Source organism: Microbispora sp. NPDC046933, from assembly GCF_040644635.1.
GTDB lineage: Bacteria > Actinomycetota > Actinomycetes > Streptosporangiales > Streptosporangiaceae > Microbispora.
This window is the reverse complement of sequence record NZ_JBEYWW010000029.1, coordinates 78,615-130,015: the sequence shown is the minus strand read 5'-3', so window position 1 is coordinate 130,015 and position 51,401 is coordinate 78,615. Positions and strand designations below refer to the sequence as shown.

The 51,401-nt window shown below is 73.2% G+C and carries 47 protein-coding genes and 1 riboswitch; of the genes, 16 read left to right on the top strand and 31 right to left on the bottom strand.

Features of this window, described 5'->3' with window-relative positions; all coding sequences use genetic code 11:
• Positions 1-412: 412 nt before the first annotated feature.
• The 3 genes from ABZ857_RS32385 to ABZ857_RS32375 are packed head-to-tail and all read left to right on the top strand — an operon-like array spanning position 413 to position 5,187.
• Positions 413-1,393, top strand: coding sequence for a MoxR family ATPase (locus ABZ857_RS32385; protein ID WP_357050596.1), 981 nt, complete (start codon positions 413-415; stop codon positions 1,391-1,393).
• A gap of 48 nt (positions 1,394-1,441) precedes the next feature.
• Positions 1,442-2,698 carry a DUF58 domain-containing protein gene (locus tag ABZ857_RS32380; RefSeq protein ID WP_357050593.1) on the top strand — a complete coding sequence of 419 codons (1,257 nt, stop codon included), beginning with the start codon at positions 1,442-1,444 and terminating at the stop codon, positions 2,696-2,698.
• A gap of 35 nt (positions 2,699-2,733) precedes the next feature.
• Positions 2,734-5,187, top strand: a complete 2,454-nt coding sequence (locus ABZ857_RS32375; RefSeq protein ID WP_357050590.1) for a DUF3488 and transglutaminase-like domain-containing protein — start codon at positions 2,734-2,736, stop codon at positions 5,185-5,187.
• A gap of 109 nt (positions 5,188-5,296) precedes the next feature.
• Here the strand turns inward: ABZ857_RS32375 and ABZ857_RS32370 are convergent, their stop codons facing one another.
• The 12 genes from ABZ857_RS32370 to ABZ857_RS32315 form a co-directional block, all read right to left on the bottom strand.
• Complete coding sequence (locus ABZ857_RS32370; protein WP_357050587.1) at positions 5,297-5,674, bottom strand: DUF3040 domain-containing protein; 378 nt, start codon at positions 5,672-5,674, stop codon at positions 5,297-5,299.
• A gap of 147 nt (positions 5,675-5,821) precedes the next feature.
• The gene (locus tag ABZ857_RS32365; protein ID WP_357050584.1) at positions 5,822-7,066 is read right to left on the bottom strand and encodes a DNA polymerase IV; all 1,245 of its coding nucleotides are present in this window, start codon (positions 7,064-7,066) and stop codon (positions 5,822-5,824) included.
• Between the two features lie 42 nt (positions 7,067-7,108).
• Positions 7,109-7,831 (bottom strand): methyltransferase domain-containing protein, encoded by a 723-nt coding sequence (locus ABZ857_RS32360; RefSeq protein ID WP_357050581.1) that lies wholly within the window; start codon positions 7,829-7,831, stop codon positions 7,109-7,111.
• Positions 7,832-7,902: 71 nt separating this feature from the next.
• Positions 7,903-8,313: a transcription antitermination factor NusB gene (gene nusB, locus ABZ857_RS32355; RefSeq protein ID WP_357050578.1), complete on the bottom strand. Its 411-nt coding sequence runs from the start codon at positions 8,311-8,313 to the stop codon at positions 7,903-7,905.
• 1 nt (position 8,314) lies between these two features.
• Positions 8,315-8,875, bottom strand: coding sequence for an elongation factor P (gene efp, locus ABZ857_RS32350; RefSeq protein WP_357050575.1), 561 nt, complete (start codon positions 8,873-8,875; stop codon positions 8,315-8,317).
• Positions 8,876-8,900: 25 nt separating this feature from the next.
• Complete coding sequence (locus ABZ857_RS32345) at positions 8,901-10,007, bottom strand: aminopeptidase P family protein (protein WP_357050572.1); 1,107 nt, start codon at positions 10,005-10,007, stop codon at positions 8,901-8,903.
• A gap of 327 nt (positions 10,008-10,334) precedes the next feature.
• Positions 10,335-11,369 (bottom strand): LLM class F420-dependent oxidoreductase, encoded by a 1,035-nt coding sequence (locus tag ABZ857_RS32340; RefSeq protein ID WP_357050569.1) that lies wholly within the window; start codon positions 11,367-11,369, stop codon positions 10,335-10,337.
• A 182-nt stretch (positions 11,370-11,551) separates the two neighbouring features.
• Complete coding sequence (locus tag ABZ857_RS32335; RefSeq protein WP_357050566.1) at positions 11,552-12,142, bottom strand: nucleotidyltransferase family protein; 591 nt, start codon at positions 12,140-12,142, stop codon at positions 11,552-11,554.
• Positions 12,139-13,239, bottom strand: a complete 1,101-nt coding sequence (locus ABZ857_RS32330) for an XdhC/CoxI family protein (RefSeq protein WP_357050563.1) — start codon at positions 13,237-13,239, stop codon at positions 12,139-12,141. Before ABZ857_RS32330 ends, ABZ857_RS32335 begins: the two co-directional genes overlap by 4 nt.
• Complete coding sequence (locus ABZ857_RS32325) at positions 13,232-14,482, bottom strand: VWA domain-containing protein (RefSeq protein WP_357050560.1); 1,251 nt, start codon at positions 14,480-14,482, stop codon at positions 13,232-13,234. The genes ABZ857_RS32330 and ABZ857_RS32325 overlap by 8 nt, the downstream gene beginning before the upstream one ends.
• Complete coding sequence (locus ABZ857_RS32320) at positions 14,475-15,377, bottom strand: MoxR family ATPase (protein WP_357050557.1); 903 nt, start codon at positions 15,375-15,377, stop codon at positions 14,475-14,477. Before ABZ857_RS32320 ends, ABZ857_RS32325 begins: the two co-directional genes overlap by 8 nt.
• 108 nt (positions 15,378-15,485) lie before the next feature.
• Complete coding sequence (locus ABZ857_RS32315; RefSeq protein ID WP_357050554.1) at positions 15,486-15,806, bottom strand: metalloregulator ArsR/SmtB family transcription factor; 321 nt, start codon at positions 15,804-15,806, stop codon at positions 15,486-15,488.
• Between the two features lie 88 nt (positions 15,807-15,894).
• Here ABZ857_RS32315 and ABZ857_RS32310 point away from each other — a divergent pair, with 88 nt between their 5' ends.
• Both ABZ857_RS32310 and ABZ857_RS32305 read left to right on the top strand, forming a co-directional pair.
• Positions 15,895-17,271, top strand: a complete 1,377-nt coding sequence (locus tag ABZ857_RS32310; protein WP_357050551.1) for an MFS transporter — start codon at positions 15,895-15,897, stop codon at positions 17,269-17,271.
• A gap of 35 nt (positions 17,272-17,306) precedes the next feature.
• A complete protein-coding gene (locus tag ABZ857_RS32305; protein WP_357050548.1) occupies positions 17,307-17,921 on the top strand; it encodes a metal-dependent phosphohydrolase in 615 nt (204 codons plus the stop codon).
• Between the two features lie 120 nt (positions 17,922-18,041).
• Here ABZ857_RS32305 and ABZ857_RS32300 read toward each other — a convergent pair whose 3' ends face one another.
• Positions 18,042-18,308: a DUF4031 domain-containing protein gene (locus tag ABZ857_RS32300; protein WP_357050545.1), complete on the bottom strand. Its 267-nt coding sequence runs from the start codon at positions 18,306-18,308 to the stop codon at positions 18,042-18,044.
• A 1,084-nt stretch (positions 18,309-19,392) separates the two neighbouring features.
• Here ABZ857_RS32300 and ABZ857_RS32295 point away from each other — a divergent pair.
• Positions 19,393-19,986 (top strand): hypothetical protein, encoded by a 594-nt coding sequence (locus ABZ857_RS32295; RefSeq protein WP_357050542.1) that lies wholly within the window; start codon positions 19,393-19,395, stop codon positions 19,984-19,986.
• Between the two features lie 124 nt (positions 19,987-20,110).
• Here ABZ857_RS32295 and ABZ857_RS32290 read toward each other — a convergent pair whose 3' ends face one another.
• On the bottom strand, positions 20,111-21,244 hold the full coding sequence (locus ABZ857_RS32290) for an epoxide hydrolase (RefSeq protein WP_357050539.1): 1,134 nt from the start codon (positions 21,242-21,244) through the stop codon (positions 20,111-20,113).
• A gap of 88 nt (positions 21,245-21,332) precedes the next feature.
• Here ABZ857_RS32290 and ABZ857_RS32285 point away from each other — a divergent pair, with 88 nt between their 5' ends.
• The 5 genes from ABZ857_RS32285 (at position 21,333) to ABZ857_RS32265 (ending at position 26,050) form a co-directional block, all read left to right on the top strand.
• Positions 21,333-22,295 (top strand): YafY family protein, encoded by a 963-nt coding sequence (locus ABZ857_RS32285; protein WP_357050536.1) that lies wholly within the window; start codon positions 21,333-21,335, stop codon positions 22,293-22,295.
• A 71-nt stretch (positions 22,296-22,366) separates the two neighbouring features.
• On the top strand, positions 22,367-23,212 hold the full coding sequence (locus ABZ857_RS32280) for an ABC transporter permease (protein WP_357050533.1): 846 nt from the start codon (positions 22,367-22,369) through the stop codon (positions 23,210-23,212).
• Complete coding sequence (locus tag ABZ857_RS32275) at positions 23,185-23,931, top strand: ABC transporter ATP-binding protein (protein WP_357050530.1); 747 nt, start codon at positions 23,185-23,187, stop codon at positions 23,929-23,931. The genes ABZ857_RS32280 and ABZ857_RS32275 overlap by 28 nt, the downstream gene beginning before the upstream one ends.
• The gene (locus tag ABZ857_RS32270; RefSeq protein WP_357050527.1) at positions 23,928-24,920 is read left to right on the top strand and encodes an ABC transporter substrate-binding protein; all 993 of its coding nucleotides are present in this window, start codon (positions 23,928-23,930) and stop codon (positions 24,918-24,920) included. The genes ABZ857_RS32275 and ABZ857_RS32270 overlap by 4 nt, the downstream gene beginning before the upstream one ends.
• Positions 24,917-26,050: an LLM class flavin-dependent oxidoreductase gene (locus ABZ857_RS32265; RefSeq protein WP_357050524.1), complete on the top strand. Its 1,134-nt coding sequence runs from the start codon at positions 24,917-24,919 to the stop codon at positions 26,048-26,050. The genes ABZ857_RS32270 and ABZ857_RS32265 overlap by 4 nt, the downstream gene beginning before the upstream one ends.
• Before the next feature lie 25 nt (positions 26,051-26,075).
• Here ABZ857_RS32265 and ABZ857_RS32260 read toward each other — a convergent pair whose 3' ends face one another.
• The 6 genes from ABZ857_RS32260 to ribD all read right to left on the bottom strand — a co-directional run bounded on the left by ABZ857_RS32260 (position 26,076) and on the right by ribD (position 31,199).
• Positions 26,076-26,525: a PH domain-containing protein gene (locus tag ABZ857_RS32260; protein WP_357050521.1), complete on the bottom strand. Its 450-nt coding sequence runs from the start codon at positions 26,523-26,525 to the stop codon at positions 26,076-26,078.
• A 145-nt stretch (positions 26,526-26,670) separates the two neighbouring features.
• Positions 26,671-27,141 carry a 6,7-dimethyl-8-ribityllumazine synthase gene (gene ribH, locus ABZ857_RS32255; protein ID WP_357050518.1) on the bottom strand — a complete coding sequence of 157 codons (471 nt, stop codon included), beginning with the start codon at positions 27,139-27,141 and terminating at the stop codon, positions 26,671-26,673.
• A 111-nt stretch (positions 27,142-27,252) separates the two neighbouring features.
• The gene (locus ABZ857_RS32250) at positions 27,253-28,533 is read right to left on the bottom strand and encodes a bifunctional 3,4-dihydroxy-2-butanone-4-phosphate synthase/GTP cyclohydrolase II (protein WP_357050514.1); all 1,281 of its coding nucleotides are present in this window, start codon (positions 28,531-28,533) and stop codon (positions 27,253-27,255) included.
• On the bottom strand, positions 28,530-29,165 hold the full coding sequence (locus tag ABZ857_RS32245; protein WP_357050511.1) for a nicotinamide mononucleotide transporter family protein: 636 nt from the start codon (positions 29,163-29,165) through the stop codon (positions 28,530-28,532). The genes ABZ857_RS32250 and ABZ857_RS32245 overlap by 4 nt, the downstream gene beginning before the upstream one ends.
• Positions 29,166-29,342: 177 nt before the next feature.
• Positions 29,343-29,951 (bottom strand): riboflavin synthase, encoded by a 609-nt coding sequence (locus tag ABZ857_RS32240; protein ID WP_357050508.1) that lies wholly within the window; start codon positions 29,949-29,951, stop codon positions 29,343-29,345.
• The gene (ribD, locus tag ABZ857_RS32235) at positions 29,952-31,199 is read right to left on the bottom strand and encodes a bifunctional diaminohydroxyphosphoribosylaminopyrimidine deaminase/5-amino-6-(5-phosphoribosylamino)uracil reductase RibD (protein ID WP_357050505.1); all 1,248 of its coding nucleotides are present in this window, start codon (positions 31,197-31,199) and stop codon (positions 29,952-29,954) included. It abuts the gene before it with no gap.
• Positions 31,200-31,331: 132 nt separating this feature from the next.
• A riboswitch (FMN riboswitch) is annotated at positions 31,332-31,483 on the bottom strand.
• A gap of 339 nt (positions 31,484-31,822) precedes the next feature.
• Here ribD and ABZ857_RS32230 point away from each other — a divergent pair.
• From ABZ857_RS32230 to ABZ857_RS32210, 5 genes are all read left to right on the top strand, one after another.
• Positions 31,823-32,842, top strand: coding sequence for an ABC transporter permease (locus tag ABZ857_RS32230; RefSeq protein ID WP_357050502.1), 1,020 nt, complete (start codon positions 31,823-31,825; stop codon positions 32,840-32,842).
• A gap of 34 nt (positions 32,843-32,876) precedes the next feature.
• On the top strand, positions 32,877-34,673 hold the full coding sequence (locus ABZ857_RS32225; RefSeq protein WP_357050499.1) for an ABC transporter substrate-binding protein: 1,797 nt from the start codon (positions 32,877-32,879) through the stop codon (positions 34,671-34,673).
• Between the two features lie 78 nt (positions 34,674-34,751).
• On the top strand, positions 34,752-35,732 hold the full coding sequence (locus ABZ857_RS32220; RefSeq protein WP_357050496.1) for an ABC transporter permease: 981 nt from the start codon (positions 34,752-34,754) through the stop codon (positions 35,730-35,732).
• A gap of 56 nt (positions 35,733-35,788) precedes the next feature.
• On the top strand, positions 35,789-36,853 hold the full coding sequence (locus ABZ857_RS32215; protein ID WP_357050493.1) for an ABC transporter ATP-binding protein: 1,065 nt from the start codon (positions 35,789-35,791) through the stop codon (positions 36,851-36,853).
• Positions 36,850-37,881 carry an ABC transporter ATP-binding protein gene (locus tag ABZ857_RS32210; protein ID WP_357050490.1) on the top strand — a complete coding sequence of 344 codons (1,032 nt, stop codon included), beginning with the start codon at positions 36,850-36,852 and terminating at the stop codon, positions 37,879-37,881. Before ABZ857_RS32215 ends, ABZ857_RS32210 begins: the two co-directional genes overlap by 4 nt.
• Positions 37,882-38,055: 174 nt before the next feature.
• Here ABZ857_RS32210 and rpe read toward each other — a convergent pair whose 3' ends face one another.
• The 11 genes from rpe to coaBC form a co-directional block, all read right to left on the bottom strand.
• The gene (gene rpe / locus ABZ857_RS32205) at positions 38,056-38,727 is read right to left on the bottom strand and encodes a ribulose-phosphate 3-epimerase (protein ID WP_193202842.1); all 672 of its coding nucleotides are present in this window, start codon (positions 38,725-38,727) and stop codon (positions 38,056-38,058) included.
• A 62-nt stretch (positions 38,728-38,789) separates the two neighbouring features.
• Positions 38,790-39,002 (bottom strand): hypothetical protein, encoded by a 213-nt coding sequence (locus tag ABZ857_RS32200; protein ID WP_357050485.1) that lies wholly within the window; start codon positions 39,000-39,002, stop codon positions 38,790-38,792.
• Positions 39,003-39,105: 103 nt separating this feature from the next.
• A complete protein-coding gene (locus tag ABZ857_RS32195) occupies positions 39,106-40,620 on the bottom strand; it encodes a transcription antitermination factor NusB (RefSeq protein WP_357050482.1) in 1,515 nt (504 codons plus the stop codon).
• 213 nt (positions 40,621-40,833) lie between these two features.
• Positions 40,834-41,763, bottom strand: a complete 930-nt coding sequence (fmt, locus tag ABZ857_RS32190; RefSeq protein ID WP_357050479.1) for a methionyl-tRNA formyltransferase — start codon at positions 41,761-41,763, stop codon at positions 40,834-40,836.
• Positions 41,763-42,311: a peptide deformylase gene (gene def, locus ABZ857_RS32185; RefSeq protein WP_357050476.1), complete on the bottom strand. Its 549-nt coding sequence runs from the start codon at positions 42,309-42,311 to the stop codon at positions 41,763-41,765. Before def ends, fmt begins: the two co-directional genes overlap by 1 nt.
• 46 nt (positions 42,312-42,357) lie before the next feature.
• Positions 42,358-43,599, bottom strand: coding sequence for a hypothetical protein (locus tag ABZ857_RS32180; RefSeq protein ID WP_357050472.1), 1,242 nt, complete (start codon positions 43,597-43,599; stop codon positions 42,358-42,360).
• Positions 43,600-43,622: 23 nt separating this feature from the next.
• The gene (locus ABZ857_RS32175) at positions 43,623-45,290 is read right to left on the bottom strand and encodes a hypothetical protein (RefSeq protein WP_357050469.1); all 1,668 of its coding nucleotides are present in this window, start codon (positions 45,288-45,290) and stop codon (positions 43,623-43,625) included.
• A gap of 40 nt (positions 45,291-45,330) precedes the next feature.
• Positions 45,331-47,871 carry a primosomal protein N' gene (locus ABZ857_RS32170; protein WP_357050602.1) on the bottom strand — a complete coding sequence of 847 codons (2,541 nt, stop codon included), beginning with the start codon at positions 47,869-47,871 and terminating at the stop codon, positions 45,331-45,333.
• Between the two features lie 379 nt (positions 47,872-48,250).
• Positions 48,251-49,438 (bottom strand): methionine adenosyltransferase, encoded by a 1,188-nt coding sequence (gene metK, locus ABZ857_RS32165; RefSeq protein WP_357050466.1) that lies wholly within the window; start codon positions 49,436-49,438, stop codon positions 48,251-48,253.
• Positions 49,439-49,624: 186 nt separating this feature from the next.
• Positions 49,625-49,993 (bottom strand): hypothetical protein, encoded by a 369-nt coding sequence (locus tag ABZ857_RS32160; protein WP_357050463.1) that lies wholly within the window; start codon positions 49,991-49,993, stop codon positions 49,625-49,627.
• A gap of 70 nt (positions 49,994-50,063) precedes the next feature.
• A complete protein-coding gene (coaBC, locus tag ABZ857_RS32155) occupies positions 50,064-51,365 on the bottom strand; it encodes a bifunctional phosphopantothenoylcysteine decarboxylase/phosphopantothenate--cysteine ligase CoaBC (protein WP_357050460.1) in 1,302 nt (433 codons plus the stop codon).
• Positions 51,366-51,401: the final 36 nt, after the last annotated feature.

Sequence of the window (51,401 nt, the reverse complement as noted above, 5' to 3'; positions counted from 1 at the left end):
CCACCCCCCCATTAATTTTTTTCCGCCGGTGTCTTAAATCCTGGGGGGGGGGGGGGGGGGCGTGGGGGGGGGGGGGGGGGGGGGGGCCCCCCCCCCCCCCCCCGGCCCGCGCACGGGCGTGTCGGCGCCCCGGAACCCCCGGCGCGTACGGGGTTCCCGGCGGCGGGCGGGGCCCGGCGGGGGGAAGTGGTGGGGGGAAGTGGAGCGCGCCCGGGCGCCCCGCCATTGCGTGTCACGGGATTCGGACGAGCGCGGCACGTGACCGTGAAGAGACGCCACAACACTGTGGGCAGTTCACCCGGATTTACGGACAAAGTCGCCCTAGAACCACAGGGGACATAGGGTCGGTACACAGAATGGAAAAGGAACGTTTAACGCCCCATTCTCGGGGACGCACCCTCATGGAGGCCTGGTGGCAGTAACTCCCGACGTCACCGATGCGGCAGCCCGGCTCGAGGATCTGGTCGACACCGCCCACCGGATCCGCAACGCGATCGAATCAGTGATCGAGGGCAAGAGCGACGTCGTCCGCCTGACTCTCACCGTGCTCCTGGCGGAGGGCCACCTGCTGATCGAGGACGTGCCCGGCGTGGGCAAGACGATGCTCGCCAAGGCCCTGGCGCGCTCCATCGACTGCCCGGTCAAGCGCGTCCAGTTCACCCCCGACCTGCTGCCGAGCGACATCACCGGGGTCAGCGCGTACAACCAGCAGACACGGGAGTTCGAGTTCAAGCCCGGGCCGGTCTTCGCCAACATCGTCGTCGGCGACGAGATCAACCGCGCCTCCCCCAAGACGCAGTCCGCCCTCCTGGAGTGCATGGAGGAGCACCAGGTGACGGTCGACGGCGTGACCTACGCGCTGGAGTCGCCGTTCATGGTCATCGCGACGCAGAACCCGATCGAGATGGAGGGCACCTATCCCCTCCCCGAGGCGCAGCGCGACCGGTTCACCGCCAAGATCGCGATGGGATACCCGGAGCCGGCCGCCGAGCTGGAGATGCTCGACGTGCACGGCGCCTCCCAGCCGCTGGACAAGATGGAGCCGGTCGCGACCACGGCCGAGGTGGCCGCGCTGATCCAGGCCGTCCGCGCGGTCTACGTCTCCCAGCCGGTCAAGCGCTACGCCGTCGACATGGTGACGGCCACCAGGCACTCCCCCGACCTGCGGCTGGGCGCCTCCCCGCGGGCCACCCTCCATCTGGTGCGCAGCGCGCGGGCCCACGCCGCGCTGTCCGGCCGCGACTACGTGATCCCCGACGACCTGCAGGACCTGGCCGTCCCCGTGCTGGCGCACCGCCTGCTGCCGAGCCTGGAGGCGCAGGGGCAGCGCCGTCATCCGGAGCAGCTCGTCAGCGAGCTGGTGCGGCGCGTCCCCGTCCCCGACGCCAATTGACAACCGGCGTGCCCGGCGAAGTGACAGTGAGCAAGTGACGGAGGGCCCATGACCGGGCTGAAGGCTCTGACCCCGCGGGGACGCTCGTTCCTCGCCTCCGGTGTGGCGGCCCTGCTGTGCGCCCTCGTCCTCGGGGAACAGGACCTGCTGCGCGTGGCCGTGCTGATCATCGCGATGCCGCTGATCGCGTCGCTGGTGGTGGCCCGTACGCGTTACCGCCTGGCCTGCGCCAGACGGCTCGGCCCGGCCCGGGTGCAGGCCGGCGAGGAGAGCACGGTCACCCTGCGGCTGGAGAACGTCACCCGGCTGCCCACCGGGCTGCTGCTGGTGGAGGACACCCTGCAGTACGCGCTGGGCACGCGGCCGAGGTTCGTCCTCGACCGGATGGAGTCGCGCGGCGTCCGGGAGATCGACTACAAGGTCAGCTCCGATCTGCGCGGGCGATTCCCGATCGGGCCGCTGTCCGTGCGGATCGCCGACCCGTTCGGGCTGGTCGAGCTGACCCGCTCGTTCACCATCACCGACACGCTCGTGGTCACCCCCGAGGTGGTGCCGCTGCCGCCGGTGCGCCTGTCGGGCGAGTACAGCGGCGGCGGCGACAGCCGTACGCGGTCGGTCGCGGCGGCGGGCGACGACGACGTGGCGCCCCGCGAGTACCGCCAGGGCGACGACCTGCGCCGGGTCCACTGGCGCTCGACCGCGCGGCGCGGCGAGCTGATGGTCAGGCGCGAGGAGCAGGAGTGGCAGAGCCGGGGCGCGCTGCTGCTCGACACCCGCAGGCACGCCCACCGGGGCGAGGGGCCGCGCTCGTCGTTCGAGGTGGCGGTCTCGGCCGCCGCGTCCATCGGCGTGCACCTGTCCGCGGAGGGGCTCGCGCTGCGCCTGGTCACCGACCAGGGCGCGCGGCACGTGGTGGACACCGGGCAGTCGTGGTCCCTGCTCGACACGCTCGCCGTCATCCGGCAGAGCACGGCGCGGTCGCTGGAGCACGGCATCGGCGCGCTGCGCCAGGGCGGCGGGGAGGGACTGATCATCGCGGTCCTCGGCGCGCTCGACCCGGAGGAGGCCAGGACGCTCGCCCAGCTCAGGCACTCGGGCGTGACCGCCGTCGCGGTCCTGCTCGACCTCGCCTCCTGGGACCGGGCTTCCGGGAACGGGGCCTCCTGGGACGGCGTCGCCGCGGAGAACGCGCGGGCCGCGCGGTCGGTCCTGACCGGCGCCGGGTGGCGGGTGCTCGACCTGCCCGCCGGCGCCTCGCTCGCCGAGGTGTGGCCGGAGGCCGGAAACAAGAGGAGCGCGGCCTGAGCCGGCCGCTCCGGCGTGACGGAAGGTAAGAAGCAATGAAACTGCCGGTTGCGGCGGGTCTGGCCACGGCGGCCGTCACGATCACGCTCTACCCGCTCTTCGAGGGCGGCACCTGGTTCTGGTCCTGCATGGGGGCGATCCTCGTCACCACCGTGGCCGGGGCGGTGGCCTCCCGCCTGGGCGCCCGCCCGTGGGTGGCGCCCGCCGCGACGCCCGTGGCGGTCCTGCTCTACCTGACGCTCGTCTTCACGCCGGAGGAGGCGTGGCTGCGGATCGTCCCCACCAAGGACTCGCTCGTCCTGCTCGCCGAGCTGATCGGCTCCGGGTTCGACGACATCCAGCGATACGCCGCCCCGGTGCCGGCCAACCCCGGCATCACGCTGCTCACCACGGCGGGCGTGGCGCTGATCGCCCTGCTCGTGGACGTCTTCGCGGTGCGGCTGCGCCGGGCGGCGCTGGCCGGTCTGCCGCTGCTCGCCCTGTTCACCGTGCCCGCGGCGGTGATCACCGAGCCCATCGGGTGGCTCGCGTTCGTCGTCGCGGCGTTCGGCTACATCGGTCTGCTCGTCACGGACGGGCGGGAGCGCCTCAGCCGCTGGGGCCGGGCCGTCGTGGTGCGCCGTTCCTCCGGCTCCGCGCGCGGCGCCACCCCCGACACCGAGCGGCTCGCCCTGTCCGGCAAGCGCATCGGCGTGACGGCTATCGCGCTGGCGGTCCTGGTGCCGGCGGCGCTGCCGGCGCTGTCCCCCGATCCGCTGTTCGGCTTCGGCGTGGGCAACGGCCTCGGCGGGGGCGGCGGCAACATCGGCATCCCGGACGCCATCGCCAAGCTCGGCGGCCAGCTCAGGCAGCAGGGCAACGCCACCGTGCTCACCTACACCAGCAGCGACGACGCAGCACGCTACCTGCGGATCTACTCGCTCGACATCTTCGACGGCACGAAGTGGACGCTGGCCCCGCTGCGCGGGCGCCCCGAGGACCGCGTGTCGGAGGGGCCGCTGCCGCCCGCTCCCGGGCTCCGCCCCGAGGTGTCGGTGAAGCGGGCCGAGATGCGGGTCACGATGAGCGAGGACATCGACAAGCTCAACTTCCTGCCGCTGCCGTACCCGGCCCGGCAGGTCGACGCGGACGGCGACTGGCGCGCGGACCGGTCCACGCTCATGGTCTTCTCCACCGAGGACGAGGCGGCCGGGCTGGAGTATCGGGTGGTGACCGAGGAGCCCGAGCCCACCACGGCGGAGCTGCGCACGGCGATGACGCTCCCGGACAGCGACCGCTACCTGCAGCTGCCCGACGGGCTCGACCCCCGGGTGGCCGCCCTCGCGCGCCGGGTCACCGCCGACGCCGCCACCCCGTACGAGGCCGCGGTCGAGCTCCAGGAGTGGTTCACCCGGTCCGGCCGGTTCACCTACGACGTACGCGCGTCCGGATCGGGCGCGCAGGCGCTGTCCCGCTTCCTCCTGCGTGACCGCACCGGCTACTGCGAGCAGTTCGCCGGGGCGATGGCCGTGATGGCGCGTCTGCTCGACATCCCGGCGCGGGTGTCGATCGGCTACACGGGCGGCACCAAGATCGGCGACGTGTGGACGGTCCGCACCCACGACGCCCACGCCTGGCCGGAGCTGTTCTTCGACGGCATCGGCTGGCTGCGGTTCGAGCCCACCCCCGCCGGGGCCGCCGGGCAGGGCACCGCCCAGGTGCCGCCGTACTCGCTGCCCGTCACGCCGACGGCCGGCCCCACCACGGGCCCGTCCGACGGGCCGTCGTCGAGCGAGGAGGAGGACACCGGCCGGAGCGCCGGGCCGGCCCGGCCGAACCCGCGCCAGCTCGAGCGCGACCTCGACGGCATGGCCATCGCGGCCGACCCGGGCACGCCCGTGGCCGTCAAGATCGGGATCGGTGCCGCCGCCGCGCTCGTGCTGCTGTTGCTGCCCGCCGCCGCGCGGCTCTTGGTGCGCCGCCGGCGCCTTCACCGGCTGACGCGGACGGCCGCGGGGGGCCACGCGGCCTGGGCGGAGCTGCGGGACATGCTCACCGACCTGGGAATGGCCGGGGAGCCGAGCGAGACGCCGCGCGCCCTCGGCCGCCGGATCGGCGAGCGGTACGCCCTCGGGCCGCAGGCCGCCGAGTCGCTCGCCCGCGTCGTCACGTCCGAGGAGCGGCTCAGGTACGCTCCCACGCCCTCGGCGTCGGGGCCCGTCCCGGCGGACCTGCGCCGGATCAGGCGCGACCTGGCGGGGAGGGCCTCACGGTGGCGGCGCCTGGGGGCCGTGCTGGCCCCGGTGTCCGTCCTGCTGCGGGTGCGGGCCGCCGGCGAGGGCGTGCTCGACGTGTTCGACCGGCTGGAGGGACTGCGTCCCCGGCTCTGGCAGGCGACGGGGTCGGGCGGGACGCGCGGGACGGCCACGACGCCGGGGCGTTTCGGCGCCGCACGGGCCGGAGCCGGCGACTCCGGGAGGGAGCGGACACTGACCGGCGCCCGCCGCTGACCGGCCGTCCCCGGGGGAAGAGCACCGGCCGCCGCATACGACTCGGTGGGCCCGCGTTCGCGGGCCCACCGGTGTTGCCTTGGATGGGGAGCGGTGGCTCAGGTGGGGATCAGTGCTCGTCGTGGCGGCGGCGCCAGCGCTCTTCCATGCGCTCCATGAAGCTCTGGCGCTGGGGACGGCGGCCGCGGCCGCGGGACGGCGGGGAGTCACCGAACCCGTTCATGCGCTTCCAGCTCGACAGGCCCCACAGGCAGGTGGCGAGCATGACCACGAAGCCGGCGGCACCGAGCCAGATCTGGGCCGCGACGACGCCGACCATCAGCAGGACCACGCCGAGTGCGAAGCCTATGGAGGCCTTCACCAGGCGGCGCTTGTAGTGGCTGCGCGGATCGCTGATCCGTACGGTGTTCGCCCACTTCGGGTCCTCGGCATAGAGGGCCTGCTCGATCTGGTCGAGCAAGCGCTGCTCGTGCTCAGACAGCGGCACGGCGCCTCCCAAGGACGGCCCCATTCAGGGGAAGACGGCAACGGACGACACGGGGTGTCCGAACCTCGCGGTCGGTTATCCCCAGAATACGAGGCCTCAGACGTAGGCGAAAGAAAACGTCCAACGCGGTCCAAACCGGAGGTGACGTCATGAACCTATTGGACCAAACGGACGCCGAACAAGCGACGCCGGCTTCACCGCGTCCGGGCCGAAGCGGCGGGCCGCCCGGTCCATGGCCTGTTCGGCCTCCCGCCAGCCGGTCTCCCGCTCTCCCAGGCCCAGCTGGCGCGTCGCCGCGGTGGCCGGAATCAGGTTCTCCACACGCACGCCGACCAGCCGCAGCCGCACCCGCTCCAGCCCGGCGGCCTCGTAGAGCTCGCATGATGTGTCGAAAATCTCCTTCGCGACGTCGGTCGCCTCGCGCAGCGTACGCGACCGGGTGATGGTCGTGAAGTCGGATCGGCGGAGTTTGACGCTGACCGTGCGGCCGACGTGCCCGCCGGCCCGCAGGCGCGCGGCGACCCGCTCCGACAGCCGCAGCAGCTCACGCCTGATCGTCTCGGGGTCGTCGACGTCGTGTGGGAACGTCTCCTCGTTGCCGATGCTCTTGTCGGGCGCGTGCGGCACCACCCGGCGCTCGTCGCGCCCCCAGGCGAGGGCCGCCAGGTGCGCGCCGACGGCGCCGAACTCGCGCTGGAGCGTCGCCACCGGCACCTGGGCCAGATCCCCCACGGTGCGGATGCCGAGCCGTACGAGGGCCTGCTCGGTGCGCTCCCCGACGCCCCACAGGGCGGCGACGGGCAGCGGGTGCAGGAACTCCACGACCCTGTCGGCCGGGACCACGAGCAGGCCGTCCGGCTTGCACTGGCGCGAGGCGAGCTTGGCCACGAACTTCGTGCTCGCCACCCCCACCGAGCAGGTGATGCCGTACCGCTCGGCGACCTGGGCGCGGATCGTCCGAGCGATGGCCGCGGGGCTGCCGAGCCTGCGGCGGGCCCCGCCGACGTTGAGGAACGCCTCATCGGAGGCGATCGGCTCCACCTCGGGGGTGATCGCCTGGAAGATCTCCATGACGCCCCGGGACACCTCGGCGTACTTGGCGTGCCGGGGCGGGATGACCGTCGCCTGCGGGCAGATGCGCCGGGCCCGTGTCATCGGCATCGCCGAGTGCACCCCGAACCCGCGGGCCTCGTAGGTGGCGCTGAGCACGACACCGCGCGCGCCGGTGGCGCCGACGATGACCGGGGTGCCCCGCAGCTCGGGGCGGTCGAGCAGCTCGACGCTGGCGTAGAAGGCGTCCATGTCCACGTGCAGGATCGGGCAGCCGCTGTCGTCGGCCGGCCCGTCCGGCGGTGGCGACGGATCCCGAGGCAGCAGCTGGTTCCGGGACATGAGGTCACCCTACCCGACCACCGCGCTATCCGAACATTGTTTCTATTCGCGGTACGCGATGACGTGGATCTGGGTGGCGATGTCACGGAGCACGGGATGGGTCGCCGCCGCCCGCTCCAGGGCGACCAGGCCGTCGGGGTCGCTCTCGGCCAGCATGCCCGGGACGAGGTCGGCGAAGATCCGCACGCCGTGCACCTCGCCGACGGCGAACCCGGCCGCGGCCAGCAGCGCGCCCAGCGTCTCGCGGGAGAAGCGGCGCGGCGTGGGGTCGCGGTCGCCCCAGCGGCCGGCCGGGTCCGACAGCACCCGGCGCGCCTCGTCGAAGTGGCCGGCCAGCGAGCGGTGGACGGCCGCGGCGACCGAGTTGGCGGCCAGCACGCTCACCACGCCGCCCGGCCGCAGGATGCCGGCGACCGCGCCCAGCGCGCCCGCCGGGTCCTCGACGTACTCCAGCACGCTGTGGCACAGCACCAGGTCGGCGCTGCCGGGCTCCAGCAGGTCGGCGAGGTCGGCGGCGTCGCCCTGCAGGCCCTTCACGCCGACGCCCGTCTCCGCGGCGCGGCGCTCCAGCGCGGCCAGCGAGTCGGGGGTCGGGTCGACCACGGTCACGGCGTGCCCGAGCGTGGCCAGCGGCACGGCGAAGCCGCCCGTGCCGCCGCCGGCGTCCACGATGTCGAGCGTGTCACGCCCGGTGGCGGCCGTCCGCTCGGCCAGGAGCGCGCGCAGCGCCTCCCAGACGACGGCGCGGCGTGTGGCGTCACGCACTTGCGGCCTCCCTGTCGGGCCAATCGAGGCGGTCGGAGTCGAGGGGCTGTCGAGGCTGTCGGCTGCCGGGTTCAGAGCGAGAGCGAGGGCTTGAGCTGCTTGAAGCGGGCCAGCAGTCCGTTGACGAACTGCGGCGACTCGTCGGTCGACAGCTCCGCGGCAAGGTGCACCCACTCGCTGATGACCACGCCCTCCGGGACCTCCTCCGACCACAGCATCTCGTACGTCCCGCCGCGCAGCACGTTGCGGTCGACGGCCGGCATGCGCTCCAGGGTCCAGCCCTCGGCGTACGTCGAGATCAGCTCGTCGATGCGCTCCAGGTGCCGGACCACGCCCTCGACGAGGAAGGAGGTGTACTCGTTGACCGGCGGGTCCGCCCGCTCCACCCGCTCGGCGAGCACGCTGAGCGGGCTCACCTGCCGGGCCTCGGCCTCGAAGAGGATGTCCAGCGCGCGGCGGCGGGCCTTCCCCCGAGCCGACACGTCAGGCCCGACCGAGGTACTCGCCGGTGCGAGTGTCGACCTTGACCTTCTCGCCGGTCGTGATGAAGAGCGGAACCTTGATCTCGGCGCCGGTCTCCAGGGTCGCGGGCTTGGTGCCGCCGGTGGAGCGGTCGCCCTGCAGGCCCGGCTCGGTGTGGGAGATCGTCAGTTCCACGGCCGCCGGGAGGTCGACGTACAGCGGGTTGCCCTCGTTGAAGGCGACGGTCGCGGTCGTGTTCTCCAGCATGTAGTTGGCGGCGGTGCCCACCACCTCGCGCGCGACGTTGACCATGTCGTAGGTCTCGGTGTCCATGAACACGAAGTCGTCGCCGTCGAGATAGGAGTACTGCATCTCCCGCTTGTCGACGTTCGCCACGTCGACCTTCACGCCGGCGTTGAACGTCTTGTCGACGACCTTGCCGGACAGGACGTTCTTGAGCTTGGTGCGGACGAACGCGCCGCCCTTACCCGGCTTGACGTGCTGGAACTCGACAACGGTCCACAGCTCCCCGCCGTCGAGCTTGAGCACGAGTCCGTTCTTCAGGTCGTTCGTCGTCGCCACGTAGCGTCTCCCGCGTGCGGCTGCCCTACAGGACGAGCAGCTCCTTGGTCGTCAGTGTGAGAAGCTCCGGCCCGTCACCACGCGTCACAAGCGTGTCCTCGATGCGCACACCGCCCCTGCCCGGGAGATAGACCCCCGGCTCGACGGTGATCGGAACTCGATCCTCTAGTCTACCGGTCCTGCCAGGGCCCAGGAACGGCAGCTCGTGGATCTCCAGGCCGACTCCGTGGCCCAGCCCGTGGCCGAACCTCTCACCGTGACCCGCCTCCGCGATCACCTCACGCGCCGCGGCGTCCACCTCGTGCGCCGTCGCCCCCGGCCGTACGGCGTGGCGGCCCGCGCGCTGTGCCTGCCGTACGAGGTCGTGGAGGTCGCGCTGCCACGGGGCGGGCGGGCCCACCGCGACCGTGCGGGTCATGTCGGCGTGGTAGCCGTCGTAGCGGGCGCCGAAGTCCATGGTGACCAGGTCGCCCCGCTCGACCGGCCGGTCCGAGGGCGAGTGGTGCGGGATCGATCCGTTGGGGCCGCTCGCCACGATGGAGTCGAAGGCCGGTTTGTCCGCGCCGAGCTCGACCATGGCGGCCTCCAGCCACCGGGCGATCTCCCGCTCCGTGACCCCAGGAGCGATGCGCGCCACGACCAGGGAGAACGCCTCATCGGTGATCGCGCAGGCGCGGCGCAGCGCCCCGATCTCCCCCTCGTCCTTCACGGCCCTGACGGCCTCCACCAGACCGCCGACCGGTGTGAGGCCGGAGTGCTCGGCCGACAGCCGCTGGAACAGCCCCACCGGCATGTGGTCGGCCTCCACCGCGACCCGTGCGGCGCCCGGGCCCCGCTTGAGCAGGGCCCCCGCGACGTCGCGGCCCTCGATCACCTCGACGCCCGCGCACACCGCCTCGGCCGTCTCCAGGTAGCGCGAGTCGGTGGCGAGCGCGGCCTCCCCCGCCGCGGTGACGAGCACGGCGGCGTTGGAGCTGGTCAGGCCGGTCAGGTAGCGCACGTTGACCGGCCAGGTGACGAGGGCGGCCGCGGCCTCGTGCTCGCGCAGCGCCCCGGCCAGCCGGGCGCGGCGCGCGGCATGGATCGCGGCCGGGGAGACGGCCGCGTCCCCTGCCGGCGCGTTCCCTGCCAAGGCGTTCCCTGCCGGTGCGTTTCCGCCTGGTGTGTCCCCGGCCGGCCTGCCGGTCCCCCCGGCGTGAGTCCCTGTGGCGTGAGTCCCTGTGGCGTGAGTCCCTGCGGCATCGGTCACGGACGGACTCTACCGCCGCGTCCGCGCCTGCCTTCGAGGCATCCCCGCCCGCGAAGGTCACGCCCGCGTACGACCGCGTGAGGCTCGCGCGCCCCAGCGATCCTCCACCGCGTCGCCGACGCCCGCCCGGCCGGCCGACGGCGGCGGGCCGGGAGGAACGGCGAGGACGCGCGGCCCCGCGCCGGCGGCGGGGCGCGGGATCCGGACGGGTCAGGAGGCCAGGTCCCGGATCTTCTCGATCAGCCGGACCCGCTCCTCGTGCGTGTGGGCCATGGGGGCGACGTTGAGCGTGGTGACCCCCGCCTCGCGCAGCGCGGCCAGCCGCTCCCTGACGTGCCCCTCGGGGCCGACCAGGGACATCCGCTCCAGCAGTTCCCTGGGCACCAGCGCCCCGGCTTCCTTCTTCTTGCCCTCCAGGTAGAGGTCCTGGATCTGCTCGGCCTCCTTCTCGTAGCCGTAGCGGCGGGCCAGGTCGTTGTAGAAGTTCCTGCCCTTGGCGCCCATGCCGCCGATGTAGAGGGCGGCCGTGTAGCGGCCCACCTCCAGCACGTCGTCGACGTCGTCGCCGATCGCCAGCATGGCCTGGGCGATCACGTCCAGCTCGCCGAGGGCGGGGTCCCTGCGCTCCCGCCCGGCGGCGAGCGACGCGCCCCACACGTCGCCTGCCTTCTCGGGCACGAAGAAGATCGGCTCCCAGCCCTCCGCCAGCTCGGCGGCCAGCTGCACGTTCTTCGGCCCGATCGCCGCGATCACGATCGGGATGCGCTCGCGCACCGGGTGGTTGATCAGCTTGAGCGGCTTGCCGAGGCCGGTGCCCCCCTCCAGCGGCAGCGTGTAGTGCTTGCCCGCGTACTCCAGCCGCTCGCGCCGCCACACCTTGCGGCAGATCTCGATGACCTCGCGGGTGCGGCCCAGCGGCGCGGTGTACGGCACGCCGTGGAAGCCCTCGATGACCTGCGGTCCTGACGTGCCGATGCCGAGCGTGAACCGCCCGTCGGAGACGTAGTCGAGGCCGGCGGCGGTCATGGCCAGCAGGGCCGGCGTGCGGGAGTAGATCGGCAGGATGCCCGAGGCGATCTGCAGCCGCTCGGTCCTCGCCGCGATGTAACCGAGCTGGCTGACGGCGTCGAAGCTGTACGCCTCGGCCACGAACACGACGTCGAGCCCGGCCTTCTCGTAGTCGGCCAGCTCGGCGACGGTCTCCTTGAAGCCCCCCGAGTAGTTGAGGGCCATCCCGATCCGCATCCGCTTCGTCCTTCCGCGCGTTGAACCCGCCAGTAACCGAATGATGTTCCGTACTCGGGTTCCAAGGCTAGTGATGCGGACCGGGGATGACCACCGTCAGGGTCGGCGGGCGACGCCTCCGAGCACCGGCGGGAAGCCGGCGGGAAGCCGCCCTGCGGCGGCAGCGCGGCAGGCGGCGGGGATCAGTCCTCACGGAGCCGCCCCTTGTGGAGTCGACACAGGTCAGCGGGGGTGTCGACGTCCGCGGGGTCGCCCACGTCGTCGCAGGGCACGGCCGTGACCAGTTCGGGATGCGCGCGCAGGAAGGGCCTCGCGCCCACGTCGCCCTCGGCGAGCGCGGCCACCTCCGCCAGGTGCTCGCGCGCGATCAGCACCGGGTTGCGGGGCGCCCCGCCGTACGCCGCGACGGCGACGCGGGCGCCGGCCTCGAACGCCGCGATCAGCCGGCGCACCGCCTCGGGCCGCACCAGCGGCTGGTCGGCCAGCGCGATCACCACCGCGGGGGCGGACGGCGGGAGCGCGCGCAGCCCGGCCCGCAGCGACGACCCCATGCCGGTCGCCCAGCCGGGATTGCGCACGACGACCGCGCCGGTGACCGGCACGTCGGCGGCCCCGAGCACGACCAGCACCGGCCGGCACCCGCCCTCGGCGAGCAGCCGCACACCCCGGTCGGCCAGCCGCTCCCCCTCGAACTCCACCAGCGCCTTCGGCCCGCCGAACCGGCTGCCGCCCCCCGCGGCGAGCAGCAGCCCGGCGACCTCCCCACCGCTCACCGTGAGTCTCCATGGATGCGTCCCGACGTCTCGGTGAGCGGCCTGCCGCTGCCGCCCCAGCGCAGCTGGATCAGCTCGGCCGCGATCGACACGGCCGTCTCCTCCGGCGTGCGCGCCCCGAGGTCGAGCCCGATCGGCGACCTCAGCCGGGCCAGTTCGCCTTCGGTCAGGCCGGCCTCGCGCAGCCGCGCCAGCCGGTCCGCGTGCGTGCGCCGCGACCCCATGGCCCCGACGTACGCCGCGGGGGTGCGCAGGGCCACCTCCAGCAGCGGGACGTCGAACTTCGGGTCGTGGGTGAGCACGCAGACGGCGGTGCGCTCGTCCACCTCGGCGGCGGCCAGATAGTCGTGCGGCCAGGCCACCACGACCTCGTCGGCCTCGGGGAACCGCTTGGCCGTGGCGAAGACCGGCCGCGCGTCGCACACCACCACGTGGTAGCCGAGGAATCGGCCGATCCGAGCGACGGCCGCGGCGAAGTCGATCGCGCCGAAGACCAGCATGCGCGGCGGCGGCGCGAACGACTGCACGAACACCCGCAGGTCGTCCAGCCGCCGCTCGCCCTCGGGGCCGTAGCGCCGCACGCCGGTCAGGCCCTGCGCGAGCATGCCGCGCGCGTCGTCGTCCACCGCGTCGTCGAGCCGGGCCGAGCCGAGCGAGCCCGCCGCCCGGTCCGGCCAGACCACGCGGCGCGCCCCCACGCGGCCGGGGCCCGCGACGATCGTGGCCACCGCGACCGGACGCCGCGCGGCGACGTCCGCGGCGACCTCCCCCAGTTGGGGATAGTCCTGCCGGGAGACCGGCTCCACGAACACGTCGATGATCCCGCCGCAGGTCAGGCCGACCGCGAACGCGTCGTCGTCGCTCACGCCGTACCGCTGCAGCACCGGTGTCCCGGTGGCGACGACCTGCGCGGCGAGGTCGTAGACCGCCCCCTCGACGCAGCCGCCGGACACGCTGCCGGCCGCCTCGCCGTCGAGGACGGCCATGGCCGCGCCGGGCGGGCGCGGCGCGCTGCGGAAGGTGCCGACGACGGTGGCCAGGCCGAACCGCCGCCCCTGCTCCCACCACCGCAGCACCTGGTCCAGCACGTCACGCATCGGCCCCTCCCCTCCGCACGGCCCGCACCGGCCGGTCGCCGGCCAGCAGCGCGGCCAACTCCTCGTAGGCGGCCAAGCTGTGCCCGGCGACGAAGTCCGTGACGTACGGCAGCGCCGCGCGGATGCCCGCGGTCAGCGGCCGGTACGCCGGGTCGCCCTTGTGCGGGTTGACCCACACGACGCGGCGGGCGAGCCGGGACAGCCGGGCCATCTGCGCGCCCAGCAGGTCGGCCGGGCCCCGCTCCCACCCGTCGGAGGCGATCACGACGATCGCGCCCCGGGGGTCGGGCAGGCGCAGCAGCTCCCGCACCTCCTCCCCCAGCCGGGTGCCGCCGCTCCAGTCCGGGATCGCCGCCGAGCACTCGTCCATGGCGAGGCCGGGGTCGCGGTGACGCAGCGCGGCGGTGATCCTGGTGAGGCGGGTGCCCGCGCTGAACACCTCGGTCGCCCCCGGCTCCGCGCGCACCAGCGCGTGGGCGAAGCGCAGCAGCGTGTCGGCGTAGGCGGCCATCGAGCCGCTCACGTCCACGAGCATGACGACCCGCCGCGGCCGTTCGCTGCGCACGCGGCGGCGCAGCCGGGCCGGTTCCCCGCCGTGCCGCAGGATCTCCCTGACCGTGCGCCGCGCGTCGGTCGCTCCGCCGTGGGGCGACGGGCGGTAGCGCCTCGACCTGCGCGGCTGCCGCGCGCCGCGCAGCAGTGCGAGCAGGCGGTGCACCTCCCGCCGCTCGGCCTCGCTCATCCGTGCCACGTCCCGGTGCCGCAGCACCTCGATCTCGCTCGCGGTGGCGGGGGGCGCGCCGGGCTCGCCCGCCGGTCCCGGCTCCCCGCCGCCGTACGGCGCCGCCACCGGTCGGGTCACGGAGACGGCCGTGCCGCGCACGCGGTGCGGCGTGGAGAAGGCGGCGGAGAAGTAGGCGGCGAAGCAGCGGTCGTAGCGGGGCAGGTCGTCGGGCCCGGCGCACAGGGTGGCACGGCCCGCCCAGTAGACGTTCCGGACGTCGGCGGCGTCGAGGTGGCCGAGCGCCGCGAGGAAGCTCCGGGTGCGATGGTGGTCGGCCGCGACGCCGGCCGCCCGGAGCGTCCGGGCGAACCCGGTCAGCACCGCGACCGGCTCGGGAGCGGGCGGCCCGGGAAGGCGCTGGTCCGGGAGGCGCGGGTCCGGAGAGGGCCTGTCCGGACAGGGCCTGCCCGGAGAGGGCCGGCCACTGCCCTTCCGGCCGTCCCCGCGCCGGTCAGCCACGGCCGCCGTCCGGCGCGAGCAGCCCCCGGGCCCGGACGGTCTCCTGGTCCTCCCGGTGCTTGAGCACGGCGCCCAGCGTGGCGGCGGCCAGGGCGGGGTCGAGCTCCACCGCGCCCAGCGTGAGCAGCGCCTCGGTCCAGTCGAGGGTCTCGGCGATGCCCGGCGGCTTGAGCAGGCCGGCCTGGCGCATCCGTCCCGCCGCCCGCGCCACGTCCGCCGCGAGCCGCTCGGCGCATCCGGGCAGGCGCCGCCGCAGGATCGCGACCTCCCGGTCGAACCCCGGGTGCTCCAGCCAGTGGTAGAGGCAGCGCCGTTTGAGCGCGTCGTGCACCTCGCGGGTCCGGTTGGAGGTCAGGACGACGACCGGCGGGGTCGAGGCGCTGATCGTCCCGATCTCCGGCACCGAGATCGTGAAGTCGGACAGCACCTCCAGCAGGAACGCCTCGAACTCGTCGTCGGCCCGGTCGATCTCGTCCACCAGCAGCACGCTCGGCTGCGTCTCCAGGGCCCGCAGCAGCGGCCTGGCGATGAGGAACCGGCGGTCGTAGATCTCGCCCTCCAGCGCGGCGACGTCGGCCACGCCGGCCGCCTCGGCCGCCTTGAGATGCAGGAGCTGGCGCGGGAAGTCCCAGTCGTACATGGCCTGCGCCGCGTCGAGACCCTCGTGGCACTGCAGCCTGATCAGCGGCGCGTCCAGGATCGCCGCCAGCGTCTTGGCCAGCTCGGTCTTGCCGACGCCCGCCTCGCCTTCCAGGAACAGCGGCCGGCCCATCTTCAGTGCGAGGTAGGCCGCGGTCGTCACGCCCTCGTCGGCCAGGTAGTCGTGGTGGTCGAGCAGCTCCGCCAGCCTCGCCGGCGCGTCGATGTCCGAGATCGTGGTCGTCCGCCGCAGCACACGGACAGGCTACGTGGCGGGCGTTCGGCGAGGCTCTGGCCGAATCCGCCAAAGCCGGGCGCCTCACACGGCGCCGCGTCGCCACGATCGCACAGATCCGCCCGGGTGCTACTCGGAAATCGTGCCGAGCACGGCGTCCAGCAGGCCGGGGAAGCGGTCGTCCAGATCCTCGCGGCGCAGGCTCACGTACCGCTGCCGGCCCTCCGGGACGTTGCGGATCACGCCGGCCTCGCGGAGGGTCTTCAGGTGGTGCGACAGCGTCGACTTCGGCACCTCTCCCCCGGTGGGCTGGCACGCCGCCACCTCCAGCGGGCCCTGCGCGAGCCGCCGTACGAGCGCCAGCCGCGAGGGGTCGCTGAGCGCGAACAGGACGTCGGTCAGCACCAGGCTCGCGGCGTCGGGGTGTGGTAGGTCCCGGGCTCCAGGCATGGTTCGATAATAGTTGAACTATCGGGCGCTCCGTCGTACGGTGTGACGGTTCGAAAAATCCGGAACCATTGACCATGGGAGTGCCGTGATGACGAAATCGGGGGGCTGCCCGTCCGTGAACACCCTGGAGGCGGATCCGGACCCGCGGGCGGCGGGCCGTGCGATCGGACGCGAGACGGCCGGAGGCACACCCGGCGGGACCGGGCAGGCCGGGGGCGCGCACACGGCGACGCAGGGGACGGCCGGAAAGGCGGTGCGCGGCCGGATCTCCCGCAGGGCCGGGTTCTGGCTGCTGGCCGGGACCCTCGTGGCGTTCATGGCCGCCGCGAGCACCCCCTCCCCGCTCTACGTGATCTACCAGCAGCGCTGGGGGTTCTCCGCGGCCACGCTGACCGCCGTGTTCGCGGTCTACGCCCTCGCGCTGCTGATCGCGCTGCTCACCGTCGGCGGGCTGTCCGACCACGTCGGCCGGCGGCCCGTGCTGATCGCGGCCCTGCTGGCCGAGGCAGGCGCCATGGTCGCGTTCCTGACGGCGGACGGCGTCGGGCCGCTGCTGCTGGCCAGGGCCGTGCAGGGCCTGGCCACCGGTGCGGCGACGGGCGCGCTCGGCGCCGGTCTGGTGGACCTGCAGCCCGGCTCGCGCCGCGTCCGCCAACTGGGCGCGCTGGTCAACAGCGTCGCGCCGACCGCCGGCCTGGCCGCGGGAGCTCTCGGCGCCGGCCTGTTCGTGCGCTACACGGCGACCGCGACGACCTCGGTCTTCGTCCTGCTCACGGCCGTCTTCACGCTGCTGGCGGCCGCGATGGCGCTGCTGCCCGAGCCGGTCGCGCCCCGTCCCGGCAGGGGACGGGACGCCCTCGTCTCGCTGCGCCCCCGGGTGGCCGTGCCGCGGTCCGCCCGCGGCGCGTTCGCGGCGGCCGTCCCCTGCCTGCTCGCCACATGGGCCCTGGGAGGGCTCTACCTGTCGCTGGGCGGCTCGCTGACCGCGGGCGTGCTGCACGTCCCCGACCGCCTGGTCGGCGGGCTCGTCGTCACCGCGCTCACCGCCGCCGGGGCCGTGGCGTCGCTGGTGGTGCGCGACCTGCCGGCGGGGCGGGTCATGGTGGGCGGGTCGCTGGTGCTCGCCGCGGGCGCCGGGCTGACCCTGGCCGCGCTCGCCGCCGCCTCCACGCCGCTGTTCTTCGCCGGGACGGTCGTCGCGGGCTGCGGTTTCGGCAGCGCCTACCTCGGCGCGTTCCGCTCGCTCGCCGCGCTGACGGGCCCCGCCGAGCGGGCCGGGCTGTTCGCGTCCGTCTACGTCGTCAGCTACCTCGCCTTCAGCGTGCCCGCGGTCGCGGCGGGGCTCGCGGTGCCCACGCTCGGACTGCGGGCCACGGCCGCGGTGTACGGCTGCGCGGTCGTCGTCCTGGCCCTCCTCGCGGCGGTGCCCGGCCTCGTCCGCGAGCGTGCGGCCCGCACGGCCTGAAGAGACCCCGCGCAGCGCCCCTTAGGGTTCGGCACATGACCGACGATCGGAGCCTGCCCCGGCCCGGCTGCCTCACCGGCTCGCCGGCCGGGCGGGCGCTCGCCGCCGAGCTGGCCGCCCGCTGGGCCGAACCGCACCGGCGCTACCACACGACGGCCCACCTGCGGGCGGTCCTGACCGCGATCGAGCCGCTCGCCGCCCAGGCCGCGGACGCCGACGCCGTACGGCTGGCCGCGTGGTTCCACGACGCCGTCTACGACGGGCGGCCGGGGTGGGACGAGGAGCGCAGCGCCCAGCTCGCCCAGGCCCGGCTGCCCGCCTGCGGCCTGCCCGCGGGGCGGGTGCGCGAGGTGGCCCGGCTCGTGCGGCTCACGGCGGAGCACGCCTACGATCCCGGCGATGTGAACGCGGCCGTCCTGTGCGATGCCGATCTGGCGGTCCTCGCCGCGCCACCCGGCGCGTACGAGGCGTACACGAGGGCCGTACGCGAGGAGTACCGGCACGTTCCGGACGAGGCGTTCAGGGCCGGACGGGCCGCGGTGCTGCGGGCGCTGCTCGGCAAGCCCCGCCTGTTCGGCACTTCCGTGGGCCGGGACCTGTGGGAGCCGCGGGCACGCGAGAACCTCGCCGCCGAGCTGGCCGCTCTCTGAACGACGGGCGCACGCGGTGAGCCGCGCGGCGGTTGCCGGCGGGTCGCCGGCGGGTCGCTGTCGAGCCGGCTGGTGAGCCGTCACCCGGCACGCGCCGGCCGCACGCCTTTACAGCGTAGATCAGGTGCGGGTCTTCGGCCGGCGCAGGCCGGACTCCCGCAGGCGGCGCACCAGCTCCTGGCTGCCGACGGGCTCGGCCCCGAGGAGCACGGCCCGGTCGTAGACCGTCTCGGGCACGTCGTAGTGGTCCCGGTCGAAGGCCCGCTCGGGCACACCGAGCAGGCGGGCGAAGTCGTGCAGTTCCCGCAGCGAGGAGTCGCTGACCAGGTGGGACCACAGCAGGCCCCGGGGTCCCGGCCAGTTCGGCCGGTCGATCAGCACCGCCATGCGCCCCTCCCCTGGGCCGGTCGAGTAACCCGCAGCGAAAAGCGAGGACTACCCGACCGGTCCCTGCGGGGTCCCGGGGCCGTCCCCCGGTGTCGTCCCGGGCGAGCATAGCCCCGGGGCGCCGGCCGCCACCTCGTCGCCGCCCGTCCCCCGGCGATACGGCAGCCGACGCCGGCACGGCGGTGAGCGGATTCGGAGCGAATATCAGATGACCGGAGAACGCGTCGGCGGCCCCCCGAGGGCTACCTCAGCGGGAATTGCCCTCTAGCATTTCCCCGGAACTCGCTGACACTTGGGACAGCATTTGTACTTACGGTGGTTTGTGCATCGTTCGGTGCACTTAGGCGACGGCGACGGCTTCGGCTTCGCATGAATTCCGGGAGCCGCCTGCGCGACGGCCGCGCCACCCGCGCCCGCGGACGCCGACGCCGGAGACGCCGCGGCCGGCCAGAGTACGACCGCGCCGAGCAGCGCCGAGCCGACGATCATACTGAATCGCCCACCTCGCATGGCCTTTCTCCCTTCCGATCAAGCCGCCATGCGGCTAGTCGGGTTGTTCCTACCTCATTGTCCGAATCGTTTCCGGGAGGCGTCCACCCCACCGCCCGCTGCCCGAGATGATCCAGGGAAAATCCGATGCGAATCGCGATCCGGCGATTGACATGGATCGATGAACGACGTGCCGGATCAGATCCGGAATGGTGCCGCCTCTGGTTTCCACTGGCGCGGGATCTACGTCCCCACGAGGCGGCGGGCCGCGCCCGGCCGGATTTCCCCGGCGAATTCGCCGCGCCTTCCGCGATTTCGCCATACGAACCGTGCGGCGGCCCCAAAATATCCGTCCGGCCACGGCATGGAAAGCGCCCCGACCCGGCAAAAGCCCGCATAGTCGGCATCAGGGCGGCAACCGTCGTGCAGAACGCGCCCTCGCGTTGGAGGTCGGGACGGCCCGGCGACATCCGGGCCCCCGTGAGCGCTTCCGGCGAAGGGCGCCGACCACACACCCGCGACGGCCCGGATTCGGGACGCCAGACGGTGCGCGGGCCGGTGCGCCGCGGAACCACAGGGTCCACAGGGGGAAACGATGGCTGCACGAACTGTTCGATCCCTTACCGCACTCGCGGCGGCGGCCGTGCTGACGATGGCGCTGCTCGTCGGCTGCGGCGGTGGCACGACCACCGCCCCGGCGTCCCGGGGCGCCGCGGCGGCCGGCCCGGCGGCGCTCGTCACGCCCACCGCGACCGAGAGCGAGTACAACTCCCCGTGCCCGACCGGCGGCAACGCCAAGCGGTTCGCCAAGACCCGGTTCGCGCTGCACGCGGGTCTCGCGCTGGGCGCCTTCCACCGCTACATCTACAAACCGCTGCGCAGCGGAGGCTTCAAGGCCGGAGCGGAGAAGCGCAAGCGCACGATCGCGAAGGCCGCGATCGCCGGCGCCTTCGCCCTGCACCAGCTGAAGGTCGCCAAGGGCTTCGCCGCGGCCAATCCGAGCCTGTGCAGGGCCGTCGAGCGCGTGAACACCCGGTTCGCCACGCTCACCGACAAGCTGCACCACGGCACCGCCACGGCGGCCGACGTCGACGCCGGCAAGAGCTCGATGGACGGCCTGCAGCGCGACGCCTCGAAGACCGGCTACAAGTTCAAGGAGCAGAACGTCACCATCCCCGGCGTGAGCTGACCCCGCGAGAGGCGCCGGTCAGGACCCGGAACGCCCGGCTTCGTGCCCGTTCCGTCCGGCCCCGCCCCCGGCCCGCGCTGCGCCTCGGGCCGGGGGTGGGCCATCCGGCGAGCGGCCGAGACGGTCAGCCCACCTTGGCGAAGAAGGCGCGGATGTCGGCGGCGAGGTGATCCGGCTGGTCCATCGCGATGAAGTGGTGACCGGCCGGGTTGTCCTCCGGCCAGTGGAGGATGGTGTTGTGGCGTTCGGCGAGCCGCCGGATGCCGGGCGGGCCGCTGTACACGCCGGTGGGCGCGACGGTCTGGCCCTCCGGCCAGCCGAAGCCGGTGCTCTCGTAGTACGGCCACGCCGACGTCCCGAACGTGCCGGTGAACCAGTACAGGCTCACGCCGGTCAGGAACAGGTCCCGGTCGATCACCTGCTCCAGCGGTTTGCCGGAGGCGTTGAACTCGTGGAACTTCTGGGTCATCCAGGCCAGTGCCGCGAGCGGCGAGTCGTGCCAGCCGTACGTGAAGGTCTGCGGCGCCGCGCGCAACAGCGCGTGGTGGTCGACGCCGTTCATCCAGTCCTGTTCCATCAGCCGGGCGTACGCCGCCCGCTCGTCCTCGGTCATCTCCGGGAGATCCTTCTCCGTGGGGAAGCCGAGACCGCTGACGATGTAGACGCCGGCCACGTTGTCAGGCGCCGCCTTGGCCACCTCCGGGGCGACGTAGGCTCCGAAGTCCCCGCCCTGCGCGCCGTACCGCTCGTAGCCGAGGCGACGCATCAGCTCCGCCCAGGTCCGCGCCACCCGCGCCGCGGTCCAGCCGGTGCCGCGCGGCGGCGCGGAGAAGCCGAAGCCCGGCAGGGAGGGCACCACGACGTGGAACGCCAGGGCGGGATCGCCGCCGTGCGTACGGGGGTCGGTGAGGCGGCCGACGAGCTCGGTGAACTCCAGGAACGAGTTCGGCCAGCCGTGCGTGAGGACGAGCGGCAGCACGTCGGGCTCGGCCGAGCGCACGTGCAGGAAATGGATGCCCTGACCGTCGATCTCGGTCATGAACTGCGGGAACTCGTTCAGGCGCGCCTCGTGCCGGCGCCAGTCGTACTCCTGGCGCCAGTAGCGGGCGAGCTCCCGGAGGAAGGCGTCGGGGACGCCGCGGCTCCATCCGTCGCCGGGCAGCTCACGGGGCCACCGGGCGCGGTCCAGCCGGTCGTTCAGGTCGTCCAGGTCGGCCGAAGCGATCTCGACACGGAATGGGCGGATCTCGGTGCTCATGTCTCTCCCGTTGCGTCGCGCTTGCGGGATTGACGCTAGGGGCCATATAGGTCGCGACCTGTCCTAGATGACCGGGCATGCTTGATCCATGAGTGACATGTCCGCACGGTTGCTCGCTGTGCTGTCGTTGCTGCAGACTCCGCGCGAGTGGCCGGGAAGTGAGCTGGCCGAGCGTCTGGGGGTCAGCCCCCGGACCATCCGCCGCGACATCGACCGCCTGCGCGAGCTGGGATATCCGGTCCGGGCGACCATGGGCGCGGTGGGCGGTTACCGGCTCGCCGCGGGCGCGGCCATGCCGCCGCTGCTGCTGGACGACGAGGAGGCGGTCGCCATCGCCGTCGGGCTGCGCACGGCCGCCGCGCATCCGGTGGACGGCATCGAGGAGGCGTCCGTACGCGCCCTGGCCAAGCTGGAGCAGGTGCTGCCCTCCCGGCTGCGGCACCGGGTGGGATCACTCGCCGCCGCGACCGTTCCGATGCTCGCCGGAGGCGAGCCGCCCGTGGACCCGCGGACCCTGGTGGTGCTCGCCGGCGCCGCCGCCAACCGCGAGCGCCTGCGCTTCGCCTACCGGTCCGGCGACGGCACCGAGACCAGGCGCCTGACCGAGCCTTACCGCCTCGTCACGGCCGGACGCCGGTGGTACCTGCTGGCGTACGACAACGACCGCGACGACTGGCGGGTCTTCCGCGCCGACCGGATCGGCGACCCTCACCCGACCGGCGTACGGGTCCCGGCACGCGTGCCGCCGGAACAGGACCCGGCCGCGTTCGTCGCCGCCACGCTGTACTCGTCCGCACCCGTCTACGAGGTGGTGGCGACCGTGCGCCTTCCGGCCGGCCAGGTGGCAGGCCGGCTCGGCGCCGCCGCGGGGGACGTCGAGCCGATCGACGACCACAGCTGCCGCCTGCGCGGACCGGCCGACACCCTGGAGTGGCTCGCGTCCCGCCTGCTCATGCTCGGCTGCGAGTTCGAGGTGCACGAGCCGCCGGAGCTGCGGGCGTACCTGCGCGCGCTGGGCGACCGCGCCGCTCGCGCCGCCGCGGCGAAATAACCTATTGACTTGGTAGGAAATGTGGGCAACCCTGATGGCGAATCCTCCGTCGTCAACTGCGAGGTGTGTCCATGTCCGTCGTCGAACTCCAGGGGGAGTTGGGGGGCGCGGTCCGGGCGGATCCCCGGCCCCGCCGCCGCTCCGCCACGGCCCGCGGCCCGCGGAGGGGGTGGCACAGATGGGTCAGCCCCCTCGTCGTCGTGCTGCTGTGGCAGGTCGCCAGCGCGTCCGGGCTGCTGCCCGCCCGGCTGCTCGCCGCCCCGTCGCAGATCGCCGCGACCGCCCTCGACCTGGTGCGCTCGGGGACGTTGCCCACGGCGATCGCGGTGTCCCTCGAACGGGTGCTCCTCGGCTTCGCCGCCGGAGCGGTCGCGGGCGTCGGCCTCGCGCTGGTCGCCGGGCTGAGCCGGGCCGGTGAGAACGCCGTCGACCCGATCATGCAGATGCTCCGGGCGCTGCCGTTCTTCGGGCTGATCCCGCTGTTCATCCTCTGGTTCGGGATCGGGGAGACGCCCAAGGTGCTGCTGGTGGCGCTCGCCGTCTCCTTCCCCCTCTACCTCAACACGTTCGCGGGCATCCGGGGCGTGGACGGCAAGCTCGCCGAGGTCGCCCGGACGCTCAGGCTCGGCAGGGCCGCGCTCGTACGGCACATCGTGCTGCCCGGCGCGCTCCCCCAGACGCTCGTCGGGCTGCGGCAGAGCCTCGGGGTGGCCTGGCTGGCGCTGATCGTGGCCGAGCAGGTGAACGCCGACGCCGGGCTCGGCTACATGATCAACGACGCGCGGGAGTTCCTGCGCACCGACGTGATCGTGGTCGGCCTGCTGGTCTACAGCGCGCTCGGCCTGCTCACGGACGCCCTGGTCCGGCTCCTGGAGAGGAGGGCGCTGACATGGCGGCGCGAGTTCCTGTCCCGGTGAGTGCCCCGCTGTCCGCGGTGCCGGCCACCGTGCGCGGGCTCACCCGGCGCTTCGGCGACCGCACGGTGCTCGACGGCCTCGATCTGACGATCGGACGCGGCGAGTTCGTCGCGCTCCTCGGCCGCAGCGGCTCGGGCAAGTCCACACTGCTGCGCGCGCTCGCCGGCCTGGACGAGGAGGTCGAGGGCGGCCTGGAGGTGGACGGCTCGGTGGCCGTGGCCTTCCAGGAGCCCCGGCTGGTGCCGTGGAAGCGGGTGCGCGACAACCTCACGCTCGGCCTGACCGCGCCTGACCCGGTCAGCAGAGCGGAGGCGGCGCTGGCCGAGGTCGGCCTGGCCGACAGGGCGGAGGCGTGGCCGCTGACGCTGTCCGGCGGCGAGGCGCAGCGGGCGAGCCTGGCCCGCGCGCTGGTCCGCGAGCCGGGGCTGCTGCTGCTCGACGAGCCGTTCAGCGCGCTCGACGCGCTGACCCGGATCACCGTGCACCGCCTCGTGCTCGACCTGTGGGCGGCGCACGGCCCGGCCGTGCTGCTGGTGACCCACGACGTGGACGAGGCGCTGCTGCTGGCCGACCGGGTCCTGGTGCTCGACGGCGGGCGCGTCGCGCACGAGTGGATCGTCGCCGCGCCGCGCCCCCGGCACCGCGACCACCCCGACCTGCTCACCCTGCGCGCGGCCCTGCTGTCCGCGCTGGGCGTCACCCCGGAAGGACCCGCATGACCAGGAGACTTCTCGCCGCCCTGCTGATCGCCCTGACGGCCGGCACGGCGTGCGCCTCGACGGGGCAGGGCGCGTCCGGCGGGAAGGACGGGCAGGCCGCGGGCCGCGTCACCCTGCGGGTCGGCGACCAGAAGGCGGGGTCGCAGTCCCTGCTCAAGGCCGCCGGGCTGCTCGACGGCACCTCCTACGCGATCACGTGGTCGCAGTTCACCTCCGGGCCGCCGCTGCTGGAGGCGGTCAACGCCGGCGCGGTCGACATCGGCGGCGTCGGCAACACCCCGCCCGTCTTCGCCGCCGCCTCCGGCTCGAAGATCAAGATCGTGGCGGCGTACCGGCAGAGCGCCAAGGGATCGGCGATCCTCGTCCCCGACGGGTCCGCGATCACCTCGCCGGCCCAGCTCAAGGGCAGGAAGATCGCGGTGGCGAAGGGCAGCTCGGCCCACTACCACCTGCTCGCCGTCCTGAAGAAGGAGGGCCTGTCGTTCAAGGACATCCAGCCGCAGTATCTCCAGCCCGCCGACGCCCTGGCGGCGTTCTCGTCCGGCACCGTCGACGCCTGGGCCATCTGGGACCCCTTCACCTCCCAGGCCGAGATCCAGCACAAGGCCCGGCTCCTGATCGACGGCGAGGGCGTCGTCAACGGCCTCGGCTTCCAGGTCGCCGCTCCCGCCGCGCTCGGCGACGCGGGCAAGCGGGCCGCGATCGGCGACTTCCTCACCCGGCTGGCCAAGGCGCGGATCTGGGCCGCGGCCCATCTGGACGAGTGGGCGAAGGTGTGGGCGCGAGAGACCGGCCTGCCGGTCGAGGTGGCGGACGCGGCCGTGGCCAACGCCGTGGCCACCCCTGTCGTCATCGACGGCACGGTCGTCTCCTCCGAACAGGAGATCGCCGACGCGTTCTCCGCCGAGGGCCTCGTGCCGGGCACCGTCACGTTCTCCCAGTTCGTGGACGACCGCTTCAACGACGTCGTCAGGAAGGCACAGCAATGAGATTCCACTGGTTCCTGCCCACCACCGGCGACGGCAGGGCGATCACCGGCGGCGGGCACGGCCTGCGCCGCGTGCACGGCCAGTCGCCGGCCGGCGCGTTCCGGCCGCCCACGATCGACTACCTCGCTCAGGTGGCCCGCGCGGCCGAGCAGGCCGGGTTCGAGGCCGTGCTCACCCCCACGGGCACCTACTGCGAGGACGCCTGGCTGGTCACCGCCGCGCTGACACAGGTGACGACCCGGCTGAAGTTCCTGGTCGCGTTCCGGCCCGGGGCGCTGTCCCCCACGCTCGCGGCCCAGATGGCCGCCACCTACCAGCGGATCTCCGGCGGCCGGCTGCTGCTGAACGTGGTGACCGGCGGGGAGGCGACCGAGCAGCGGCGGTTCGGCGACCACCTCGGCAAGGACGAGCGGTACGCGCGGACCGCCGAGTTCCTGTCGATCGTGCGCGGCGCCTGGGACGGCCCGTTCGACTTCACCGGCGACTACTACGACGTGGAGGGGGCGACGGTCGCCGAGCGGCCCGACCCCGTGCCCGAGCTGTACTTCGGCGGCTCCTCGGCCGCCGCGGGCCCGGTGGCGGCCCGCCACGTGGACGTCTACCTCACCTGGGGCGAGCCGCCGTCCCAGGTCGCGGCCAAGCTCGACTGGATGCGCGAACTGGCCGCCGCCGAGGGCCGCACGCTGCGCTTCGGCATCCGCCTGCACGTGATCACGAGAGACACCTCCAAGGAGGCGTGGGCGGAGGCCGGGCGGCTGCTCGACCAGATCTCCCCCGAGGACATCGCGTCGGCGCGGGCCGTCCTGTGCCGCAGCGAGTCGGTCGGGCAGCAGCGGATGCTCGCGCTCCACGAAGGCTTCCGCGGCGGCCGGGTCAGGGACCTGGAGATCCACCCCGGCCTGTGGGCGGGGGTCGGCCTGGTGCGCGGCGGCGCCGGCACCGCGCTCGTCGGCAGCCACGCGGAGGTCGCCGACCTCGTCGAGGAGTACGCCTCGCTCGGCGTGGAGGAGTTCGTCCTGTCGGGCTACCCGCACCTGGAGGAGGCCTTCTGGTTCGGCGAGGGCGTTCTGCCCGAGCTGCGCCGGCGGGGCCTGCTCGGCCCGGCCGCGCCCGTACGGCTGAGCGCCTGACGGCCCGCCGGGGCCCCCGCCGCCGTCACAGGCGGTCGGGGGCCTCGCCGCGTTCGCGGATGAGGGCGGTGAGCTGGGCCACCGCCCGGCGCGAGCGCTCCCGCTCGGTGCTCTGGATGCCCATCGCGCCCAGGCTGACCCCGTTGGCGAGGTCCAGCTTGGGCCAGGGGTCGCCCTCCACCATCGTGACGTCCAGCACCTCGGCCCACTCGAAGCGGTGCACCCGCAGCGGGTTCACCACCGTGATCCCCTTCTCGTCCGCCCGCACCCGCAGGCGGCCGAGCAGGTGCAGCACGCACGCCACCGCCACGCCGAAGGCGACCATGCCCAGCCGGTCCGGGAGCTTGAACTGCTCCGGCAGGCCGACGGCCATCAGGATCGAGCCGATCACCATCACCGCCGCCATGCCGTACGCGATGACCGTCGTGACGCGAGGCCGCCAGGTGACGGGCAGCGACGGCGCACTCTCAGGCATGACGACCCCCGCGAGTGGGCACGGCGCGGCGGCGTACGGCGTGCCCGGCCTGCGGGGCGGCGGGCGGATACTGCGTGATCACCAATCAAGTCTTCCCGGCTCGGCGCTGCGGATGCGGGGCTGCGGCTTCGAGGATCGGGCGAGGTCAGCCGGCGAGGCCGCGAAGGAGGAGCGCGGTCTCCAGGGCGGCGATCGTCGCCTCGTACCCCTTGTCCTCCTTGCTGCCCGGCACGCCGGACCGCTCGACCGCTTGATCAAGGGTGTCACAGGTCAGCACCCCGTTGCCCACCGGGGTCGACTCGTCGAGCGAGACCCTGGTCAGGCCCGCGGTCACCGAGTCGCAGACGTAGTCGAAGTGGGCCGTCTCCCCCCGGACCACCACGCCCAGCGCGACGACGGCGTCGCAGCGCCGGGCCAGTGCCTGCGCGACCACGGGGATCTCCAGCGACCCGGCCACCCGGGCCGTGACCACGGCCGCGCCGCTGTCCCGCGCCGCCCGCTCGGCCCGGGCGAGCAACTGGTCGGTGATCTTCTCGTGCCACCGCGCGGCGACGATGCCGACGGTCAGCCCGCCCGCGTCCACCGCCGCCGCGTCCGGCCGTCCCTCGCCGCTCATGCCCTCTCCTCGCCTGACGGCTCGCAGCCGCATGAGCGGATCACGCTGCGCCTATCGATTCGCTCGCTTCGCTCACTCATGCCCTCTCCTCGCCTGACCGCTCGCAGCAGTTCATGAGGCCTCCTTGCCGAAGTGTTCACCGTGGATGTCGCGGGGAACGCCGCCCGAGATCTCATGGCCGAGCCGGTCGCGCTTGGCGGTCAGATACCTCTCGTTGTACGGGTTCATCGCCACCGGCATGGCCTCGCGACCCAGGACCTTGATGCCGTACCCGTCCATCCCCCGCACCTTGGCCGGGTTGTTGGTCAGCAGCCGCACCGACTTCACGCCGAGGTCGGCGAGCATCTGCCCGGCGTTGGAGAACTCCCTGGCGTCCACCGGCAGCCCCAACTCCAGGTTGGCGTCGACGGTGTCGCTGCCGTTGTCCTGCAGGTTGTAGGCCCGCAGCTTGGCCAGCAGGCCGATGCCCCGCCCCTCGTGGCCGCGCAGATACACGATCACCCCGCGCCCGTTCTCGGCGATCACGCGCATGGCCGTGTCGAGCTGCACGCCGCAGTCGCAGCGCAGCGAGCCGAGCACGTCACCGGTGAGGCACTCCGAATGCGCCCGGACGAGCACGTTCTCGCCGTCCTCGATGTCGCCGTACACCAGCGCGAGGTGCTCGCCGCCGTCGAGCGCGCTGGCGTAGCCGTACGCGCGCCAGACGCCGTACCGGTTGGGGATGCGCGTCTCGGCCACCCGGGTGACCATCCGCTCGGACCTGCGGCGGTGCTCGATGAGCTGCTCGATCGACACCAGCGCGAGGTCGTGCTCGTCGGCGAACTCGCGCAGGCGGGGCAGGCGCGCCATCGTGCCGTCGTCGTTGACGATCTCGGCGAGCGCGCCGGCCGGGGTCAGACCGGCGAGCCTCGCGAGGTCCACCGACGCCTCGGTGTGCCCGGGCCGCACCAGCACGCCGCCCTCCCGGTAGCGCAGCGGGAAGATGTGCCCCGGCCGGACCAGCTCGTACGGCTCGGTGGCCGAGTCGCACAACGTCCTGATCGTCTTGGCCCGGTCGGCGGCGGAGATGCCCGTCGTCACTCCGTCCCTGGCGTCCACACTGATCGTGTACGCGGTGCGGAGGCGCTCGCGGTTGTCCTGCACCATCAGCGGCAGCCCGAGCCGGTCGAGCGTGGCGCCCTCCATGCCCACGCAGATCACGCCGCTGGTGTAGCGGATCATGAAGGCGACCAGCTCCGGCGTCGCCTTGGCCGCCGCGAAGATGAGGTCGCCCTCGTTCTCGCGGTTCTCGTTGTCCACGACCACGACGGGACGGCCGTCCCTGATGTCGTTGACGGCACGCTCGATCGGGTCCAGCCTGATCCCACCGTGCTCACCGGTTCGCTCGTTCACGCGACCACCGCCCGCAACTCGCGCGACTGCCGCAGCCAGCCGCGGAACCCGATCATGACCATAACGAAGAACACTCCGTAGACCAGGCCGGAGACCACCAGCCCGGAGCTGAACGCCAGCGGCACCCCGACGAGGTCCACGGCGACCCAGACGATCCAGAAGTCGACCAGGGCCCTGCCCTGCGCCCAGGTGGCGACCGCGCTGCCGACGAAGATGTACGCGTCGGGCCACGGCGCCCAGGAGATGTTCCAGCCCCGGGAGTTGAGGAAGGTGAACAGCAGCGCGACCGCGACCGTCCCGGCGATCATGACACCCACGAGTGCCGCCCGCTCCCCGAGCCGTGCCGAGCGGATCGGCAGCTCGGCGCCGCCGCGCGTGCCGCGCGACCACTTCACCCAGCCGTAGACCGCCAGGATTCCGAACAGAGCCTGCTTGAGCGCGTTGCCGGTGATGTGCGCGCTGACCGACGCCACGAACAGCAGCACCGACCCGAGCAGCTGCACCGGCCAGGTCCAGATCGTTCTCCTGATCGCGAGCCAGACCGTGCCCAGCGCGCACACGTTGCCCACCAGGTCGGTCCACAGCACGGGCTTGCCGAACACGTAGAAGGCCGCCGCCTCGGTCCAGCTCATGCCACCTCCTCGCCTTCGGCTCGGAGTGGCATGCGCCAGACACTGTGCCTATTGATTCGCTCGCTACGCTCGCTCATGCCACCTCCTCGCCTTCGGCTCGGAGTCCGGTCGTGCCGGAGGCGCGCAATTCAGCACCTCGCCAGACACTGTGCCTATTGATTCGCTCGCTACGCTCGCTCATGCCCCGGCCCCCTTGGCGGTCGCCGCGGTGAGCTTCTCGACGTACTTGGCGATCACGTCGACCTCGAGGTTGACGGGCTCGCCCGGCTGCTTGCGGCCGAGCGTGGTGAGTTCGAGGGTGGTGGGGATCAGGCTGACGGAGAAGGAGTCGTCCGTCACGCCGGCCACGGTGAGGCTGACGCCGTCCACCGCGATCGAACCCTTCTCGACGACGTACCGCGCGAGGTTCGCGGGCAGCGAGAGCCGCACGACCTCCCAGTGCTCCCCGGGCTCGCGCGACAGCACCTCCCCGGTCCCGTCCACGTGGCCCTGCACGATGTGCCCGCCGAGCCGCTGGTCGGCCCGTACGGCGCGCTCCAGGTTGACCCGTGAGCCGGGGCGCAGGGCTCCGAGCGAGGACCGGTCGAGGGTCTCCTTCATCACGTCGGCGGTGAAGGAGCCCTCCTCGGCGTCGGCCACCGTGAGGCAGACGCCGTTGACGGCGATCGAGTCGCCGTGCCGGGCGTCGGCGGTGACGACCGGGCCGCGCACCGTGAGGCGCGCGGAGTCGCCCCGCGGTTCGAGTGCCACGACCTCGCCGAGCTCCTCGACGATTCCGGTGAACATCTAGCTCTCCTTAGGGGACTGCGGGCCAGGGGAATTCGGACGCACAGGGGAATTGGGATGCACAAGGGGATTCGGATGCACAGGGGAATTCGGGTGCACAGGGGGATTCGGCTGCACAGGGGGATTCGGACGCGCGGAGGATTTCGGGCGCACAGCGGACTGCGGACCAGGGGACTTCGGACGCAGGACCAGCTTGAGGTCCGGTCCGACGGGGGTCACCTCGGCGAACTCCAGCCGGTGGATCTCGGTGATCGTCGAGACGCCCGCGGGGCCGAGCGCGGCCGCCCCCGCGCCCAGCAGCGCCGGGGCGAGGTAGCCGACGACCCGGTCGACCAGGCCCTCCCGGAGGAAGGCGCCGGCGAGGGTGGGCCCGCCTTCGATCAGCACGCTCACGACCTGCCTGTCGTGCAGCTCGGCCAGGAGGGCGCGCAGGTCGATCCCGCCCGGGACGCGCGGGAGCCGTACGGCGTGGTGGGACAGGTGGGCGGGGACGGCGGCGTCCTCGGCCACGGCGACCAGCGTCGGGGCCTCGCCGTCCAGGACGCGGGCGGCGGCCGGGGTGCGGGCGCCCGGGTCCACGACCACGCGCAGCACGGGCGCCGCGCGCAGGGGGGCGGGGACGCGGGCGGTGAGCCGGGGGTCGTCGGCGAGCACGGTGCCGATGCCGGCGACGACGGCGTCGCTCTCGGCCCGCAGGCGGTGCACGTCGGCCCTGGCCTCGGGCGAGGTGATCCACTGGCTGGTGCCGTCCTCGGCCGCGGAGCGGCCGTCCACGGTGGCGGCGAACTTCCAGGTCACGTACGGCCTGCTGGACCGCGCGAAGGTCAGCCAGGCGGCGTTGACCTCCTCGGCCTCGGCGGCCAGCACGCCCTCCTCCACGAGGACGCCGTGCCGCCGCAGGACGGCGGCGCCGCCCGCGGCCTTCGGGTTGGGGTCGGGGACGGCGACGACGACCCGGGCCACGCCCGCCTCCAGGAGGGCGGTGGAGCAGGGGCCGGTCCTGCCGGTGTGGTTGCAGGGCTCCAGCGTCACGTAGGCCGTGCCGCCCCTGGCGCGTTCACCGGCCGCGCGCAGCGCCACGACCTCGGCGTGCGGGCCGCCGGCGTAGGCGTGGAAGCCCTCTCCCGCGACCTCGCCCGACGGGTCGAGGATCACGCAGCCGACGACGGGATTGGGGCTGGTGCCGCCCATGCCCCGGGCGGCGAGCGCGATCGCGCGCCGCATGTGAAGGATGTCCCCTGAGGTCACCCCGGTCTTCCTCTCGCCGTTGTCTACGGCGGGCCCCGGGGATCGTTCGGGATGCGGCCTCGCATCACCGGCACGGACAGCCTCGCTGCCGGCGCGGCCACACGGCCGTCCGGCGGCACCACGGCCGCCCGTTCGCGCGCTTCCTCCCATCCGGACTTTCACCGTCGGTCCTGGAATCTCACCAGGTCCACCGGCCGATGGCTTCGGCCGGGTCGCGGACTGTCACCCCTGGGGACAGGGGTGTCACCGCCGGTTCGGAATTACACCGACCCCGGAGCACGCTGCTCTGCTACCCGTCAGTGTAGCCGTGCCCGGCTCGTTGCCCCAGGGCGGGATTGCGGTGATCTGCGGCACACACTTACCAGATGCGATCGGTCTCAACCGCGTGCGGATTGTGTCACAAAATTGTGACACAACAGCATTTGTGTAATAAGTAGTGTTCCGCGCCGCGTATACCGAGGTCAATGCGGTCGCAGGACACAAGGTGATTTACTTTGCACAACGAAGCAAGCAAGTGGCGAACTGCCCGCCTCAAGTGATTGACCCCCGCAAAATTAGTTGCCAGGGTTCCCTATAGTCGGATCTCTTCCGATCGTTAATGGTCCATCCGGGAGCACCGCACCATGACGTTCCCCTCCTCGACCGCAACCGACGCCGCCGCGGAGTCCGCGGACACCGCGGGCACGGCCGGTTCCGGTTCCGCCGTCGTCGGCCGCTCGCCCGGCCAGCTGATGTGGCGCCGTTTCCGGCGTGACAAGACGGGCGTGGGCTCGGCGATCATCGTGCTCGCGTTCTTCCTGATCGCGCTGCTGGCTCCCGTGATCGCCGCGTTGTACGGCAAGGACCCGTACACGACGTACGGCCAGAACCAGCCCGGCCTGCTCAACGAGTTCGGTTACCCGATCGCGCCCAACGGCGGCATGAGCGGCGACTTCTGGTTCGGCCTGGAGCCGGGCCTGGGCCGTGACGTGTTCACGCAGCTCGTGTACGGCATCCGCACCTCGCTGAGCATCGCGGTCATCGTGACCGTGCTGTCCACGATCATCGGCATCGTGATGGGCATCACCTCCGGCTACGTCGGGGGCAAGACCGACTACGTGATCGGGCGGGTCATCGACACGCTGCTCGCCTTCCCCTCGCAGCTCTTCCTGATCGTCTTCCTGCCGGTCGTCGAGGCGGCGTTCGTGCTGCCCGAGGAGGAGACGCCCGTCTGGCTGCGGTACGTGTCCATCTGCGTCGTCCTCACCGTCCTCGGCTGGGCCACGATCGCCCGCCTGCTGCGCGCCCAGGTGCTGTCGCTGCGGGCCCGCGAGTTCGTGGAGGCCGCCCGCGTCACCGGCGCCTCGCCGGCACGGGTGATCTTCAAGGAACTGCTGCCCAACCTCTGGACGCCGATCATCATCCAGGCCACGCTCGCGCTCCCGCTCTACGTCGGCGCGGAGGCGGGCCTCGGCTTCCTCGGCGTCGGCATGACCGAGCCCACCCCCGACTGGGGCCGGATGTTCCAGGTGGGCGCGAACGTCTACCACTCCGACGTGACCTACCTCCTGTTCCCCGGCGTGTCGATGCTGATCTTCGTCGTCGCCTTCAACCTGCTCGGAGACTCCATCCGCGACGCCTTCGACCCACGCACCAAGCGCTGACTCCGTAAGCGCGCACCCCCATAGGAAGGACCACATGACATCGCACAGCAGGCGAATCGCCTCGATGACCGCCGTGCTCGCGGCAGGCGCGCTGGCCCTGGCCGGCTGCGCCAAGGGCGGGGGCGGTGGGGCGCCCCAGGGCGGGGCGGGCGCCACCTCGCAGAAGCCGCTGGAGAACAAGGCCGTCAGCGCCATCTCGGTCGGCACCGCGGCCGACTCCACCGGCCCCGCCCCCGAGGTGCCGGGCGCCAAGTCCGGCGGCACGGTCTACATGATCGACCGGGACGACTTCAGCCACCTGGACCCGGGCCGGGTCTACCTGAACTACAACTCCTCGGTGTCCAAGCTGTTCACCCGCACGCTCACGGCGTACAAGCACGACGACTCGGGCAACATCAAGCTGGTCGGCGACCTGGCCACCGACACCGGCACCACCACCGACGGCGGCAAGACGTGGAAGTTCACGCTCAAGGACGGCCTGAAGTGGCAGGACGGCTCGCCGATCACCTCCGGTGACATCAAGTACAGCTTCGAGCGCCTGTTCGCCGACTTCATCACGGAGGGCCCGGACTACGCCGAGACGTGGCTGGTCCCGGACCCGAAGAAGCCGTTCCGCGACCAGTACAAGGGCCCGTACGACGGCAAGGAGCTCGACACGATCGAGACTCCGGACGACAAGACGGTGGTCTTCCGCCTCAACGACGTGCACCCGGACTTCAACTTCACCGTGGCCATGACCGGCTACGGCGCCGTGCCCAAGGCGCACGACACCAAGCAGAAGTACGACAAGCAGCCGTTCTCGTCCGGTCCGTACAAGATCGTGAGCCACATCACGGACAAGTCGCTGGACCTGGAGCGCAACGAGCACTGGGACCCGAAGACCGACCCCATCCGGCACGCCTACCCGGACAAGTTCCACATGGAGTTCGGGATCCAGGTCCAGCAGTCGACCGAGCGCTTCATGGCCGACGCCGGCAACGACAAGCAGGCGTTCACCTTCCACAACGCCGTCGCGCCCGAGCGCACCCAGGAGGTGCTCAACGACCCCGAGCTGATGAAGCGGTCGCTGCGGGGCCTGACGCCGTTCACCACCTTCTACAACATCAACACCAAGCGGATCACCGACGTCAACGTCCGCAAGGCGATCATCACGGCCTGGCCGTCGAAGCAGATCCAGCAGCTCCAGGGCGGCGAGGTCTCCATTGGTAAGATCGCCACGACCGTGATGAGCCCGACGGTGCTCGGCTACGAGGCGTTCGACCTGTACGGCAAGCTGGCCAAGCCCGAGGGCGACCCCGAGGCGGCCAAGGCGCTGCTCGCCAAGTCGGGCAACCCGAACCCGACGGTGGTCTACGCCTACAACCAGACGCCGACCCAGGAGAAGGTCACCGTCGCCATCAAGGAGGCGCTGACCAAGGCCGGCTTCAAGGTCGTGGCCAAGCCGCTGAACGCGGGCACCTACTACGACGCCATCGGCCCGGTGGACAACAAGTACGACGTCTACTGGGGCGGCTGGGCGGCCGACTGGCCGACCGGCTCGACGGCGATCCAGCCGCAGTACGACGGCCGCCTGATCGCGGACAACGCGCCGAACTACACGCACCTCAACGTGCCGGAGATCAACGACGCCATCGACAAGGCCAACGCGATCACCGACGCCGCCGAGGCGGGCAAGGCGTGGGCCGCGATCGACCGGCAGATCATGGACCAGGCCGCGATCGTGCCCGAGTTCTACCAGACGTACTTCGGCCTGTACGGCTCGGGCCTCGGCGGGGTGAAGTTCGACCCGATCGAGGGCGAGCAGTCGGCGCTCGACATCTACGTCAAGTAGCAGCAACCCGGGTCCGCCGCCCCTTCACGGGGCGGCGGGCCCCCTGCCCGTCCCGCCCGCAGGAGCAAGTGCGAGACCATGACCAGCTATCTGGTACGCCGCGTCGCCGGCGCCCTCGTGATCCTGATAATCATCAGCGCGATCACGTTCTACCTCTTCTACGCCGTCCCGCGTGACCCCGCCCGGGCGTTCTGCGGCAAGATCTGCCCGCCTGAGACGCTGGCGCTGATCCGGCACAACCTGGGCATGGACGAGCCGCTGTTCGTGCAGTACTGGCACTGGCTGGTCGGCATCTTCGCGGGCCGGGAGTTCGTCCAGTTCGGCTCGTGCCCGGCGCCCTGCCTCGGCTACTCCTTCGCCACCCAGGAGCCCGTCTTCAGCGCCATCGTCGACCGTTTCCCGGTGACGCTGTCGCTCACCCTCGGCGCGTCCGTGGTCATCCTGGCGTTCGGCATCCTCACCGGCATGATCGCGGCCTGGAAGGTCGGGCAGCCGCTCGACAAGATCGCCAGCTCCTCGTCGGTCATCGGCGCCTCGCTCCAGATCTACTTCGTCGGGCCGCTGCTGGCGTTCTACCTGGTGGACACCATGCAGCTGATCCCGCGCCCGTCCTACGTGCCGATCACCGAGAACCCGCTGGACTGGTTCACCCACCTGATGCTGCCGTGGGTGGTGCTGTCGATCATCTTCACCGCCAACTACACGCGCATGACCCGCTCGCAGATGGTCGAGCAGCTCGCCGAGGACTACGTCCGCACGGCGCGGGCCAAGGGCATGTCGAGCCGGACGGTGTTCTTCCGCTTCGCGTGGCGCGGCGCGATGATCCCGATCATCACGATCTTCGGTGTCGACCTCGCCACGCTGCTGGGCGGCGCGATCATCACCGAGCAGACGTTCAGCCTCCACGGCATCGGCGAGCTGGCCGTACGCGCCGTGCAGAACACCGACCTGCCGATGCTGCTCGGCGTGACCATCGTGGGCGCGGCGGCGATCGTCCTGCTGAACATCGTCGTGGACGTGCTCTACGCGTTCATCGACCCGCGGGTCCGCCTGAGCTGAGCGCGCCCCACCACGTCGAACGCCCAACCAAGTCGAACCGGGAACTGGAGCAGCAAGTGACCACCGTGTCGTGGAGCGGCGAGCAGGGGACCTCGCGCGGCCCCGGGCCGTTCCTGTCCGTCCGCGACCTGAGCGTCGAGTTCAGCACCGAGGACGGCATCGTGCACGCCGTCGACGGCCTGTCCTTCGATCTGGAGAAGGGCACCACGCTCGGCATCGTCGGCGAGTCCGGATCGGGCAAGTCGGTGACGAACCTCGCCATCCTCGGCCTGCACGACCCCGCCCACACGAAGATCGGCGGGGAGATCTGGCTGGAGGACCAGGAGCTGATCTCGGCGGACCGCGGCACGATGGAGAGACTCCGCGGCAACCGCGTGGCGATGATCTTCCAGGACCCGCTGACCGCGCTGTCGCCGTTCCACACGATCGGCCGGCAGATCGGCGAGGTCTACCGCAAGCACAAGGGCGCGAGCAAGAAGGAGGCCCGCGACCGGGCCGTCGAGATGCTCCGGCGCGTGGGCATCCCCCAGCCGGAGACGCGGGTGGACCACTACCCGCACGAGTTCTCCGGCGGCATGCGGCAGCGCGCGATGATCGCGATGGCGCTGGTGTGCGACCCCGACCTGCTCATCGCCGACGAGCCGACGACCGCGCTCGACGTGACCGTGCAGGCGCAGATCCTCGACCTGCTCAAGGAGCTTCAGCAGCAGTTCGGCACCGCGATCATCCTGATCACCCACGACCTCGGCGTCGTGGCCGGCACCGCCGACAACGTCCTGGTGATGTACGCCGGGCGGGCGGCCGAGCGCGGCACCGTCCGCGAAGTGCTGCGCGAGCCGCGCCACCCCTACACCTGGGGCCTGCTGTCGTCGATGCCGCGCCTGAACTCGTCCGTGGACGTCCCGCTGAAGCCGGTGCGCGGCACTCCCCCGAGCCTGCTCAACCCTCCGTCCGGCTGCCCGTTCCACCCGCGCTGCGACTATTCGAAGCTCGCCGGGCCGGAGCTGTGCTTCAACCAGCGGCCGTCGATCTCCCCGGAGACGGGGCACGGCGACGCCTGCTATCTCACCCTTGACCAGAAGAGGGAAATCCGCACCGCGAAGACCGAGGATCGCGCATGAACGAGACGCTGCTGGAGCTCAAGGGGCTGGTCAAGCACTTCCCCGTGCGGGGCGGCGCGCTGATCAAGCGTCAGGTCGGAGCCGTCCACGCGGTGGACGGCATCGATCTCGTGGTCGGCGAGGGTGAGACCGTCGGCCTGGTGGGCGAGTCGGGCTGCGGCAAGTCCACCACCGGCCGCCTGGCGGCCCGCCTGCTCGAACCCAGCTCCGGCAAGATCCTGTACCGGGGGCGGGACATCAGCCACAGCTCGCGCAAGCAGCTCAAGCCGATCCGGCCCGAGATCCAGATGATCTTCCAGGACCCCTACAGCTCGCTCAACCCGCGCCAGACCGTGGGCACGATCATCCGCGGGCCCATGGAGGTCAACGACATCGACCCGCCCGGCGGGCGCAAGAAGCGGGTCCAGGAGCTGCTGGAGATCGTCGGCCTCAACCCCGAGCACTACAACCGCTTCCCGCACGAGTTCTCCGGAGGCCAGCGGCAGCGCATCGGCATCGCCCGGGCCCTGGCGCTCGACCCCAAGCTCATCATCGCCGACGAGCCGGTGTCGGCGCTGGACGTCTCCATCCAGGCCCAGGTGGTCAACCTGCTGCAGGAACTGCAGCGCGACCTCGGCATCGCGTTCCTGTTCATCGCGCACGACCTCGCCGTCGTACGGCACTTCTCCCAGCGCGTCGCGGTCATGTACCTCGGCAAGATCGTCGAGATCGGCGACCGCCAGTCGATCTACGAGCGGCCCCGGCATCCGTACACGCACGCCCTGCTGTCGGCCGTGCCGGAGCCGGACGTGTCGAGCGAGCCGCGCGAGCGCATCCGCCTGGCCGGTGACGTGCCCTCGCCGATCAACCCGCCGTCCGGCTGCCGGTTCCGCACGCGCTGCTGGAAGGCCCAGGACAAGTGCGCCACCGAGGTGCCGCCCCTCGTCCGGCTCAGCGGCAACCGCGAGGGTCATCTGACCGCCTGCCACTTCCCCGAGGCACCCACCACTCAGGGCGAGGACGTTGTCCTCGACCCCGCCCTCGCCTGACGCGAGCCCCCAGGTTCCGCAGCCCCGGGTTCGCAGCCCCGGTGAGTGAGCCCGGTGAGTGAGCCCGCTGAGTGGGCCCCGATCGGTCACTCGCCTCGCCCGGCCGTGCCGTACGACACGGCCGGGCGGCTTGGTGCAGGGACGGATCGGCCCGGACAGCGGCGGACGTTCCGCTCAGGCGGGCGGGGTGGCCCGCTCGGCGAGGCTCCGCAGCTCCGCGACGGCGCGGGCGGGGTCGTCGGCGCCGTAGACGGCGTTGCCCGCCACGAAGACGTCGGCTCCGGCCTCGGCGCAGCGCTCGATCGTCTCCGCCGAGACGCCGCCGTCCACCTGCAGCCACACCTCGCCGCCGTGCTTGTCGATCAGCGCCCGGGCCCGCGCCAGCTTCGGCAGCACGATGTCGAGGAAGCGCTGCCCGCCGAAGCCCGGCTCCACGGTCATGACGAGCATCATGTCGATCTCGGGCAGCAGGTCCTCGTACCCCTCGACGGCGGTCGCCGGGTTCAGCGCCAGGCCGGCCCTCGCCCCCGCGGCGCGGATCGCCCGGAGCGTGCGCACGGCGGCCTTGGCCGCCTCGGCGTGGATCGTGACGCTGGCCGCTCCCGCCTCGGCGTAGTCCGGCGCCCACCGGTCCGGGTCCTGGATCATCAGGTGGCAGTCGATCGGCGTCGAGGTCGCCTTGAGCAGCGACTCGACGACCGGCAGTCCGAGCGTCAGGTTGGGCACGAACTGGTAGTCCATCACGTCGACGTGGAGCCAGTCGGCGACGTTCTCCACGCGCGCGGCCTCGTCGGCGAGGCGCGCGAAGTCTGCGGACAGGATGCTGGGCGAGATCTGAACGGCCATAGTCCCTGCAGTCTATTTCGCCCGGGCGTCCGTCCCGCCCCTCCCCGGCGGCGCGGGCGCCTTCACCCCGAGCCCGCCGGCGCGGCGGTGTCGTTCGCCTGCGCCGCCTTCGCGGCGGCCCGGCCGGACATCGTCCGCAGCGGGATTTCCTCCAGGATGTTCGAGACGCTACCCGGCGTGGTCTCCGTCGCGCGCGACACCGGCGCGACGACGGAACAGCTGATCAGCGTCGCCCTGCGGGCCGTCCACGCGCCGACCACGACGATCAGTTCCACGGCCGGGCCGGTCTCCTGACCACGCTACGGCGGCGCCGGCCGCCTGCCGCGCCGGCGCCCGAGTGCCCCCCTTGTTCCGAGGCCGGGACTTCGGACCGCTCGTCTAGGGGCGGCGCAGCAGCGCCAGGAACATCGCGTCCGTGCCGTGCCGGTGCGGCCAGAACTGCGCGTACGGGCCGTCGCCCAGGCCCGGCACCTCGGGCAGGAACGCGCGGGCGTCCAGCACCTCGACCCGGTCACGCACGTCCTCCACCACCGCCCGGGTCTCGGCCAGGTGCGGCGAGCAGGTCACGTACGCCACGACGCCGCCCGGCCGCACGGCCTCCAGCGCCGAGTCCAGCAGCCGCCGCTGCAGCGCGGTGAGCTCGGAGATGCTCCGGGGGTCGCGCCGCCACCGGGCCTCCGGCCGCCTGCGCAGTGCGCCGAGCCCGGTGCAGGGGGCGTCGAGCATCACCCGGTCGAACACGCCGGGACGCCAGGCGGGCCGCGTTCCGTCGGCGGTGATCACCTTCGCCTCGCGGGTGGTGCCCCACACCAGCCGGGCACGGTGATACTGCACGTCGGCGCCGAGCAGCCGGGCCCCCCGCTGCATCGCCACCGCGTCGAGCAGCCCGGCCTTCCCGCCGGGGCCCGCGCACATGTCCAGCCAGGTGGAATCCCGGTCGAGCGGCACGCGGGTCAGCGCGAGCGCGACGAGCTGGCTCGCCTCGTCCTGCACCGCGGCCCGCGCCTCCCCCACCGCGAGAATGGAGCCGGGGTCGCCCTCCGGCAGATAGGCCGCGTACGGCGAGTAGGCGGCCGGCTCGGCCCCGGCCGCGACCAGCTCCTCCACCGTGGCCCGTCCCGGCCGCGCCGCCAGCGCCACGCGAGGCCGCTCGTTGTCGGCCTCAAGCAGCGCGGCCGTCTCGTCCACGTCCCCGCCCACGGCGTCGCGCAGGGCGGTGACGATCCAGCGCGGGTGGCTGTAGGTGACCGACAGGTTGCCGACCGGGTCCTGCGCGCGTGGCGGGGCCACGATCTCCAGCCACTGCTCCAGCGTGCGGCCCGCGACCTTGCGCAGCACCGCGTTGGCGTAGCGGGACGGGCCCGGCCCGACGCGCAGCCGTACGAGGTCGATGGTGGCGCTGACCGCCGCGTGGGGCGGGATCCGCGTACGCAGAAGCTGGTGGACGCCGAGACGCACCGCGTCGAGCAGCGGCGGATCCACCTCCTCCGGCGGCCGGTCGCTGCACGCGGCGATGACCTCGTCGTAGGTCCCGAGGCCGCGCAGCGTGCCGTACGCCAGCTCGGTGGCGAGGGCCGCGTCGCGTCCGGTGATCCGCCGCTGCCGCAGCAGGGTCGGCATGAGCAGGTTGGCGTACGCGTCACGCTCGTCGACGGCCCGCATCAGGTCGTAGGCGGCGTTGCGCGCCTCGTCGCGGGGCGGGTGCCCGCGGCCCTGCCTCGGCTGCCCGGCCTTCGCCGCGTGCGCGGCCTGTCCGCCGTGGCCCGCTCTGCCGCCGCGTCCCGGGCGGGCCTGCCCTGCGCCGCCTCCACCCGGGCCGCCCCCGGGGCCGCCCCCCTGGCCGCTCCCCTGGCCGCGCCGCGCGCCGCCGCCCTGACCTCTGCCCTGCTTCACGGTGTCACCCTCGACCCTGCCGCCCTCGACCCTGCCACTTGCTGATCCGCCGTCACCGGCTCCGGCACTCGCCGAGCCGTCTCCGGCTCAGCGGCCTGTCTCCGCCGCCCGCCGGCCCGGCGGTTCCGACGTGCGGTGCGCCCGCGATCGCCCGCGCACCGCGCTCGTGCCGTCCGCCCGGAGCGGTGCCGGGATCCCGGCGGACACGGCCCTTCAGACCAGGGTCTCACCGTCCGCGAACCGCACGCCGCGGCCCCACTCGGCCGCCGTCATCTGCCGCTTGCCCTGCGGCTGCACCTCGCCGAGCTCGACGGGGTGGGTGCCGGTCCCGACGAGGACGGCCTTCCGCGTCGCCGCGATCTCCCCGGGGGCGAGCTTGCCCGCGTCGGGCGCCAGCCGGACCTGGCCGATCTTGACCCGCTGGCCGCGGAACTCGGCCCATGCGCCGGGAGCCGGCGCGCAGGCCCGCACCAGCCGGTCCACCCGCATAGCGGGCGCGGCCCAGTCGATCCTGGCGTCCTCGACCGTGATCTTCGGGGCCAGGCTGACGCCGTCCGCGGGCTGCGGCCGCGCCTCCAGCGTGCCGTCCTCGACGCCGTCGAGCGTGGCCAGCAGCAGGCCCGCGCCGGCCTCCGCGAGCCGGGCCAGCAACGCGCCGCTGGTGTCGTCGGGCCGGATCGGCTCGGTGAGCACGCCGAACACCGGCCCCGCGTCCAGCTCCTTCACGATGCGGAAGGTCGAGGCGCCGGTGACGTCGTCGCCGTGCAGCACGGCGTGCTGGACGGGCGCCGCGCCGCGCCAGGCGGGCAGCACCGAGAAGTGCAGGTTGATCCACCCCTGCGGGGGGATGTCGAGCGCCGCCTGCGGCAGCAGGGCGCCGTACGCGACCACGGGGCAGCAGTCGGGGCCGATCGCCCTCAGCCGGTCGAGGAACTCCGGGTCCCCGGCCTTCGCCGGTTTGAGCACCTCGATGCCCGACTCCTCCGCGAGCTGGGCCACCGGGCTGGGGTGGACCTTGCGCCCCCGGCCGGACTGCGCGTCCGGGCGGGTCACCACGGCCGCCACCTCGTGGCGGGGCGAGTCCAGCAGGGCGCGCAGCGACGGGAGCGCGGTGTCGGGCGTGCCGGCGAAGACCAGGCGCACTACAGGGCCCTTCCCTGCGTGGCGTGCGGCGAGATCTTCACCACCGGCGCGGACAGGCCGCTCCACTCGGCCTCGCGGATCGCCTTCATGGCGAGCTTGCGCTGTTTGGGGTCCAGCCGGTCGATGAACAGCACGCCGTCCAGGTGGTCGGTCTCGTGCTGGAAGCAGCGCGCCATGAGGTCGGTGCCCTCCAGCGTCACCGGCTCGCCGTACATGTTGAAGCCCTTGGCCACCGCCCTGATCGCGCGGGGCGTCGGAAAGGACAGGCCGGGGAAGGACAGGCAGCCCTCCTCGCCCTCCTCGTCCATCTCGCCGCCGAGGTCGAGATCGGGGTTGATGAGGTGCCCGAGCTGCTCGTCCACGTAGTAGGTGAACACGCGCAGGCCGACACCGATCTGCGGCGCGGCCAGGCCGGCGCCCGGCGCGTCCATCATCGTGTCGGTCAGGTCCTTGACGAGCTTGCGCAGTTCCTTGTCGAAGTCGACCACCGGCTCGGCCGGGGTGCTCAGCACCGGGTCGCCGAACAGGCGGATCGGCTGAATGGCCAAGGGTTGGCTCCGTTCACGTCACGTACACGAGGAGGATCACCCCAGTCTACGGGCGTGAACGCACCTTCATCGCCGTCTTCCTGGCGGTCTTCGCGATCAGCGGATCGGGATGGTGCCTGCCGAGCATCTCCAGCACCGCGAGGGCGTCGGGGTGGTCGGCCCGGCCCATCTCGGGCACCAGCGTGAGCAGGTCCTCCCCGAGGAGGTCGAAATGGGCCACCGAGTCGACCGGGGCGCCGATGTAGAGCAGAGCGGCGAGGGTGTCCACCGCCACCCAGGCCCCGTCGCCCTCGCCGAGGGCCGGCGCGTCCAGGTCCCGCACGCCCAGCCAGGCCGCGGCGTAGCGCCACATCATCGGCTCGTCCAGGGCCTCCCGCACCGCCTGCTCGGCCTCGGGGCCCAGCTCCTCGAGCACGGTCCCCGCGGTGCCGCGCTGGGCTGCGTTGCCCGACGCGGCGATCTTGATGAGCTCGCGCGCCGCGTCCTCGGGAACCCGGCGCTCCAGCCACAGCGTGGCGGCGCTGGCGGAGGCCCGGCCGGTCAGCATGGCGTCGATGAGGTCGGCGGCGCCCAGCTCGGCGAGCGCGGCCACCTCGTTGAGCGACGGCGCGTCGTGGCCCTCCCTGAGCAGGTCGCGGCGCACGGCCCACACGCCCGGCTGGGTGAGCCGGACGAGCTCGCCGGTCAGCTCGATCAGCCCGCAGTACTCCAGCAGCGCCATGGCCGCCGCCAGCTCCCCCGGCAGGGTCATCCGCAGCCGCCGCAGGTCCGCCGGCCGCGCCTCGCAGCCCACCTCGTGCGCCTGGAGGATGCCGCCGGCCAGGGCGGCGAGCGGCATGCCCTCACGCACCGAGTAGATCGTCGCGAGGATCTCGGTGAGGTGCTCGTCGATGACGGGCGACCCGGTCAGGCCCTCCTCGGTCCGGTCGAGCACGTCCATGACCACGCCGTCCCAGAACTCCATGGGGTCGGGCACACCGGGACCGGAGCGGGCGCCCTGCCGGGTGACCTCCACGAGACGGCCGTTGACCGCGACCACCCACAGCAGGCGCAGCCTGCCGGCCTCGAGACCCAGGTCGGCGACGACCGCCTCGGCCTCGGCGGGGTGCGGCAGCCCCTGCTCGGTCACCTCGCACACGCCCCGCGGCGAGGCCGCGCAGCGGGCCCCGACCCACTCGGCGATGCGGCGGGCGTCCCGTACGAGCGGGACCTCCCGCACGGCATGGACGAGCTGCTCGTCGGGCGCGATGTCGACCGGCGGGAAGGTGAGCACGTCGCTGTCGGCCATTCCAGCAACTTACTGCACAGCAGTCACCTGATGCCCCGCGAACGAGCCTTGAAAGCCGCTTTCCGGGCGGCTTTGGCGGCGGCCTGGTCCGGCAGCGTGCTACCGAGCAGCTCGAGAACCTCGACCACGTCGGGGTGGTCCACCCGCCACATGTCCTCGATCAGATGGGCGGGCGGCCCCGAGGCCGCGATGTTCTCCGCGAAGCCCTCCGGGTCGGCCTCTGCGGCGGGCAGCGCGAGGGCGAGCATGTCGACGCTCACCCACAGGACCTCCTCGGGGGTGAGCACGGGCGCGTCCAGGCCGCGCGAGGACAGCCAGTGGATGGCGTGCGGGCGCAGCTCGGCGTCGTCCAGGTAGGACCGCACGACCGGCGCCGCCTCCACGCCCAGCCGGTCCACGATGGTCACGGCGACCCCGCGCACCTCCGCCGGGGCGCCGGCCACGGCGGCGAGCAGCTCCGACGCCGCCTGCTCGGGGGTGCGCCGCGACAGCCACTCGGCGATGTCCCGCTCGGCCGCCTCGTCCGCCGTGCCGTCGCCGATCAGGCAGGCGATCAGCCCGCTCGCGTCGCCCTCGGCCGGGGCGGGCGCGAGCGGCGCGTCCAGGCCCATGCCGGCGTACAGCTCCCGCAGCCCCCACAGGGCGTGCGGGGTCAGGGCCAGGCCGTCCTCGGTGCGCTGGACCGTTCCCGCGTACGCCAGAGCGGTCAGCGCCTCGTCCAGCCTGCCGACCGGCCGCCCGGCGGCCACCTCGCGCAGGTAGTCGGCGAGCGCGTCCACCGGGACGGGCGACTGCAGCCGGTAGAGCAGGTCGTGGATCTGGGACATCCCCTCGTCCACCACCGCCTCCCCCGTGAGCGGCACGGACCTCTCGACGAGGAACTCCAGCGCCGCCCGCCACAGGTCGAGCAGTTCCTCCTCACCACGCGCGTCCAGCTCACGGAAGTCCTCCGCGACCACGACGGCGGTGCCGTCGAGCCGGGCGAGGCCCAGGTCGAGCGCGAGACGCCACGCCGGCTCGGGACACTCGACGCCGAGCTCGGCCGTGCACGCCCGCGCGTCCCTGACCCGCAGCGACCGGCGCGTCGTCACCGTGCGGCCGCCCTCCACCAGCCAGGCCACCACCCGATGGGCGTCGCGCAGCAGCGGCACCTCGCGCACGGCCCGCGCCACCTCCTCGCGCGGCGCGAGCCGTACGGGCGGCAGGGGCGCGCAGCCGGGGCAGTCGCAGGCGTCGCCGTCCGCCGCGTCCTCCGCGCGAGCTCCCGGGGCCGCGTCGAGCTCCAGGGAGTCGGGCCCGATGGCGCTGAACAGGCTCTTGGCCATGCCGAACTTGGACGTGTCGGCGAGCGCCCGCGGCATCTCCGGCTCGATGCGGTCGATGGTCTCCCGCATCCTGGCGGCCGTCTTGCTGCCGATCTCGCCCGTGTCCAGCAGGAACTCGACCAATGTCCGCGCCGCGGCGACCGTCTCCGGTGCGCTCTCCGGCGGCGCGATGACCTTGCGTGGGTAGATTTCCAGCAGGAGCTCCTCGAAGGCGCCCGGCCGGAAATCGCCCAGTTCGTTCACCTCCAGGTAGTCGCTGGCGTAGTCGCACAGCAGACGTACCTCGTCGACGTCGACCTCGACGTTCCGCTCGCGCCCCCAGGCACGGAGGCCGTCGATGGCCCGGTTCACCCATTCGATCGACACAGAGGCACGCTAACGGCTCGCTTTGTGCGAGGCGAATCGGTCAGATGAGGTCGAGCGGATCAATGTTCACACGTACCACGTCCGGCGCCTTGCGCGCGGAGCGCACACCGGAGGCGCCCTTCAGCGCGCGGGCCAGCGCGGATCCGAGGTGGCGCGGCACCCGGACCATGGCCCGTTCCAGCCCGCCCTCCACCGGCACCGGTCCCAGCACCTGCGCCCCCGGAGGCAGCACGGCGCCCGCCAGCGTCTCCCTGACCGCCGCGGCCGGGCCCGTCAGCGTCGCCATCCGCACGGCCGGGGGGAAGCCCAGCTCGGCCCGCTCGTCGAGCTCGCGTTCCGCGAACGTGACGGGGTCCCAGCGCAGCAGGGCCTGCACGACGGGCACCGCGGCGTCGGCCAGGACGACCAGCTCCCCCGCCGGCCGCAGCAGCGCGGCGGCGTTCGTCCAGCGCCGCAGCGCCTCCTCGGCCGCGCGCAGGTCGGGGCGTCCCAGCAGCGCCCATCCGTCGAGCAGCACGGCGGCCGCGTAGCCCCCGTCCGGCACCGGCTCGGCCCCGGGCGTCGCCACGACCAGCGCGGGGGCGCCGCTCACCGTCGCGAGCACACCGTCGCGCCCGCTGGTGCGCACGGGCACCGAAGGAAAGGCCCGGCCCAGCTCCTCGGCGGTGCGCCGGGCGCCCACGATGACGGCCCGCACGCCGGTCCCGCCGCAGGACGGGCAGCGCCAGTCGCCCGCGATCCGGCCGCACCAGCGGCAGTACGGCACGGCGTGCCCGCCGCGCAGCGCGAGCGGGCCCGAGCAGACCGGTCCCGTGGCCACGGGTTCCGCGAGTGCCGGTTCCGGGAGCATTCGCATCGCGCCGCCCGGCAGGGCCGGATGCGCCCGTGCCGCACCGGAGCCCGCTCCCCCGCCCGCGCGCCCCGCGGCCCCGGGCGCCGGAGCCGGGCGCACCGGCGGCAGGCCCGAGCAGCGGGCGGGGGCCCGGCAGTGGCGGCAGGCCAGCGCGGGCAGGTAGCCCCTGCGCGGCACCTGGACGAGCACAGGACCGTGCTCCAGACCCTCCCGCAGCGCCCGCCAGGCGAGGCTGGGCAGGCGGGCCGCCCTGGCCGCCTGGTCGCGGGCCAGCTCCGCGTCGTCGCCCGCCGGGCGCACCCTCGGCGCCCGCGCCCTGACCGCCGCCCGGTCGGGGACGAGCGGGGCCGCCCAGCCCGTCTCGACGAGCGCCGTGGCCTCGGCCGTGCGCGCGTAGCCGCCGACGAGCAGGCCCGCCCCGGCCTGGTGCGCGCGCAGGGCGAGGACCTCCCTCGTGTGCGGGTAGGGCGCATGACGCTCGGCGTGCAGGTCGTCGCCGTCGTCCCACACGACCGCCAGCCCCAGGCGGGCCACCGGCGCGTACGCCGCGGGGCGGTTGCCCACCACGATCCCGATCTCGCCGCGCAACGCCTTGAGCCAGCGCCGGTAGCGCTCGGCGGGCCCGAGGTCCGCCGTGATCGCGACGTGCGGCGTCTCCCCCAGGGCCGCGGTCACCAGCGCCACGTCCTTGCCGTCGGGCACCACCACGACGACGCCACGGCCGCCGTCGGCGGTCGCCCGGGCGGCGGCCGCGATGGCGTGCGGCCACGACGGCCCGCCGGCGTCCGTACCGGGCAGGGCCGTCCACACGGCGCGCGGCGCCCTGCCCTCGGCCAGCGCCTCCAGGAAGGCCGCGCCCGCCGGGTAGGCCCTCCAAGCGTCGCCGTACGCCCGCGCCGCCCGCTGTCCCGCCGTCTCCCGTGACGCCGTCTCTTGTGACGCGGTCTCTTGTGACGCGGTCTCTTGTGACGCGGTCTCTTGTGACGCGGTCTCCCCGTGTGCCGCGCCTTCGTGCACCGTCTCCGTGTGCGCCGTGCCCGCGTGCGCCATGTCCGCGTGCGCCATGTCCGTGTGCGCCATGTCCGCGTGCGCCATGTCCGCGTGCGCCGTCTCCGTGTGCGCCGTGCCCGCGTGCGCCGTCTCCGTGTGCGCCGTGCCCGCGTGCGCCATGTCCGCGTGCGCCATGTCCGCGTGCACCGTCTCCGCATGGGTCGTGCCCGCGTGCGCCGTGCCCGCCCTGTCCCCCTGGGCCACCCCCTGCCCTGCGGGTCCGCCGCCCTCGCTGGGGCTTGGCCGCGGGCCGCCGGTGTCCGCCGTCGCGCCTACGGGCTCCTCCGCGGGCGGCGGAACGTCGCCGTCGGCTGCGCCGGCGCCGGGGGAAGCCGCCCGGCGGGCGGGCGTTCTCGCCTCGGCCTCGACCCGGGCGTGCCGCGGAGGAACGGCCAGGCGCAGCACGTCCGGCATGGTCCCGGCGTACCGGTCCGCCACGGCGCGGGCCAGCCGGGCGATGTCGGCGGTGAGGACGGGCTCCGGGGAGATCACCCGCTCCAGGAAGGACAACCGGCCCGCGTGCTCGCTCTCGGACAGCCGTTCGAGCAGGTAGCCGTCGGCGAGCTGCCCCGCGAAGCGGACCCGCACCCGGCAGCCGGGCACCGCCTCGGCGTCCATCGTGGTGGGGACGAGGTAGTCGAAGGGCCGGTCGAGGTGCGGCAGCGGCGTGTCCACCACGACCCGGGCGACGGGGAGGTCCGGCGCCGGCTCGCGTGCGCCCTTGGACGCGCCCGCCCGCGCCTGCCCCGAGGCTGTGCCCCCACGGTTCCGCTCAGCCGTCCCCCGCGCCCGCTCTGTGCCCCCACGCGTCCGCTCTGTGCCCCCACGCGCCCGCTCGGTGGGTCGCTCCGGGGCGGCCGGGGGCGCCGGAAGGAGCGCCTCCTGCGGATATGGGGCGCGGGTCGGGTCGGTCACGTCTCCGTCCTACCAGACCCGGCGAGCCGCAATCACACGTACGCCCACCGCCTGTGGACGTCCGGGCATGCGCGGGCGGCGCCCGCCGTCAGGGGCGGACGCCGCCGGGGCGACAGTGATCGCCGTGCTCGTCAGGTGTGGGTCACAGACCCGCGGCCTTGCGCAGGGCGTCGGCCCGGTCCGTGGACTCCCAGGAGAAGCCCTCGCGGCCGAAGTGGCCGTAGGCGGCGGTCTCGGAGTAAATCGGGCGCAGCAGGTCGAGGTCGCGGATGATCGCGGCAGGACGCAGGTCGAAGACCTGGAGCACCGCTTCCTGGATCACGTTGACCGGCACCTTCTCGGTGCCGAACGTCTCGACGAACAGGCCGACCGGCTGGGCCTTGCCGATGGCGTAGGCGACCTGGACCTCGCAGCGCTCGGCGAGGCCGGCCGCGACGACGTTCTTGGCGACCCAGCGCATGGCGTAGGCGGCAGAGCGGTCGACCTTGGACGGGTCCTTGCCGGAGAAGGCGCCGCCGCCGTGGCGGGCCATGCCGCCGTAGGTGTCAATGATGATCTTCCGGCCGGTGAGCCCGGCGTCGCCCATGGGCCCGCCGATCTCGAAGCGGCCGGTCGGGTTGACCAGCAGGCGGTAACCCTCGGTCTCGATCTCCAGGTCGGCCAGCACCGGCTCGACCACGTGCTCGCGGATGTCGGGGGTCAGCATCTCCCGCAGGTCGATCTCCGGAGCGTGCTGGGTGGAGACGACCACGGTGTCGAGGCGGACCGGCCGGTCGCCGTCGTACTCGATCGTGACCTGGGTCTTGCCATCCGGGCGCAGGTAAGGAACCGTGCCGTTCTTCCGCACCTCGGACAGGCGCCGTGCCATCTGGTGCGCGAGCTGGATCGGCAGCGGCATCAACTCGGGGGTCTCACGGCAGGCGTAGCCGAACATCAGGCCCTGGTCGCCCGCGCCCTGCCGGTCGAAGTCGTCGGAGCCCTCGCCCTCGCGGTGCTCGTAGGCGTCGTCCACGCCCTGCGCGATGTCCGGCGACTGCGCTCCGATGGACACCGACACGCCGCAGGAGGCGCCGTCGAAGCCCTTGTGGGAGGCGTCGTAGCCGATCTCGAGGATCTTCTCGCGGATCAGGGCGGGGATGTCGACGTAGGTCTCCGTCGTCACCTCGCCGGCGACGTGGACCTGGCCAGTAGTGATCAGCGTCTCGACGGCGACCCGGCTCTTCGGGTCGTCCTTGAGCATGGCGTCGAGAATCGCGTCACTGATCTGGTCGGCGATCTTGTCCGGGTGGCCCTCGGTGACCGACTCGGAGGTGAACAGGCGACGGGACAACTCAGGGCTCCTCATGCAGCGGCTGCTGACGTCCATGAGTGACCGGCGGCAGAGCCGAGCCCCGCCGCGGCCACTCGATGCTCACGCGAGTCTAGCCTCAGGCGCTGCGGAGCGGCGAAGCCATCCACGTTCCGGTCACCGGGCCGGCGGCCGGGGAGGGCTCCTGCCATCCCTCCGGACGGCGCGTCAGAGGTCGGGTAAGGGATCTCTGGGCAGGTCACCGGGCGAGAAGGCCTCCGCGTCCGCCGCCGCCACCACGGCGGCGTACTCGTCGTCGACCTCCAGGGTCATGCCGCCGATTTCGATGTGGGGCCCCGATCCGAACTCGACCGGCCCCAGGCGGGTGCGGCGGGGGTAGCGGGCCCACACCCCGGACGGCTCGTCCCTGCTGAACATCTTGGTCGACAGCAGGGTGATGGAGCGGTCGGTCACCACGACGAGGAAACCGATGGCGGCGGGAGGCGGCAGGGCCATGGCGGGAAACACGTAGCGGATGTCCTCGCCGGGGCCGAGCATCGCCCGGCAGCGCTCCCTGATCGTGGCGGACACCGGCATGGCGATCGCTCCCTCGATGCACGACCTGTGGGGGGGCGGAGCGGGCGCCCGCACCGGCACCCCGCGAAGGTCAGGCGAGACGCTGCGCCACCAAATCCCACACTACGTCGGCGAGATCCTCTTTGGGACCCCTCGGAATCTCCACGGATCCGCCCTCCGCCGTGAGGACGACGGCCGCGTTGTCCGGCGTGCCGAACGCCAGGTTCTCCCCGACCTGGTTCACCACGAGCAGGTCGCAGCCCTTGCGCTCCAGCTTGGCCCGGCCGTTGGCCAGGACGTCGTCGGTCTCCGCCGCGAATCCCACGATCACCCGGGGATGCGGCCCGTCCGCCCGGGCCTCCGTCGCGGTGCCCGCCCCGGCCCCGGCTTCGCGCCCGCGGCCCACCGGCGCGCCGTCCGCCGGCGGGTCCCCTGCGGCGTACGCCTGCCGCCTGGCCCGGCGGACCTCCCCCAACTCGGCCAGGATGTCTGGATTTTTCACCAGATGGATTGGATCGGGCTCGGCGGACGACTTCTTGATCTTCGTGTCGCTCTGCCGTACGGGCCGGAAGTCCGCGACCGCGGCGGCCATCACGACGGCGTCGGCGTGCTCGGCCGCCGCCAGGACCGCGTCGCGCAACTGCCGCGCCGACTCCACCCGCACGACCTTCGCGCCCGCGGGATCGGGCAGCGTCACGTTCGCCGCCACGAGCGTGACCTCCGCGCCCCGGGCGACGGCCGTGCGGGCGAGGGCGTATCCCTGCAGCCCGGAAGACCGGTTGCCGATGAAGCGCACGGGGTCGATCGCCTCGCGGGTGCCGCCGGCGGAGACGACGACGTGCCGCCCGGCCAGGTCCTCACGCGGGCCCGCCAGAACGCGGCGGCACACCTCGAAGATCTCGGCGGGGTCGGGCAGCCGCCCAGGACCGGTGTCGGCGCCGGTGAGCCTGCCGACGGCGGGCTCGATCACGATCGCGCCGCGCTCGCGCAGCGTCGCCACGTTCGCCCGCGTGGCCGGGTGCTCCCACATCTCGGTGTGCATCGCGGGCGCGAACACCACCGGGCAGCGCGCGGTGAGCAGGGTGTTGGTGAGCAGATCGCCGGCCAGGCCGTGCGCCGCCCGGGCCAGCACGTCCGCCGTCGCCGGGGCGACGACCACCAGGTCGGCGGACTGCCCGATGCGCACGTGTGGCACCTCGTGCACCGACTCCCACACCTCGGTGGTCACCGGATTGCCCGACAGCGCCGCCCAGGTCGGCTCGCCGACGAACCGCAGAGCGTCCCGGGTCGGCACGACACGCACGTCGTGTCCCGACTCGGTGAACAGGCGCAGCAGCTCGCAGGACTTGTAGACCGCGATGCCGGCGCTCACGCCCAGCACGACAGACGTCATCGACTCACCGTGTTTCCCGCTTCACCATCGGGACGC

Bases quoted from the DNA above. Each gene is read 5' to 3' on its own strand.
- ABZ857_RS32160 (WP_357050463.1), bottom strand. From the start codon at position 49,993: ATGCCGGTGTCCGCCACGATCAGGGAGCGCTGCCGGGCGATGCTCGGC.
- ABZ857_RS32280 (WP_357050533.1), top strand. From the start codon at position 22,367: ATGTCCGTCGTCGAACTCCAGGGGGAGTTGGGGGGCGCGGTCCGGGCG.
- ABZ857_RS32240 (WP_357050508.1), bottom strand. From the start codon at position 29,951: ATGTTCACCGGAATCGTCGAGGAGCTCGGCGAGGTCGTGGCACTCGAA.
- ribH (WP_357050518.1), bottom strand. From the start codon at position 27,141: ATGAGCGGCGAGGGACGGCCGGACGCGGCGGCGGTGGACGCGGGCGGG.
- ABZ857_RS32340 (WP_357050569.1), bottom strand. From the start codon at position 11,369: ATGCGGATCGGGATGGCCCTCAACTACTCGGGGGGCTTCAAGGAGACC.
- ABZ857_RS32270 (WP_357050527.1), top strand. From the start codon at position 23,928: ATGACCAGGAGACTTCTCGCCGCCCTGCTGATCGCCCTGACGGCCGGC.
- ABZ857_RS32245 (WP_357050511.1), bottom strand. From the start codon at position 29,165: ATGAGCTGGACCGAGGCGGCGGCCTTCTACGTGTTCGGCAAGCCCGTG.
- ABZ857_RS32290 (WP_357050539.1), bottom strand. From the start codon at position 21,244: ATGAGCACCGAGATCCGCCCATTCCGTGTCGAGATCGCTTCGGCCGAC.
- coaBC (WP_357050460.1), bottom strand. From the start codon at position 51,365: ATGACGTCTGTCGTGCTGGGCGTGAGCGCCGGCATCGCGGTCTACAAG.
- ABZ857_RS32275 (WP_357050530.1), top strand. From the start codon at position 23,185: ATGGCGGCGCGAGTTCCTGTCCCGGTGAGTGCCCCGCTGTCCGCGGTG.
- ABZ857_RS32330 (WP_357050563.1), bottom strand. From the start codon at position 13,239: ATGCGTGACGTGCTGGACCAGGTGCTGCGGTGGTGGGAGCAGGGGCGG.
- ABZ857_RS32305 (WP_357050548.1), top strand. From the start codon at position 17,307: ATGACCGACGATCGGAGCCTGCCCCGGCCCGGCTGCCTCACCGGCTCG.
- ABZ857_RS32365 (WP_357050584.1), bottom strand. From the start codon at position 7,066: ATGTCCCGGAACCAGCTGCTGCCTCGGGATCCGTCGCCACCGCCGGAC.
- ABZ857_RS32375 (WP_357050590.1), top strand. From the start codon at position 2,734: ATGAAACTGCCGGTTGCGGCGGGTCTGGCCACGGCGGCCGTCACGATC.
- ABZ857_RS32220 (WP_357050496.1), top strand. From the start codon at position 34,752: ATGACCAGCTATCTGGTACGCCGCGTCGCCGGCGCCCTCGTGATCCTG.
- ABZ857_RS32285 (WP_357050536.1), top strand. From the start codon at position 21,333: ATGAGTGACATGTCCGCACGGTTGCTCGCTGTGCTGTCGTTGCTGCAG.
- ABZ857_RS32225 (WP_357050499.1), top strand. From the start codon at position 32,877: ATGACATCGCACAGCAGGCGAATCGCCTCGATGACCGCCGTGCTCGCG.
- ABZ857_RS32310 (WP_357050551.1), top strand. From the start codon at position 15,895: ATGACGAAATCGGGGGGCTGCCCGTCCGTGAACACCCTGGAGGCGGAT.
- ABZ857_RS32180 (WP_357050472.1), bottom strand. From the start codon at position 43,599: ATGGCCGACAGCGACGTGCTCACCTTCCCGCCGGTCGACATCGCGCCC.
- ABZ857_RS32260 (WP_357050521.1), bottom strand. From the start codon at position 26,525: ATGCCTGAGAGTGCGCCGTCGCTGCCCGTCACCTGGCGGCCTCGCGTC.
- ABZ857_RS32230 (WP_357050502.1), top strand. From the start codon at position 31,823: ATGACGTTCCCCTCCTCGACCGCAACCGACGCCGCCGCGGAGTCCGCG.
- ABZ857_RS32315 (WP_357050554.1), bottom strand. From the start codon at position 15,806: ATGCCTGGAGCCCGGGACCTACCACACCCCGACGCCGCGAGCCTGGTG.
- ABZ857_RS32265 (WP_357050524.1), top strand. From the start codon at position 24,917: ATGAGATTCCACTGGTTCCTGCCCACCACCGGCGACGGCAGGGCGATC.
- ABZ857_RS32295 (WP_357050542.1), top strand. From the start codon at position 19,393: ATGGCTGCACGAACTGTTCGATCCCTTACCGCACTCGCGGCGGCGGCC.
- ABZ857_RS32210 (WP_357050490.1), top strand. From the start codon at position 36,850: ATGAACGAGACGCTGCTGGAGCTCAAGGGGCTGGTCAAGCACTTCCCC.
- ABZ857_RS32380 (WP_357050593.1), top strand. From the start codon at position 1,442: ATGACCGGGCTGAAGGCTCTGACCCCGCGGGGACGCTCGTTCCTCGCC.
- ABZ857_RS32300 (WP_357050545.1), bottom strand. From the start codon at position 18,308: ATGGCGGTGCTGATCGACCGGCCGAACTGGCCGGGACCCCGGGGCCTG.
- rpe (WP_193202842.1), bottom strand. From the start codon at position 38,727: ATGGCCGTTCAGATCTCGCCCAGCATCCTGTCCGCAGACTTCGCGCGC.